Origin of the sequence: Alteromonas sp. 38, from assembly GCF_902506055.1 — a bacterium.
GTDB classification, from domain to species: domain Bacteria; phylum Pseudomonadota; class Gammaproteobacteria; order Enterobacterales; family Alteromonadaceae; genus Alteromonas; species Alteromonas lipotrueae.
This window is the reverse complement of sequence record NZ_LR733300.1, coordinates 403,700-461,370: the sequence shown is the minus strand read 5'-3', so window position 1 is coordinate 461,370 and position 57,671 is coordinate 403,700. Positions and strand designations below refer to the sequence as shown.

General features: G+C 44.9%; 45 protein-coding genes (2 of these 45 running past the window's edge). 25 read left to right on the top strand and 20 right to left on the bottom strand.

Annotated features, from left to right (window positions below):
• Nucleotides 1–63: the start of a TorF family putative porin gene (locus tag FLAVO9R_RS01915; RefSeq protein WP_159528293.1), read on the bottom strand. 663 nt of this gene lie to the left of the window's left edge; 63 of the gene's 726 nt are visible here — the first part of the coding sequence; it begins with the start codon at nucleotides 61–63; its stop codon lies beyond the left edge, outside the window.
• 387 nt (nucleotides 64–450) lie between these two features.
• On the opposite strand from FLAVO9R_RS01915, the gene rpe reads away from it, so the two are divergent.
• From rpe to FLAVO9R_RS01875, 8 genes are all read left to right on the top strand, one after another.
• Nucleotides 451–1,128, top strand: coding sequence for a ribulose-phosphate 3-epimerase (rpe, locus tag FLAVO9R_RS01910; protein WP_159528291.1), 678 nt, complete (start codon nucleotides 451–453; stop codon nucleotides 1,126–1,128).
• Between the two features lie 30 nt (nucleotides 1,129–1,158).
• Complete coding sequence (gene trpS / locus FLAVO9R_RS01905) at nucleotides 1,159–2,166, top strand: tryptophan--tRNA ligase (protein WP_013785674.1); 1,008 nt, start codon at nucleotides 1,159–1,161, stop codon at nucleotides 2,164–2,166.
• A gap of 30 nt (nucleotides 2,167–2,196) precedes the next feature.
• On the top strand, nucleotides 2,197–2,772 hold the full coding sequence (locus tag FLAVO9R_RS01900; protein ID WP_159528289.1) for an anthranilate synthase component II: 576 nt from the start codon (nucleotides 2,197–2,199) through the stop codon (nucleotides 2,770–2,772).
• Between the two features lie 232 nt (nucleotides 2,773–3,004).
• Complete coding sequence (locus FLAVO9R_RS01895; RefSeq protein ID WP_159528287.1) at nucleotides 3,005–4,171, top strand: HDOD domain-containing protein; 1,167 nt, start codon at nucleotides 3,005–3,007, stop codon at nucleotides 4,169–4,171.
• A gap of 325 nt (nucleotides 4,172–4,496) precedes the next feature.
• Complete coding sequence (locus FLAVO9R_RS01890; protein ID WP_159528285.1) at nucleotides 4,497–5,705, top strand: aspartate aminotransferase family protein; 1,209 nt, start codon at nucleotides 4,497–4,499, stop codon at nucleotides 5,703–5,705.
• A gap of 24 nt (nucleotides 5,706–5,729) precedes the next feature.
• Nucleotides 5,730–6,767: an arginine N-succinyltransferase gene (gene astA / locus FLAVO9R_RS01885; protein WP_159528283.1), complete on the top strand. Its 1,038-nt coding sequence runs from the start codon at nucleotides 5,730–5,732 to the stop codon at nucleotides 6,765–6,767.
• Between the two features lie 16 nt (nucleotides 6,768–6,783).
• Nucleotides 6,784–8,253, top strand: coding sequence for a succinylglutamate-semialdehyde dehydrogenase (astD, locus tag FLAVO9R_RS01880; protein WP_159528281.1), 1,470 nt, complete (start codon nucleotides 6,784–6,786; stop codon nucleotides 8,251–8,253).
• A gap of 107 nt (nucleotides 8,254–8,360) precedes the next feature.
• On the top strand, nucleotides 8,361–9,167 hold the full coding sequence (locus tag FLAVO9R_RS01875; RefSeq protein ID WP_159528279.1) for a DUF1338 domain-containing protein: 807 nt from the start codon (nucleotides 8,361–8,363) through the stop codon (nucleotides 9,165–9,167).
• A gap of 74 nt (nucleotides 9,168–9,241) precedes the next feature.
• Here the strand turns inward: FLAVO9R_RS01875 and FLAVO9R_RS01870 are convergent, their stop codons facing one another.
• Genes FLAVO9R_RS01870 through parC form a run of 3 tightly spaced genes read right to left on the bottom strand, consistent with a single transcriptional unit; the run spans nucleotide 9,242 to nucleotide 14,320 of the window.
• Complete coding sequence (locus FLAVO9R_RS01870) at nucleotides 9,242–11,413, bottom strand: putative bifunctional diguanylate cyclase/phosphodiesterase (protein WP_159528277.1); 2,172 nt, start codon at nucleotides 11,411–11,413, stop codon at nucleotides 9,242–9,244.
• Between the two features lie 3 nt (nucleotides 11,414–11,416).
• Complete coding sequence (locus tag FLAVO9R_RS01865; protein ID WP_159528275.1) at nucleotides 11,417–11,953, bottom strand: heme NO-binding domain-containing protein; 537 nt, start codon at nucleotides 11,951–11,953, stop codon at nucleotides 11,417–11,419.
• Nucleotides 11,954–12,013: 60 nt separating this feature from the next.
• Entirely contained in the window at nucleotides 12,014–14,320 is a 2,307-nt protein-coding gene (gene parC, locus FLAVO9R_RS01860; RefSeq protein WP_159528273.1) for a DNA topoisomerase IV subunit A, read from the bottom strand.
• A gap of 294 nt (nucleotides 14,321–14,614) precedes the next feature.
• On the opposite strand from parC, the gene FLAVO9R_RS01855 reads away from it, so the two are divergent.
• The gene (locus FLAVO9R_RS01855) at nucleotides 14,615–17,746 is read left to right on the top strand and encodes a hybrid sensor histidine kinase/response regulator (RefSeq protein WP_159528271.1); all 3,132 of its coding nucleotides are present in this window, start codon (nucleotides 14,615–14,617) and stop codon (nucleotides 17,744–17,746) included.
• A gap of 14 nt (nucleotides 17,747–17,760) precedes the next feature.
• Here the strand turns inward: FLAVO9R_RS01855 and FLAVO9R_RS01850 are convergent, their stop codons facing one another.
• The 3 genes from FLAVO9R_RS01850 to FLAVO9R_RS01840 all read right to left on the bottom strand — a co-directional run bounded on the left by FLAVO9R_RS01850 (nucleotide 17,761) and on the right by FLAVO9R_RS01840 (nucleotide 22,936).
• Complete coding sequence (locus FLAVO9R_RS01850) at nucleotides 17,761–18,453, bottom strand: DUF2982 domain-containing protein (protein WP_159528269.1); 693 nt, start codon at nucleotides 18,451–18,453, stop codon at nucleotides 17,761–17,763.
• Nucleotides 18,454–18,638: 185 nt separating this feature from the next.
• Nucleotides 18,639–21,785 carry an efflux RND transporter permease subunit gene (locus FLAVO9R_RS01845; protein WP_159528267.1) on the bottom strand — a complete coding sequence of 1,049 codons (3,147 nt, stop codon included), beginning with the start codon at nucleotides 21,783–21,785 and terminating at the stop codon, nucleotides 18,639–18,641.
• Nucleotides 21,782–22,936 carry an efflux RND transporter periplasmic adaptor subunit gene (locus FLAVO9R_RS01840; RefSeq protein WP_159528265.1) on the bottom strand — a complete coding sequence of 385 codons (1,155 nt, stop codon included), beginning with the start codon at nucleotides 22,934–22,936 and terminating at the stop codon, nucleotides 21,782–21,784. Before FLAVO9R_RS01840 ends, FLAVO9R_RS01845 begins: the two co-directional genes overlap by 4 nt.
• Before the next feature lie 120 nt (nucleotides 22,937–23,056).
• On the opposite strand from FLAVO9R_RS01840, the gene FLAVO9R_RS01835 reads away from it, so the two are divergent.
• From FLAVO9R_RS01835 to FLAVO9R_RS01820, 4 genes are all read left to right on the top strand, one after another.
• A complete protein-coding gene (locus FLAVO9R_RS01835; protein ID WP_159528263.1) occupies nucleotides 23,057–23,713 on the top strand; it encodes a TetR/AcrR family transcriptional regulator in 657 nt (218 codons plus the stop codon).
• Nucleotides 23,714–23,798: 85 nt separating this feature from the next.
• Nucleotides 23,799–24,830, top strand: a complete 1,032-nt coding sequence (locus tag FLAVO9R_RS01830; RefSeq protein WP_013785689.1) for an aspartate carbamoyltransferase — start codon at nucleotides 23,799–23,801, stop codon at nucleotides 24,828–24,830.
• Nucleotides 24,817–26,100 (top strand): glutamate-1-semialdehyde 2,1-aminomutase, encoded by a 1,284-nt coding sequence (hemL, locus tag FLAVO9R_RS01825; RefSeq protein WP_159528261.1) that lies wholly within the window; start codon nucleotides 24,817–24,819, stop codon nucleotides 26,098–26,100. Before FLAVO9R_RS01830 ends, hemL begins: the two co-directional genes overlap by 14 nt.
• A 91-nt stretch (nucleotides 26,101–26,191) precedes the next feature.
• Entirely contained in the window at nucleotides 26,192–26,518 is a 327-nt protein-coding gene (locus FLAVO9R_RS01820; RefSeq protein ID WP_159528259.1) for a hypothetical protein, read from the top strand.
• 41 nt (nucleotides 26,519–26,559) lie between these two features.
• Here the strand turns inward: FLAVO9R_RS01820 and FLAVO9R_RS01815 are convergent, their stop codons facing one another.
• From FLAVO9R_RS01815 to glnK, 4 genes are all read right to left on the bottom strand, one after another.
• A complete protein-coding gene (locus FLAVO9R_RS01815; protein ID WP_159528257.1) occupies nucleotides 26,560–27,489 on the bottom strand; it encodes a Dyp-type peroxidase in 930 nt (309 codons plus the stop codon).
• 50 nt (nucleotides 27,490–27,539) lie between these two features.
• On the bottom strand, nucleotides 27,540–29,219 hold the full coding sequence (gene ggt, locus FLAVO9R_RS01810; protein WP_159528255.1) for a gamma-glutamyltransferase: 1,680 nt from the start codon (nucleotides 29,217–29,219) through the stop codon (nucleotides 27,540–27,542).
• Nucleotides 29,220–29,402: 183 nt separating this feature from the next.
• The gene (locus FLAVO9R_RS01805; protein WP_013785694.1) at nucleotides 29,403–30,650 is read right to left on the bottom strand and encodes an ammonium transporter; all 1,248 of its coding nucleotides are present in this window, start codon (nucleotides 30,648–30,650) and stop codon (nucleotides 29,403–29,405) included.
• A gap of 32 nt (nucleotides 30,651–30,682) precedes the next feature.
• Nucleotides 30,683–31,021, bottom strand: coding sequence for a P-II family nitrogen regulator (gene glnK / locus FLAVO9R_RS01800; RefSeq protein WP_013785695.1), 339 nt, complete (start codon nucleotides 31,019–31,021; stop codon nucleotides 30,683–30,685).
• A 224-nt stretch (nucleotides 31,022–31,245) separates the two neighbouring features.
• Here glnK and FLAVO9R_RS01795 point away from each other — a divergent pair, with 224 nt between their 5' ends.
• Complete coding sequence (locus FLAVO9R_RS01795) at nucleotides 31,246–32,076, top strand: hypothetical protein (RefSeq protein ID WP_159528253.1); 831 nt, start codon at nucleotides 31,246–31,248, stop codon at nucleotides 32,074–32,076.
• 17 nt (nucleotides 32,077–32,093) lie between these two features.
• Here FLAVO9R_RS01795 and FLAVO9R_RS01790 read toward each other — a convergent pair whose 3' ends face one another.
• On the bottom strand, nucleotides 32,094–32,975 hold the full coding sequence (locus tag FLAVO9R_RS01790) for a DMT family transporter (protein WP_159528251.1): 882 nt from the start codon (nucleotides 32,973–32,975) through the stop codon (nucleotides 32,094–32,096).
• 214 nt (nucleotides 32,976–33,189) lie between these two features.
• Nucleotides 33,190–33,951, bottom strand: a complete 762-nt coding sequence (locus FLAVO9R_RS01785) for an AraC family transcriptional regulator (protein ID WP_159528249.1) — start codon at nucleotides 33,949–33,951, stop codon at nucleotides 33,190–33,192.
• Nucleotides 33,952–34,123: 172 nt separating this feature from the next.
• On the opposite strand from FLAVO9R_RS01785, the gene FLAVO9R_RS01780 reads away from it, so the two are divergent.
• Nucleotides 34,124–35,038 (top strand): DUF808 domain-containing protein, encoded by a 915-nt coding sequence (locus FLAVO9R_RS01780; protein WP_159528247.1) that lies wholly within the window; start codon nucleotides 34,124–34,126, stop codon nucleotides 35,036–35,038.
• A gap of 246 nt (nucleotides 35,039–35,284) precedes the next feature.
• Here the strand turns inward: FLAVO9R_RS01780 and FLAVO9R_RS01775 are convergent, their stop codons facing one another.
• Nucleotides 35,285–35,701 carry a hypothetical protein gene (locus tag FLAVO9R_RS01775; protein ID WP_159528245.1) on the bottom strand — a complete coding sequence of 139 codons (417 nt, stop codon included), beginning with the start codon at nucleotides 35,699–35,701 and terminating at the stop codon, nucleotides 35,285–35,287.
• Nucleotides 35,702–36,141: 440 nt separating this feature from the next.
• On the opposite strand from FLAVO9R_RS01775, the gene FLAVO9R_RS01770 reads away from it, so the two are divergent.
• Nucleotides 36,142–36,429, top strand: a complete 288-nt coding sequence (locus FLAVO9R_RS01770) for a hypothetical protein (protein WP_159528243.1) — start codon at nucleotides 36,142–36,144, stop codon at nucleotides 36,427–36,429.
• Between the two features lie 209 nt (nucleotides 36,430–36,638).
• Here FLAVO9R_RS01770 and mrcB read toward each other — a convergent pair whose 3' ends face one another.
• Nucleotides 36,639–38,909 (bottom strand): penicillin-binding protein 1B, encoded by a 2,271-nt coding sequence (mrcB, locus tag FLAVO9R_RS01765; protein WP_232370712.1) that lies wholly within the window; start codon nucleotides 38,907–38,909, stop codon nucleotides 36,639–36,641.
• Nucleotides 38,910–39,210: 301 nt separating this feature from the next.
• On the opposite strand from mrcB, the gene FLAVO9R_RS01760 reads away from it, so the two are divergent.
• Together FLAVO9R_RS01760 and FLAVO9R_RS01755 are read left to right on the top strand one after the other, a co-directional pair.
• A complete protein-coding gene (locus tag FLAVO9R_RS01760) occupies nucleotides 39,211–39,414 on the top strand; it encodes a hypothetical protein (RefSeq protein ID WP_159528239.1) in 204 nt (67 codons plus the stop codon).
• Nucleotides 39,415–39,541: 127 nt separating this feature from the next.
• Entirely contained in the window at nucleotides 39,542–40,768 is a 1,227-nt protein-coding gene (locus FLAVO9R_RS01755; protein WP_159528237.1) for a lytic murein transglycosylase, read from the top strand.
• 28 nt (nucleotides 40,769–40,796) lie between these two features.
• Here the strand turns inward: FLAVO9R_RS01755 and hrpB are convergent, their stop codons facing one another.
• Entirely contained in the window at nucleotides 40,797–43,430 is a 2,634-nt protein-coding gene (gene hrpB / locus FLAVO9R_RS01750; protein WP_159528235.1) for an ATP-dependent helicase HrpB, read from the bottom strand.
• Between the two features lie 204 nt (nucleotides 43,431–43,634).
• Here hrpB and thpR point away from each other — a divergent pair, with 204 nt between their 5' ends.
• The gene (thpR, locus tag FLAVO9R_RS01745) at nucleotides 43,635–44,318 is read left to right on the top strand and encodes an RNA 2',3'-cyclic phosphodiesterase (protein ID WP_159528233.1); all 684 of its coding nucleotides are present in this window, start codon (nucleotides 43,635–43,637) and stop codon (nucleotides 44,316–44,318) included.
• A 139-nt stretch (nucleotides 44,319–44,457) separates the two neighbouring features.
• On the top strand, nucleotides 44,458–45,312 hold the full coding sequence (gene purU / locus FLAVO9R_RS01740) for a formyltetrahydrofolate deformylase (protein WP_126872973.1): 855 nt from the start codon (nucleotides 44,458–44,460) through the stop codon (nucleotides 45,310–45,312).
• Between the two features lie 169 nt (nucleotides 45,313–45,481).
• Here the strand turns inward: purU and FLAVO9R_RS01735 are convergent, their stop codons facing one another.
• On the bottom strand, nucleotides 45,482–46,000 hold the full coding sequence (locus FLAVO9R_RS01735; RefSeq protein ID WP_159528231.1) for a YgjV family protein: 519 nt from the start codon (nucleotides 45,998–46,000) through the stop codon (nucleotides 45,482–45,484).
• A gap of 325 nt (nucleotides 46,001–46,325) precedes the next feature.
• Here FLAVO9R_RS01735 and FLAVO9R_RS01730 point away from each other — a divergent pair, with 325 nt between their 5' ends.
• Nucleotides 46,326–48,521: a M3 family metallopeptidase gene (locus FLAVO9R_RS01730; RefSeq protein ID WP_159528229.1), complete on the top strand. Its 2,196-nt coding sequence runs from the start codon at nucleotides 46,326–46,328 to the stop codon at nucleotides 48,519–48,521.
• Nucleotides 48,522–48,846: 325 nt separating this feature from the next.
• Entirely contained in the window at nucleotides 48,847–50,757 is a 1,911-nt protein-coding gene (locus tag FLAVO9R_RS01725; protein ID WP_159528227.1) for a methyl-accepting chemotaxis protein, read from the top strand.
• A 27-nt stretch (nucleotides 50,758–50,784) separates the two neighbouring features.
• On the opposite strand, the gene FLAVO9R_RS01720 is transcribed toward FLAVO9R_RS01725, so the two are convergent.
• Together FLAVO9R_RS01720 and FLAVO9R_RS01715 are read right to left on the bottom strand one after the other, a co-directional pair.
• Nucleotides 50,785–51,372, bottom strand: coding sequence for a hypothetical protein (locus FLAVO9R_RS01720; RefSeq protein WP_159528225.1), 588 nt, complete (start codon nucleotides 51,370–51,372; stop codon nucleotides 50,785–50,787).
• Nucleotides 51,373–51,486: 114 nt separating this feature from the next.
• Entirely contained in the window at nucleotides 51,487–52,245 is a 759-nt protein-coding gene (locus FLAVO9R_RS01715; protein WP_232370555.1) for a hypothetical protein, read from the bottom strand.
• A 353-nt stretch (nucleotides 52,246–52,598) separates the two neighbouring features.
• Between FLAVO9R_RS01715 and FLAVO9R_RS01710 the strand changes: the two genes are divergently transcribed.
• Complete coding sequence (locus FLAVO9R_RS01710) at nucleotides 52,599–54,398, top strand: cation:proton antiporter (protein ID WP_159528221.1); 1,800 nt, start codon at nucleotides 52,599–52,601, stop codon at nucleotides 54,396–54,398.
• 295 nt (nucleotides 54,399–54,693) lie between these two features.
• Here the strand turns inward: FLAVO9R_RS01710 and FLAVO9R_RS01705 are convergent, their stop codons facing one another.
• The gene (locus FLAVO9R_RS01705) at nucleotides 54,694–56,010 is read right to left on the bottom strand and encodes a 3-deoxy-D-manno-octulosonic acid transferase (RefSeq protein WP_159528219.1); all 1,317 of its coding nucleotides are present in this window, start codon (nucleotides 56,008–56,010) and stop codon (nucleotides 54,694–54,696) included.
• A gap of 143 nt (nucleotides 56,011–56,153) precedes the next feature.
• Here FLAVO9R_RS01705 and FLAVO9R_RS01700 point away from each other — a divergent pair, with 143 nt between their 5' ends.
• Together FLAVO9R_RS01700 and FLAVO9R_RS01695 are read left to right on the top strand one after the other, a co-directional pair.
• A complete protein-coding gene (locus tag FLAVO9R_RS01700) occupies nucleotides 56,154–57,188 on the top strand; it encodes a glycosyltransferase family 9 protein (protein ID WP_159528217.1) in 1,035 nt (344 codons plus the stop codon).
• A protein-coding gene (locus tag FLAVO9R_RS01695; protein WP_159528215.1) for a glycosyltransferase family 4 protein crosses the window boundary here: on the top strand, nucleotides 57,185–57,671 show its 5' end (the start). 605 nt of this gene lie beyond the right edge of the window; the window shows 487 of its 1,092 coding nt (coding positions 1–487); its start codon is at nucleotides 57,185–57,187; its stop codon lies off the right edge, out of view. The genes FLAVO9R_RS01700 and FLAVO9R_RS01695 overlap by 4 nt, the downstream gene beginning before the upstream one ends.

Genomic DNA, 57,671 nt, shown 5'->3' with positions numbered 1-57,671 from the left:
AGTAAACAGGCAAGCTGACGATACTGCAACAGCAAGCAATGTGCTTTTAGTAGATAATTTCATGTGTGTGTTCTCCAGTAAATTCCAAAACTTGTTTTAATTAATTTTTCTGTCTTGATTTTTCTTATATTTGGGTTGGATTACGCAAGAGTGATGCCCACTTAATGCACATATACCAGCTCTCACAGAAAATACATAAGCAATTGATTTTATTACAATTAAATTAAATAAAGTTATTTGAAAGAAAATTAACGTCTAAGATAAGTGCACAGAAATGCACCAAAAAAAGGCAGGCTCACCAATAGAGTGCGATTAATTTAATCTTTTGTATCCCTTCTATTTACTTACTCGTAACACAGCGGCGAATGCAATCAGCGCTGTTTTCAACTGCTAACTTTCGGTAAACTTCCCCCTTTACCACGTGCATCGCCTCGTAAATAGGGAAAACTGATGAAACCATTTTTGATTGCCCCCTCAATTCTGTCTGCCGACTTTGCGCGACTAGGAGAAGAAGTAGAGAACGTACTGAGCGCAGGTGCCGATGTGGTCCATTTTGATGTAATGGATAATCATTATGTGCCCAACCTCACATTTGGCCCTATGATATGCGAGGCGTTAAAAAAGTACGGCATTAGCGCACCTATCGATGTACACCTGATGGTGAAACCGGTTGATGACTTAATTGAAAAATTTGCTGATGCAGGTGCCAGTTATATTAGTTTTCACCCTGAAGCATCAGAGCATATCGACCGGTCACTGCAGCTTATTATTGATGCAGGGTGTAAACCAGGTTTAGTCTTTAATCCTGCTACGCCTTTGCATTATCTGGATCATGTCATGGACAAGTTGCACCATATCCTTATTATGTCGGTCAATCCGGGGTTTGGTGGGCAAAAATTTATTCCCAGCACATTAGATAAAATACGCGCCGTTAAGCAGCGAGTACTGGAAAGTGGTCACGAAATAAGAATAGAAATTGACGGTGGCGTAAAAGTCGATAACATTCGCGCCATTGCTGAAGCTGGCGCTGATATGTTCGTAGCCGGCTCTGCTATTTTTTCCGAGCCCGATTATCGCGCAGTTATTGATGACATGCGCACTGAATTATCTCGTCTTTCTAAGGCGTAACTAAATAACGTTAACGTACAGGTACACATTATGAGTAACAAGCCTATTGTATTAAGTGGCTGTCAGCCTTCTGGACAACTTACCCTTGGTAATTACATGGGTGCGCTTAAGCAGTGGGTTTCCATGCAAGACGATCATGACTGCCTATACATGTTGGTCGATTTACATGCCATCACAGTTAGGCAAGACCCTAAGCAATTGTTTGAGGCCTGTCTTGATGGATTGGCGTTATACCTAGCTTGCGGTATTGACCCAGAAAAAAGCACCTTATTCGTTCAGTCTCATGTGCCTCAACATGCCCAGCTTTCATGGGTACTCAATTGCTACACGCAAATGGGTGAGCTAAATCGCATGACTCAATTTAAAGATAAGTCAGCGAAAAACGAAAACAATATTAATGTTGGCCTTTATGGCTATCCGGTATTAATGGCAGCAGATATCCTAATGTATCAAGCTGATAAGGTACCTGTTGGCGACGACCAAAAACAGCATCTTGAACTTACCCGTGATATCGCTAACCGCATGAACAACTTGTACGGCGATATTCTACGTGTACCAGAACCTCATATCCCAGAGTTTGGTGCCCGTATCATGAGCCTACAAGAACCAGAAAAGAAAATGTCGAAGTCTGACGTTAACCCGAACAACTTCATTGGCTTGCTTGAAGATCCTAAAAAAATCACCAAGAAAATTAAGCGTGCGGTAACCGACTCAGACGAACAAGCAAACATTTACTTCAACCCACAAGAAAAGCCAGGGGTATCAAACCTGCTTACCTTATTGTCATTATCGACAGGAAAGTCGATAGATGAATTAGTACCGGCCTACGAAGATAAAATGTATGGTCATTTGAAGGGTGACGTAGCTGAAGCAGTAGTGGGCCTGTTAGAGCCAATTCAGCAACGCTATGCCGATATTCGTACCAATCGTGACTACTTAAACGATGTTATGCGAAATGGCGCTGAAAAAGCATCAGCCCGCGCAGAAGAAACCCTTAAGAAGGTTTATGAAGCCGTTGGTTTTATCCCAAAACCTTAATGAATGTTTTATGGAACAGGTTAGGTTGTCGTGTTGCTGTTAATTGACAATTTCGATTCATTTACTCACAACCTGGCCCGTTACCTTACTGAATTAGGTGCATGCGTTAAGGTGGTAAGAAGCAATGCCCTTAGCATAGCCGATATAGAAGCCTTATCACCGAGTCATTTAGTGATTTCACCTGGCCCCTGTACACCTAATGAGTCGGGTATCAGCTTAAATGCAATCAGGCACTTTGCTGGGAAGATCCCAATACTTGGCGTGTGCTTAGGCCATCAAGCCATTGGCCAGGTTTTTGGGGCCTCTGTTATTGGGGCAAGAGAAATTAAGCACGGCAAAACGTCTGCGCTCTTTCATAAAGACCGAGGCTTATTTAGCGGGTTTGCGCAAGGTTATGCGGTAACCCGCTATCACTCGTTAGTGCTTGATGAAAGCCACTTCCCCGAAACCTTAAATATAGATGCATGGTGCGTGACTGATGACGGGGAAAAAGAGATTATGGGCATCTCCCATAAAGCACTCCCTATCTGGGGTGTACAATTTCACCCTGAATCCTTACTGACCGAGTATGGCCACGATATTTTAAGTGCGTTTCTAAACGCCTAGAGCGTAACCCTTATTTATTCTTCCGTGGGTTCAGAATAAACTTAAGCTATATGGCTTCCTGCCGATAAAAAAGTTCTGCAATTATTCGCATTTGGCGTTGTTTTTCTTTACTTTTTATAGGTTAATCAACAAAGCGCCTTTGTTAGTATTTAGATTTAGGAAGTAGGGCGACCCAATGCACGGCATCTATGAACAGACGCACGAACAGTTACTTAGCAGGAGCTACTTTAAGATGACGACCCCAGCATCGACCCCGCCGCCTATCGATGAGCGCTTTGAGAGTCTATTAATTTCTCCAGAGCTCGCGATAAAAATGCTGGGAAAGCGTGGTCCAGGTGAGGTCAGCTTTGAACAATCAGAACAAGGTGACGCCCGCAGACAATTACTGCATGTAGAAAAAGTCGCTATTGAGAATAAGCGCCTAAAAGCCCAATCTGATGCCTCGTATACCGAAACGGTTAACCATTACTTACATGAAGTCTTATTGGGTGAGCTTACTGAGCAGCTATCGTTTACCTCAGATGTTTTCAACAACACGTTAAATTTAAGTGATAACACAGGTGCGTTACTCGACGCGCTATCGGTACGCGCAGCATCGGTATCAAAACTAGAGCCTATTGCAGCTAATTTACCTTGGCTTTATGATGAGTTGATGCACGTTGTGAACTCTCCGGCTTTTAGAAGACGGGATTCTAAAGGTAGAGTAATCGTTGTTGAAACTTTCAGAACGGCGCTGAGCTTTTTGGGGATTGAGAATTTACGCTTGCTTATTCCTTCTCTCGTCATAAAGCGCGCCATGCCTCAGGTAACCGACCCCTACCCGTGCATTAAACTCAAACTCACTCAGTTTGCGCACGGCACAGCGGTATCGGCTAGGCATCTCGCGCCACATTACAAACTAAATCCCGTTCAGGCTTATACTTTCGGCATGCTAAGTCAATTAGGTCGCTGTGCCATTATACGGTTGTACTTCAAGCTATTTGATAAGGTGCAGCTTCACCTGTTAACTGAAAGCCAAAAAGACAAAGAACGCATGCGTCATGAAGCCTTATTAAAATTGGCTCCATCGGCGAGTTATCTGATTGCATTACAAGATGAATATGCCGATGCGGTATCCGCCGATCTCATTGACAACATGATGTTGAAACGTTTATTTATTGGCGATGCGATGCGCCAATGTGCCACCAGAGAGCCCTGTGAAGCAGGGTCTTTGCCTAAGCTTCTGCACCAAGCGCGCGCTTATTCGAAAGTAAGAATGCTACATCAATCACGTATGGTTGAAGTGGCAGAAGTAAAACCAATGATTAATGAGCAAGAATATCCATCAGGTGCATTAGAAAAACTAAAATCTGTTGATATTTTCACCCTTCCTTTATCGAGGGACGAAGAAAATAGCTAATTTTTTGTGGATATTCATGCAAATTAGCTAAATGTGCCCTTTTGTCCCCATTTGAACTAAGCCAGATCAACGCGCTCTGGCTATGGGATTAAACACCTAATTCACCTTTTAATTACACTATTCCTAAACAATATGGCTTAGTAGTAAATAGTTATTCACTTTTCTTGCAAATTAAGCCAGAGTCCTTGTATATAAAGGGCTGCAGCCATTCACAAACAAGACAAACACTTAAAAAAATGGCATACTCACCGGTAATTTCGTTTATTTTTCCGCCTGTTCGAGGTCTATTGTACCAACACGGGCGCTTAAAACAGAGGTAACAAAAATGACAGTAACTCGCGCAACGTTTGATGAAGTGATGGTGCCTAACTACAATCCTGCGGGCATGGTACCCGTACGCGGTGAAGGTTCACGTGTTTGGGATCAGGATGGTGCTGAGTACATCGACTTCGCTGGCGGTATTGCCGTGAACGTACTAGGTCATTGTCACCCTGAACTCGTTAAGGCGCTTAACGAACAAGGCAGCAAGCTGTGGCACTTGAGCAACGTATTCACTAATGAGCCAGCACTTCGCTTAGCTTCTAAACTGGTGAACGCCACGTTTGCAGAGAAAGTGTACTTTGCTAACTCAGGCGCAGAAGCCAATGAAGCCGCATTAAAATTAGCTCGTCGTTTCGCATTAGATAACTACGGTGAAGACAAAAACCAAATTATTGCTTTTAACAAAGGTTTTCACGGCCGTACTTTCTTTACCGTAACGGTTGGCGGGCAAGCCGCTTATTCTGATGGCTTTGGTCCTAAGCCGGGCGCTGTTGAGCATTGCGATTATAACGATTTAGCCGCTTTTGAAGCATTAATCTCTGACAATACGTGTGCGGTTATGATGGAGCCGCTTCAAGGGGAAGGTGGTATCATTTCTCCTGATGTTGAATTTATCAAAGGTGTGCGTGAACTGTGTGATAAACACAATGCCTTGCTCATTTTTGATGAAGTGCAATCAGGTGTTGGCCGCACCGGTCACCTTTATGCCTACATGGGCTTAGATGTAACACCTGACATTCTAACGACCGCAAAGTCGCTAGGTGGTGGCTTCCCGATTGGCGCCATGTTAACGACTACTGCGATTGCCGCACATTTAAAAGCGGGTACTCACGGAAGTACCTACGGCGGTAACCCATTAGCCTGTGCTGTAGCTGAAAAAGCATTTGATATTGTTAACCAGCCTGAAGTACTTAAAGGCGTGTTACACAAAGAAGCCTTGTACCGTGAGCTACTTACAGCCATTAACGACAAGTACGATGTATTTTCTGAAGTACGTGGGCAAGGTATGTTGCTTGGCTGCGCATTAAACGAAAAATACCAAGGTCGCGCTCGCGACTTTATGATGGCCGCAACAAAAGAGCATCTTATGTGCTTAATTGCAGGTGCAAACGTCATTCGTTTTGCTCCTTCTTTGGTTATTCCTGATGAAGATATTAAAGAAGGCCTAGCCCGCTTTGAACGTGCCGTTGCCGCGGTTGTGAACGCCGAATAAACGCCAATTTAGCGAGTAGCGAACATGAATATAATTCGCCCTATTAAGCAAGCTGATTACAAGGCCTTGTACGACATTGCCGTAGAATCAGGTATCGGGTTTACCTCGTTACCGGTTAACGATGATCTGCTACATAGAAAAGTCGACCAAGCGCAAGAAGCTTTCACCAAAGCTAACGTGACCCAACCCGGTGATGAGTCGTACCTTTTTGTAATGGAAGATACGACAACCGGTGAAGTAGTGGGTACGTCTGGCATTGAAGCAGCCGTAGGCATTGATGATGCGTTTTACCACTATCATTTGAGTAAGGTTGTGCACGCCTCTCGCGAGCTAAACATTCACAATACGGTTGAAATTCTAACCTTTTGTAATGACTACACGGGTGTTACTGAGATTTGTACGCTGTTTTTAAGAGAGCAGGCCCGTGGTGGAATTAACGGTCGCTTTCTATCGAAAGTACGCTTCTTATTTATGATGGAGCATCGTGAGCGCTTCTCTGAAACTATCATTGCTGAAATGCGTGGTGTTAGTGATGAAGAAGGTCGTTCGCCTTTCTGGGAATGGCTTGAAACGCACTTTTTCTCGATGGACTTCCCAACTGCTGATTACCTAACCGGTATTGGTAATAAGGTGTTTATTGCAGAACTGATGCCTAAATACCCTATTTACGTCAATCTATTGAGTAAAGAAGCACAGGCGGTTATTGGTCAGGTTCATGAAAAAACCCGCCCCGCCCTTCAGTTGCTTGAAGGTGAAGGATTTAGCTGTCGCGGTTATGTCGATATTTTTGATGCGGGCCCTACGGTAGAAGCCAATCTCAGTCATATCCGAACGGCACAATCTAGCTTAAAAATGCCAATTGTTATTGATGACGCGGCGGCGGCACAAGGCCAAACCCACTACATCATAAATACATCTGTTGCAGATTTTCGCGCGGTAGCCACCGAAATAGGGGTTAACGAAGAGCAAAATATTGCCGTGCTTTCGCGTCAGGCTGCAGCCGCTCTGAATGTGCAAGAGGGCGACCATGTTCGCCTTGCACCCGTAAAGTTCAGAGACTAATTGAAGGACACTTTTTATGTTACATACACATTTTATCGACGGACAATGGGTGACCGGTGAAGGTCACGACCTAGTCTCAATCGACCCCGCTAAAAACCAGATTATTTGGGAAGGTAAGTCAGCCTCCCCTAGCCAGATAGACTTAGCGGTAAAAGCCGCTCGTGCCGCTGCCCCTGTGTGGGGAATGATGACGGTTGAAGAACGTTTAAACATTATTAAGGTTTACGGCGAAAAGCTAGGCGAAGCAAAAGAGCACCTAGCTAAAGTGATGGCAAAAGAAACCGGTAAACCTGAGTGGGAAACCGCCACAGAAGTGGGTGCCATGATGGGTAAAATCGCTATTTCTGAGAAAGCGTATTTCGAGCGTACTGGCAATGTTGAAAACCCTATGCCTTTAGGTAAAGCCTTTATTCGCCATAAAGCCCACGGCGTTGTAGCGGTATTCGGCCCGTATAATTTCCCTGGCCACTTGCCTAATGGCCATATTGTACCTGCCTTAATTGCAGGAAATACTGTGGTATTTAAACCAAGCGACCTCACCCCTATGGTTGCCGAAGAAATGGTTAAGCTATGGGAACAAGCTGGCTTGCCTGCTGGCGTATTGAACCTAGTTCAAGGTGAAGTTGAAACCGGTAAAGCATTAGCGTCGCATAATGGTATTGATGGGTTATTCTTTACCGGAAGTTCACGCACTGGCAAAATTTTGCACGAACAATTTGCGGGCCATCCAGGTAAAATTTTGGCCCTTGAAATGGGCGGAAATAATCCATTAATCGTGAAAGATGTAGCCGATATTGATGGAGCGGTTCACGATATCGTGCAGTCAGCCTTTGTTACGTCGGGTCAACGTTGTACCTGTGCGCGCCGCTTGTTTTTGCCTGCCAATGCTCAAGGTGATGCCACATTAGCCCGCCTGCTTGAAGTCACCAAAAATATCAAAATTGATGATTATGACGCAGAAGATCAGCCTTTCATGGGCGCAATGATTTCAGCAAACGCTGCAGCGTCCATGGTAAAAGCGCAGCAAGACCTTGAAGCCTTAGGCGGCAAGGTGCTACTAAGATTAGAGCAGCCTGATACCCAGAAAGGTTTCGCCACGCCAGGTATTATTGATGTCACTGGCATGCTGTCTGAATTGCCTGATGAAGAGCACTTCGGACCATTGCTTAAGGTTATTCGCTACACAGACTTTGATGGCGCAATTGAAGAGGCAAACAATACCAGCTTTGGCTTATCGGCAGGACTGCTAGCTGATAATGAAGAAGACTACCGTTACTTCTTTGCACGAATTCGTGCAGGCATTGTTAACTGGAACCGCCCTATCACCGGGGCAAGTAGTGCAGCGCCGTTTGGTGGCATTGGTGAAAGTGGAAACCATCGCGCCAGCGCATTTTACGCCGCCGACTATTGTGCGTTTCCTGTTGCCTCTGTAGAGCTTGAAAAAGTGACCTTGCCGGGCAAGTTAAGCCCCGGTCTAACACTTTAAAGAAACCACTACAGACAAAGCCGCTATCAATAGCGGCTTTATTTATTGGTTTCTATTTATAAGTTTTTATTTACCCTCGCTACACTGGAAAAAAAAGGACACACCCCATGCATAACAACATCGATACGCTCTTTGCCAACATGTGGGACGATTATGTTGCTATTACCCCTTCAGCTCACAAAATTCATGCATTACTTGCCGATGATGAGAGCACGAACAACATTGTTAACGACCATGTTGCTTTTAGGACCTTCGCATTAGATAAAACTACGCTAGAAAAATTGGCCGCGCACTTTCTTGCCCTTGGTTATTCCGAAATGGGAGATTACAATTTCGAAGCGAAGAAGCTAACCGCCAAGCATTTCGAACACCCTGATGACACCAAACCAAAAGTATTTATCAGCGAATTGAGGGTAAACGAACTGTCTGAAAATGCGCAGGCCATAATTCAAAAGCTGGTGGCGCAAATGGATGCCGATGTAGTGACTGCTGACAACTTCCTTTATTCAGGCCGTCACTGGGACATTAGTAAAGCCGACTACGATGCTCTACTTAGTGAGTCAGAATATGCAGCATGGTTGGCAGCATGGGGATTCCGCGCCAATCACTTCACGGTTAGCGTGAATCATTTAGGGCAGACTGATGAGCTTTCAGATGTAAATGCGCGTCTTAAAGAAGCCGGTTTTGTGCTAAACACCTCTGGCGGCGAAATAAAAGGCGGGCCTGAGGTATTCTTAGCGCAGTCGTCTACTATGGCCGACCGCGCTCCTGTGAATTTTTCTGACGAGACCGCTGCCATTCCTAGCTGTTTCTACGAATTTGCTCAGCGCTACGACATGCCTAATGGCAAACGTTACCAAGGCTTTGTAGCAGCGTCCGCTGATAAGATTTTTGAAAGCACCAACGCCAGTTAGATAGTTTACTCTTTAAATCGGCACACGCTGAACGAAAAATAAGAAGTACAATGGATAAAAGAGTGAAAGCCCTTTTATTCGTTGTCTGGAAAGGTACCTTTTGGGTTAGTGTGCCTTGCAAGGAACTGATCATAGGGCATGGGCTTATCGAAATAGAAGCCCTGCATGAGGTTCACGTCTGCATTTTCCATAAAGGGCAAATAAGACTCCTGCTCTACCCCTTCCACCACAATTTCAATTTGCAACCTGTTGAGCATGGCCACCACACCGCAAAATAGCGCATTCGCTTTACTGTTGTTGTGGATATCTTTAACCAAGCTTCTGTCTACTTTTACAACTTCAAAATGAAAGTTTCGAAGATAGCTTAAGGAAGAAAAACCGCTGCCAAAATCGTCCAGTGAAAGACGGAAACCAACGTCGCGTAGGCTATTTAGCGCAGCAAGCGCGGCTTTTTCATCTCTGATAAAAATAGACTCGGTGAGTTCAAGTTCAATCATGTCGGTTCGCACTGAACAGTCATTGCAAATTTTCGTGGCTTGGGCGGGGAAGTCGGTGTCTAGCATTTGGTTTACACTGATATTAATTGAAAGCGGGATACTCTCCCCTTGCTGCGCTTCCATCATGGCAATGTAGTCACATGCAGCTTCCAGTGCTTGCAAACCAATCAGCCGGTCTAGATCGTGCTCTTCAGCAATGGGGATAAATACCAAAGGAGACACAACACCTTGCAGACCAGATATCCACCGGCAAAGCACCTCAGCGCCTTTCAAATTACCCTGCAAGTCATACTTGCCTTGAATATAATAGTCGAGCAAGTTGTTTTCGATGGCTTTACGCAAATCGTTAACCATACTGACCTGCTGCGAAATTCTTTCATAAAGCCCATCTTCATAGACATTCACTTGGCCTTTGCCAAGTTTTTTAGCGTGATACATCGCCGCATCTGCGCATTGCACAACGCCCTCAATACTCGTATTGTGTTCGGGAAATTTGGCAATGCCGATACTTGCAGACAGTTTCAATTCGACCTTTTTAGTTACCACAACATCTTCTTCGATGAGCCGAATGAGCGCTTCGGATTTCTCCACCGCCCATTCAGTATGTTGCCTAGGAAACACAGCGATAAACTCATCTCCTCCCCATCGCGCCACATCCCCAAACGGCCCAAAAGAAGCGGTGAGCAATGCAGCAACGCGCTGAAGCTCCATATCGCCTTTCTCGTGCCCTGCGGTATCGTTAATCGCTTTGAACCCATCAAGGTCGATGAACACCACTAGGAAGTCTGTCTGACTGTCGAAAAGGTTTTGAAAAATATCACGTAGAGCGCTTCGATTACTGAGTCCGGTTAATTCATCGTACAGAGCAAGTTGCTTTAACCGCGCTTCATTGCGTTTACGTTCACTAATATCACGCATAGTGGCAATAAGCGACGAGGAGGCTTGCAGGTAATTATCAAAAACAGATACGGAGATATCAACCGGTGTATTTTTTCCTACTCTGGGCACAATAACAGACTCAAACCTAAGCTGTTTTTTATGATGCAGGTTGTTTAAATTAACTTTTGCCCCCATCAGCAAATCATTGAGATTAAGGTTGATACAGGCCATTTTGTCTGGCGCACCTACCATCTTCACAAACGCTTCATTACATTCGTTTATGCTTAAATTGGGGGATAATACCAACATAGGTTCACGGGAATTTGCAAAGGCAGATGCCATTAATTGGAAGGATTGTTCCGCTTGCCTTTGCTGCGTGATGTCTCTCGTGGTACCCACTATTTGCAAGGCTTCACCACTACTGCCCCGCTTGAGCACACGCCCTCTCAAACGAACCCATTGTAACTGGCCTTGTATGCTCATACGAAAAGAAAGCTCTATGCGTTCGCGCCCACCATGAAGCGCCATCGACCATTGAAACTGTAAGTTTTCCAAGTCGTCTTCATGCACTAACGCCATTAAATCGATTGGAGTTCCAGACCAGGTAGATTCACTTTCTGAATTGAGTGAAAAGGCACGAATATCAATAATGTCATGGCTTGCCTGCCAATCCCAAAATGACTCTTGCGATGCCCATAAAGACAGTTCTAGTTTTTTCTGGGATTGCTGACTGAAAAGTAGTGAATTGTATAGCTCGTCAGCCTTAAGCAACAGCAAGGATTCTGCTTTTTCCCTTGCCGTTTTTTCACGCTGAAGCCGCCTTTCTAAGCTTTGTAGTTTTTTCTCTAGAGGATCTAGATCGGCGCCCATAGGCTACACAACCTGAATACTAAATTCGTAAGTATGAGGGAATGACATTTGATGAGTTTCACGTTCTAGCGTGCAATCGAAGTGCACTGCTGCTGCATCCATCAACCCTTCAGCAAGGGGATACAATTCTCGTTCCGAGAAGTAGCGCAAGCGCATACTACTATCGGTTCTAGATATAACAGTAAACCTAGGCAAATCAGCATCTGGATAGAGCTTGCGCACTTGAACATGAATGTCACCATCAAGGTGCTCTAGCAACTGCAAAATGTCTTTCGTGTCCGCAAGTACATTGCCATGTACTTGCGCCAACTTACCAAAAAGGTAAACCCCAAAATCGTACAGCAGTTCATTAACCGACTTACCGGTTTTCGCGGTAAGGATAGATAAGATTTTCTGCATTTCTTCAAAAGGATAATAGCCGACCGCAGTATAAGCTCCGTCGTTTGTTAACTCGGCTTCGACAATCACTTCGTCGGCAAATTCAGGCGATACTTTCTCTTCTAGCATGTCTATCAGCGAAGTAAATACAATCCCTAACATACGGTCCCCTTATACGATTAATAATAGTGTAGTTCAGTCACACCCAACGACAACCAATGTTTAGGAAATATCATTATCTTGGGTGTCTGAACTAACGTCACTCGAAGCGCTTTGACTTTTTACCACTTCAACACTATCAACCCGCTGTAAACCTCGAGGTAATTTGTTTCCTCTTCGCCCTCGCTCTCCATAATAGTGTTCTAAATCTGAGGCAGACAACGTCATATTACGTTTACCCGCGGTAACTTTTAATGAAGCGCCATCAGGCACTACTGCCAATACGGTCACAAACTCTTCGCGGGATTGCGCTTTGGCACCAGGAATATTAATTAGCTTATTCCCTTTCCCTTTACCGAGGCTTGGCAAGTCTTTAAGCGGGAACAGCAACATACGCCCTTCGTTCGAAATGGTTAAACACCAATCTGACTCAGGGTTAGTGACAGGTTTAGGCTTCATTACCTTGGCGGCTGTTGGCAAAGAAAGATATGCTTTCCCCGCCTTATTTTTGCTCACCATGTCTTTGAATGTACCTACAAAACCGTAGCCTGCATCCGAGCCAACTAAAAATTTAGCCTCGTCTGATGCCATAATAACGTGTTCAAACGACTCACCACCTACCAATGCAAAACGCCCTGTCAGCGGTTCCCCCTGACTCCGCGCCGATGGCAAACCATGAGCATCACAGGAGAAAGTACGTCCCGAGGTATCCATGAACACCGCAGGCTGATTACTTTTTCCTTCTGCACTGGATAGGTAGCCATCGCCCGCTTTGTAACTTAATCCTTCAGCATCAATGTCATGACCTTTAGCGCAACGTGCCCACCCTTTTTCTGATAACACGACGGTGACAGATTCAGCTGGCACGAGTTCTTTTTCTGATAATGCTTTCGCCTCTCCGCGCTCAACAATAGGTGAACGTCTATCATCACCATACTTTTCAGCATCGGCGAGAATTTCTTTCTTGATAAGCGTTTTTAAGCGGCGATCTGAGCCTAGCAAGGTTTGCAATTTATCACGCTCTGCTGCCAGCTCGTCTTGCTCGCCCTTAATTTTCATTTCTTCAAGCTTGGCTAAATGACGAAGCTTTAACTCTAGTATTGCCTCTGCTTGCTTATCGCTAAGCGAGAACCGCGAGATTAATTCTTGCTTGGGTTTTTCATAAGCACGAATAATTTCGATAACTTCATCGATATTCAAAAAGGCAATGAGCAAGCCTTCTAAAATATGTAAACGGGCCAGCACTTTGTCTAATCGGTACTGAAGCCGACGGGTCACTGTCTCTTTTCGGTAAACCAACCATTCAGACAAGATAGTACGAAGATCTTTAACTTTAGGACGACCATCCAAACCAATCATGTTTAGGTTTACGCGATAGTTCTTTTCTAAATCGGTAGTCGCAAACAAATGCTGCATTAACTGGGCAGTATCGATACGGTTTGAACGCGGCGTAATAATTAAGCGGGTAGGGTTTTCGTGGTCTGACTCGTCGCGTAAATCGCTAACCATTGGCAGCTTCTTAGCCTGCATCTGCCCAGCGATTTGTTCTAGAATTTTACCACCTGATGCCTGGTGAGGCAGCGCAGTAACAACAATATCACCATTTTCTTCGTGGAACACCGCACGCATTTTAATAGAGCCGCGGCCGGTTTCGTAAAGTTTACGAATATCAGCTCTAGGCGTAATAACTTCAGCTTCGGTAGGATAATCTGGCCCATTAACGTGCTCTAGCACATCGCTAAGCTCTGCTTTACTGTTGTCGAGCAACATGGCACAGGCATAAGCCAATTCACGCACATTATGTGGAGGAATATCTGTTGCCATACCAACAGCAATACCGGTAACGCCATTAAGCAAGATATGCGGCAAACGAGCGGGTAGCACACAAGGCTCTTCTAATGTGCCATCGAAATTGGGGGTCCAATCGACGGTGCCTTGACCTAACTCATCCAGTAATACTTCTGCAAAACGAGAAAGTTTAGCCTCGGTATATCGCATGGCAGCAAAAGATTTAGGGTCGTCCGGTGCGCCCCAGTTTCCTTGCCCATCGACTAACGGGTAGCGGTAAGAAAAGGGCTGCGCCATCAATACCATGGCTTCATAACACGCGGAATCTCCATGAGGATGAAACTTACCTAATACATCCCCTACCGTTCTAGCCGACTTTTTATACTTAGCATTGGCGCTCAGTCCTAAGTCAGACATCGCGTATATAATGCGTCGTTGTACAGGTTTTAGGCCGTCGGCAATATGAGGTAGGGCTCGGTCCATGATGACGTACATGGAATAGTTTAAGTAAGCGTCTTCGGTAAAGCGCCTTAAAGGCAGTTGTTCTACACCGTCGCGGTTAATAATAATCTCGTCGCTCATGATAATTTTTTCGTTTTGTTATTTTCACAATACAGCGTTAATGCCAAGCATTTAGTTTATTTAAACAGGTAGCAGCGTTAACGAACGGCGTGTTTATGTGGAAGTGTCTAACCACAAAATAGGACTTTTTATTAAGCCTTCAATGTTTCTATTGTGGGGGAAACTAAGGGCTAGTGCAATAATCACTATTAGGTTAACTGACTAGGACGATGGACGTTAATGTTTCAATCTTTTGTACAATTGTCCGTCAGAGTGGTTTAATAACAATAGAAGAAGATTAAGAAGCTATTCAGGATGTATTTGTTTCGAATTTTTACACTGCTGTGCGTACTATTTTGGCTTACCGCCCCTCAATCAAGTCACGCTCAGCACATTGAGCAACTTTTCGATGAAGATGCTTCTTTAGACCTCTCTGATTCCCTGTACTATTTATACGAAACCAATCTGCCACTCACAATAAACGATGTAAGTAGACGTCGCAGCGACTTTCGAATGCATCCCTATAGTAACCCTAACTTTGGTTTTAGAGACAAAGGAATGTGGTTACTAACGTCATTTTCCAACGTGTCAAACCAAGAGAACTGGGTATTTTCCATCAATTTTAGCCAACTCGACAAAGTCGATTTCTATTTGGTTAAAAACGGAGAAGTATTGCAGCAAAGCCATCAGGGTAAATCTCAAAAAGAACAAATTTTTCGTATCCCCACATTACGGGTAAGGCTGGCCAACGCTGAGCGGGTTGATTTATTTATACGTGTTGAAAGCCAATCATCAAGCCTTATCACGCCATTAAGAGTGCAACCAGAGCCTGTTCATAGCAGTTCGTTCCAAATGGACAGCCTGATGTGGGGTTTGTTTTACGGTGGTTTGCTGATACTGGCCGTCTATAACCTTGTGCTGTATTTCGGGGTTCACGAGCGTAGCCTTATTGCCTATGTAGGCTATATATGCGCCGTTATTCTTTGGCAATTTATTTGGGGCGGCCATATTCACTTGCTGTTTTCAGGGGGGATACCCTTTTGGCTTGTTGGTCACACCGAACTGATATTTGTGATCATAGGTATCTCATCCGGTTTGTTTACCGTGAGCTTCCTAGAAACCAAAAAGAACGCCAAGGCTGCACATCCTGTCATTGTGCTGTTATTGGCTGTACAAATGGTTATTGGGGTAGTTTGTTTTCTCGGTTTGCTTCCTTCAATCTGGAAGAACAACTTGGTTTATGGTGTAGGTCTTATCGCAATTTGTAGTTATATATTTGCGGGTATTGAAGCCTTCATTAACCGCTTCCAACCTGCCCGATACTTTATATTTGCATGGGGTATGCTGGCATCAGGTGCCATTATTGGCATGCTAAGTTTAATAGGCGTACTCCCCTCAAACGACTTCACCACTTACTGTTTCCAAGTGGGTGTATTTTTAGAATCTGGGCTCTTTTCATTCGCGCTAATGGAGAAAAGTAGAAGCCAACTTGAGCATGAGGTTGAGCAAGCCACCGACGATTTACGTAATAATATGGAGCTCATTGAAGAGCAAAATGCACGCTTAGATATTGCCCGTAAAGATGCAATTAAAGCCAGTAATGTGAAATCGCAATTTCTTGCTAATATGAGCCATGAAATACGTACGCCACTGAATGGTATTCTTGGGTTTAGCCGAGAACTTACCCACGCTTCTCTGCCATCTGATCAACAAGAACAAGTGCGAATTATTAATACCGCCGCTGACAACTTGCTGACCATAGTGAACGATGTCTTAGACTTCTCCAAAATTGAAGCCGGTAAGCTGCAAATCAACAACCAGCCATTTTCTCCCAATACGTTATTGGAAGAAATGGTGACGATTATGGCGAAGTCCTCCCATTCTAAAAAGTTGGAATTTGTTTTCGATCTAGCGCCCTTGCCAGAAAAGTTAATAGGTGATGTATTCAGAATAAAGCAAATCTTGAATAACTTGCTTAGCAACGCCTTAAAATTCACGCCTTCCGGTACTATTACTCTTGCAGTAAGAGGCCGCCCCCTTTTGCACGGAATTCATGAAATTGAGATCACCGTTGAAGATACGGGTATAGGCATAAACCGACAGGACAGAAAGAAGCTCTTTAATGCGTTTTCTCAGGTAGATGACTCGATAAACCGAAACTATCAAGGCACTGGGTTAGGCTTGGTTATTAGTCGTGAGCTAGTTCGATTAATGCGAGGCGATTTAACCCTTAAAAGTACACCAAGGCAAGGCTCCACTTTTGTGGTTACCCTTAGAACTAACCACCTAAGCCAGAAATATGCATTGAGCACTGATACCGAGTGGCACGGAAAGCATGTGGTTATATTCGACCCCATTCCCGCTACGCGCCGCGCCAGTGCCTCTATGTTGAAGCAACTTGGCGCTAACGTTACCGCTGTCGAGTCCATCGATTATCTTTCTAGGTTGTCACTACAATCATCTTCCACTGATTTCTTTATGGCGACAGTGCCGGTATCGAAAATGGACAAACGGGATGAGTTTTTAAGCCGCTTTGTACAGTTTAATGCCACTAAACGTGTACTTTGGTATTCCGGCCCAGAGCCTTTTACCCAATACCCGAGTTTATCTCAACACTTTCATACTCAAATACGCATGCCGATGACACTAAGTAAACTCGATGGCTTAGTGAACAATAAAAAAGCGATGCCTCGAAATCCACTTCAAGATAAGTTGAACTCCCTTCCACGGGCAAGAATTTTAGCCGTGGATGATATGGATATGAACCTCAAGCTGCTGCATACCTGGCTTGATAACTCCCCCATATCATTAGTGACCACAACAAGTGGAGAAGACGCCTTAAATCAGTGCCAAACCCAAGAGTTCGACTTGATATTAATGGATGTTCAAATGCCTATTATGGATGGTCTTCAGGCGTCGCGAGCGATCAGAAAGACCACGCTGAATATGGGCACACCTATTATTGCGGTAACCGCCCATGCCTTTAAAGAAGAACAAGAGAGGTTATTGGCTTCCGGCATGGACGACTATTTGCCCAAACCCATTGAGATAGGTTCACTGGTAGATCTTATTCGCTCTTGGTGTCATGTCACAGAGCCAGGGCACATTTTATTACCTTCATTAGACTGGCAGCTTGCGTTAAAGCGTGCACACCAAAACCGTGAAGCAGCAAAGGAATTACTTGAAGACTTTATTACCATGGCGCCGGACATGCTGACGAATTTAAAAGCGCTGTGGAATAAAAGAGACTACGCAGAGCTTAAACTCGAAATTCATAAGCTGCATGGGGCATGTTGCTACATAGGAGCCCCGCGACTGCAAAGTTTGGCAGATGAGCTCGAAAGCGCCCTTAAGTTAGGGCAACATTTTCTAGTCGCTGAGAATCTGCCATTATTACTTGATGAAATTGAGCGAGTCTGTTCAGAAGGGCAGACGCGCGCAGGTTAGCCTAACCCAAGTTATTAGGCGTTATTGGTTCTGCGAGCGGCTTGGCATTGAGAAATAAGCGCAGCAAATTCTTCTGGAGTTCTATCTATGTCAGAGGTGGCAATAAACACGTCATAACCTAGGCGCTTGCGAAGCTCTGCCATACGGTTTGCCAACATGGCTTTTACCCCAGTGAGTACCGTGCCATTGTTTAACGTAAAATGATTGTCATCGAACATAGACTCTTCGTAGCAACTTCCCGTTGCACACCCTTCATTGGTGTTATGCAGCAACAAAGGCCGCTGCTCCATAAGCAAATGAGTGGCTAAACGTGGCGATATACTGGTTAGAAACTCGGTATAGTCTTTTAATTTAAAACCCACGGTTTCAAGCCCTACATGCTCTAATCCTTGTCGTACTCTGGGGCAGTCTGCCCGCTGTAAGTTTTCCCAATGTATCCGCCAGCTGCCTAAACGGTGGCGATAGGTAATTACCTCTGTGGTCATTTCTAGGCTGAATTCAGGCTCTCTAATTTTGAAGTAGCCCACCAGCAAGGTAACTAATGCGGCGCTGGTGATAAGAATACCTGCAAGGAAAAGCCAATCAGGGAGCAATACAAACCAAAGCGCAGCAAACACCAACCCTGCGCAACCAATAACAATACTGGTTATACCGTTACTTTTTGACGCGGCTCGAATAAGAATAGGTTCAGGGTTATTGCCAGACATACAGGTACACAACCAACATAATTAAGGCCCACAGCACATAAAGTCGAATACGCTGGCAGACGGCACAGTCTGTTTTCCACCAGCTAAAATGGCGTGTTGGCGCATTTCGTTTGTTCTGACTTTTACGCATAAACAGGCAAACAGATTAATAATAAATACAGTTTACCTGTTTATACCTCGTGTTGTTAGGCCAGATGTCGATAGCGGTAGCGCTGAAATGCTGCCACCAGTGTGGGGGTGAACACTAACGACAATATGACAGAAAAGCCTACGCCACCGGCCAGCACGACAGCAAGAGGCGGCCAAAAGCTCCCTTCACTGAAGAGCAACAACGGGATTAATCCACCAACCGTGGTAAAGGTTGTGGAAAGAATGTGTCGACTACAGCCCATGGTTTCTTGCACGATAGCAGCGATATTCCCGTGTTTAGCCTGCGCGTTTGCATTTATCGCCGCAATAACCACGATGGAGCCATTTATCGCAACCCCGATTAACCCTGCCGATCCTAACAAGGGGTTAAAGCCTATCGGTAAGCCTGACAACCATAAACTAAACATACCGAGCCCTACTGACAGTATCGCTACCAATACAATCACACCAGCCATACGCAAACTGGTAAAGGTTAGAATTAAAGTAGTTAGCATGAGTACAAGGAGCACCGGCGCGTAAGTCCCTAGCTGCCCCATTGCTCGCTGCTGTTCATCTGCGTCACCTGCAATATGAATACGATACCCTTCTGGCAACGCTAAGTTTTCATTTAGCTTCTGCCTTAGCGTATTACTGGCATCAACAGCGGGGACATTCGGCAAAAGGTAAGCCTGAATACGATTGACCCGTTCTCCATCTTGCCGAGTAATGCTGCTGATAGACGGTGCTAGTGTTAACGAAGCCACTGCACCTAACGACGACCAGTTTATAGCGCTATTTACCGAACTGTCCGCAGCCACCGGAATGGGCATGGAATTAATACCCGCCACATCTTGTCGGAAGCTATTTGACAATCTAACCCGCACAGGAATTTCTTCTGTGCTTTCCAAAACCGAACCACCAGCAAGCCCTGAGAAGTTAATTTGCATCTGACTAGCTAAGTCGGAAAGGCTCAGGCCAAGGTAAGATAATGTATCGCTTGAGGCATCAACATTAAGTTCTGGTTCACCCATGGTGATACTGGCTGTTGATTGGGAAATACCAGGGACATCTGACATTAAAAATCGAACTTGCTGACCTAATTCATTCAATATGTCTAAATCGGGCCCAAATATTTCTACTTCTACCGGCGCAGCAATAGGCGGACCTTGTCCAAATGCGCGCACCACAATTTGAACTTCAGGGAAGGTATCATCAAGATGATGTTGCAAACGACTAATTAGTGTGGCCGCCTCTTCTACCGTATTTGTCGTAACTACTGCATTAGAAAAGTTGGGTAAATTATCGCGCGTCATGATTTGGTTGTAATACACTGAAGGGGCAGAACCTCCTACCAACCATGTTACCTGCTTCACCCCTTCGCTTTCGCGAATAACACTGTCGACTTTGTGGGTGTAAGCGAGTGTGTTGCCTATGCTACTGCCCTCTTTTGTCCACATATAAACTTCGAACTGATCTCTATCGGCGCTGGGGAAAAATACGTTAGCCAACGTGCCTGAGAGTACAAAACCAGAGATACAAAACACAAGAACTAGGGGCAAGACTAAAAGGGGCCGAGCAATCCACCCGGCTAAGTGTTCGCGAAACGCTTGGCTTAATTTAGGGGCTTGTAACCCCACTTGCCACCAATGTTTATTCGCCATATTTTCAGCTTGTTCACCTTTAGGGAGAAAGCGAGCGGCCAATGCCGCTATTACTGTCAACGATATGAACAACGAGCCGATCAATGCCATCACCACGCTTATAGCAATAGGCCCAACAAAATCACCAATATTGCCGTTTAGCAGGAAAATAGGCATGAAGCCCAATATGGTGGTAAGTGTAGAGGCCAGCAAAGGCGCAAAAAGGTGAGAAACACTTTTGGCCATCGCGCCAACCCGAGTGGCGGATGGGTCTTGTAAGTTAATCCGAATTTCATCGGTAATAACAATGGCGTTATCGATTAACAGTCCAATAGCGATGATCATGCCGAAGATGGACATTTGGTGAATTTGTTCGTTATAAAAGTTAAGAGAGAACAACGCAAAAGACGCACACAACGGAAGCGCCAACCCCACTATCCACGATGCTTTAAACCCCATGAAGAGCAATATAACTAACATGACTACCGCACAACCCATTAATAGATTGCCCGACAGTTCGGCTAAGCGATTGCTGGTATATTTATTTTGCTCAAAAGCGATATCAGCTGTTACCGTGCCTTTAAATTCCTGATTAAAGCTATCAACGACGCTTAGCGCATCGTGAGTCCATACATCTGCACGTAGCGAGGTTTGCATACGGGCAGCAACGAAGATAACTTCTTCTCCGTCAAGCACACCGATGTCAGAACGTGGCGTCACATACCCACGGGATACCGTCGCAATGTCTTCTACCCGTAAGTAACGACCATCTTGATTCACCAGCGGGATAGCAGAAACCATTGCCACCCCGTCTAACCCTTTCGCCACAGTGAAGCGTAAATTTGTGCTTTCAGTGTCCAGCACTCCCGCAGGAAGTTTAGGATCGGCATGACTAATAATACTGCTTACTTGCCCGAGGTTTAGGCCGGTTGCCGCGAGTTTATCAGGGGAGATACTTACGCTAATTTCTTCTTCGGGTGCGCCATAAATACGCACTAACTCGGTACCATGTACATTACGAAGTCTATCGGTAAGCTCTTCCGCTAACCGACCCGTAAGGGTAAGTGATGTGGTATCAGGGTGAGACGCTTTTAATGCTAATAATAATGTAAATGCAGTGGCCCCTCGCTTTTCATCAAAAATAGGCGAACCCGCGCCTTCTGGGAAACCTACTGATGCTTCGCCTATAGCGTCTCGTATTTCACTGAATAACTGTTCGTTACTGCTGCCATCAATCCAATCCTGCGTTTCAATATTAATGACTGAAATACCAGCTCTTGAGGTAGATTTGACTTCTTTTATTTCAAAGATTTCTCGTAGCTTGTCTTCTAATACATCACTGACTAGGGCTTCCACCCTTTCTGCCGAAGCCCCCGGGTACGACGTAATCACAAGGGCATTTCGGGTATCAATTCTAGGGTCTTCTAAGCGCGGTAAGTTACCTAGCGCAGACATGCCTGCGACAAGTAATATCACTAAGCTTAAAACGAGTAAGTGAGGCCGTCGGTAGAATAAGGTATACCATGGGTATTTTTTATCGGTATCAAATAGCATAGGGTTCATCGCGTTGCTCCATCAGCGCTATTCAAATCACCCTCGCTCAATTTAACCGCTTGCCCTGGCGACAGCTTATGCGTACCACTTAATACTAAGCGGTCGCCTTCACTTAATGCGCCGCGTACAAAGGCACGCTCACCGTCAGTATAAATAACTTCAACGGTTCTGCTTTCAAGGGTAAGCGTCTCTTGTTCTGTCACCACGAATACTCGCCATAGCCCTCGTAAACCATTGCTAAGCGCACTTGCAGGTATCCAACTGCCGTTGCTATCGCCGTGACGCTGCCCCACCAAGGTGGCAAGATCGCCCGGTCTTAAGCCAGCATTACTCGATAAATTAACCAGGATATCAACAGTACGGGTTTGTCTGTTGCGTACAGGGGAAAGCTGGCTCACCGTTGCTTCAATATTTAACGCATCAACATTAAGGGCTACCTCTTCACCTACACGAAATAATGAGACCATATCCGCAGGCACCGCAAAGCGAGCTTGTAAGGGAGCATCGCTGGTAAGACTGAGCAACGCTGCACCTGCCGCAACAACACTACCTTCATCAAAGTAACGCGCACTGATTGTGCCTGAAAAAGGCGCGAGCAATTTTGTCTTAGTTCGTTCTACATCTAGACTTTCAATGCTTGCTTCAATCTCTTTAACCTGTGCACTAGCTGCAGCCGTATTAGCGTTGACTTCATCTAAACGTTGCGACGATTCTAGTTTTTTCTCTACCAGCACAGTCACCCGTTTTTCACTGAGCTCTGCCAACGTTAAATCTGCACGGGTACGTTCTAACGTCGCGTTTAATTCAACAAGGCGGGCAGACAATCTGTCACTGTCTAGCTTGGCGAGTACATCTCCTTTTTGAACTGTATCTCCCTCGTCTGCGAAAATAGCTATGACTTGGCCACTGGTATCAAAAGACACATCAGCCGCTTTGGGAGATTCGATCAATCCATAAATTTTTACCGGCATTTCAAAGCCGCTTTGTAGCGTGACTCGCGTAGTTGAAACCGCAGTTGGTGGATGCTCGGCAAATTTTTGTGTCGCGCCATTAAGCCCGGCAGCAAACAGCAGAAGCGTTAATCCAACAACGAAGATAGCGATAGCAGCATACAATGCTGCCGATGCCCCTTTTCCTTGTTCAGTAGACTCGGTTGTCATTTCAATTTCCTTGCTTCTGCAGGCTCATACGCCTAGACATATTTGGTATACTAATTTTACTATGCTAGATTATAAATACTAGACCGTCTAGTTTGATATTAAATTTTAAGTGAGATTCCATTGCCTGAACAAAAAAACAAACGACAAGGCCGCCCCAAAAGCGAAGAAAAACATAATCTTATTCTTCATTCTGCGTCGTGTTTATTTATCGATAATGGTTTCGCCAATACCTCAATGGATAATATTGCTAAAGCATCGGGGGTATCAAAACAAACGGTTTACTCTCATTTCGACAATAAAGATGCCTTGTTTAAGGCCGCTATTACGAAGAAATGCCAATCTTATCAACTAGACACCAACCAATTGATGCAAGGCACTAGTGCTAACCTTCCGCTAAACCATTATTTAAAGCAGGTAGGTACGCAGTTCATCAGGTTAATACAAGATCCTGAGGCGGTTGCTGTTTTCAGGTTGGTCATTGGCGAAGCACAAAGCACCCCTCATGTGGCAAAACTATTTTATGATGCTGGACCTGGAGCATCGATAGAAGCCTTCTCTGAGGTGTTTTTCTTTTATGGCAAAGGTGCGCTAACGAAAGCTAACAGTGTGCAGTTGGCCATAGACTTTTGCTCGTTGTTACAAAGTGACTTTCACAACAAATTGCTGTGCGGTGTTCAAGAGGCAATGCTTGATAAAGCAATTAGCGCTCACGTAGAAATTGCTGTCGAGAAAACCTTACTGCTATTTAACACTTATTGTACAAATAAAGACGAATAACTCACCATCGCGACGGCGACGAAGGATTACTTATTTCCTCGTTTGTTATACACTACAGCCGTTTTCGTTGATGATTGAGTGATACATGTCTGACTTTACCGGTAACCACATTCTTTCGGTTAATCAATTCGATCGCGAGGCTATTGAGAAGGTATTCTCAGTTGCAGATTCTATGCAGCCTTATGCGAAACGCCAAAAGCGCACTACTGTGCTTGAAGGCGCCATCCTTGGTAATTTATTTTTCGAACCTAGCACCCGGACTCGCGTCAGTTTCGGCACCGCGTTTAACCTTTTAGGTGGTGAAGTGCGTGAAACCACCGGCATGGCCAGTTCAGCCTTAGCGAAAGGCGAATCACTTTATGATACCGCCCGTGTACTTAGCGGTTACTCAGATATTATTGCCATGCGTCACCCTGCTGCGGGATCGGTAGCCGAGTTTGCAGAAGGCAGTCGTGTTCCAGTGATTAACGGTGGTGACGGTGCTAATGAACACCCCACTCAAGCCTTACTCGATTTATTTACCATTAAACGTGAATTGGAATACCATGGCCATGGTATTGATGGTTTGCATATCGCAATGATTGGCGACCTTCGTTACGGTAGAACCGTACACTCGTTGTCTCGCCTTTTATGCTTATTCAAAAATGTGCGCTTCACGCTAATATCGCCTAAAGAGTTAGCCATGCCACAACCGATTATCGATGCCATTGAAAACGCGGGGCATCAGCTCAACATTACTGAAACATTTGAAGGCAGTTTAGATGCCGACATTTGTTATCAAACCCGTATTCAGGAAGAGCGTTTTCCTTCTCAAGAAGAAGCCAATAAATACCGTGGGAAGTTCCGTTTAAACCACTCTATTTATACTCGCCATTTTCAGTCCAAAACTGTCATTATGCATCCACTTCCTCGAGATTCTCGTATAGAGGCTAACGAGCTAGATAACGACCTAAATTTAAATCCAAACCTTGCCATATTCAGACAAACCGACAACGGCGTTCTCGTACGCATGGCGTTATTTGCGCTTACGTTAGGCGTTGAAGAGTTATTGACTAAATATGAACGTGAAGTGGTATGGTTCAGCAACAAGAGCAATGAATTACATGCAAAAATCTGAAGTCCTTTTTACCCGCGCCCAAAAAACCATTCCTGGCGGTGTTAATTCACCCGTTCGCGCTTTTAAAGCCGTTGGCGGAACACCTCGTTTTATTACCAAAGCTGATGGCCCTTACATGTGGGACGCCGATGGTAAACAGTATATCGATTACGTGCAATCGTGGGGCCCCATGGTATTGGGTCATAATAATCCACAAATTCGTCAAGCAGTCATCGATGCCTCTGAATTCGGTCTTTCATTCGGTGCACCTACCGAAGCTGAAATCATTATGGCTGAAACGGTAAGTAAATTGGTGCCGTCAATGGAAATGGTACGCATGGTAAATTCAGGCACTGAAGCCACCATGTCCGCTATTCGTTTATCTCGCGGCTACACGGGTCGCAATAAAATCGTTAAATTTGAAGGCTGTTACCACGGACACGCCGACTCGTTGCTAGTAAAAGCGGGGTCAGGGGCATTGACCATGGGCGTGCCGAGCTCTCCAGGGGTACCCGCTAACGTGGCTGAGCACACGCTTACCGTCGAATATAACAATATCGATAGTGTAAAAGAGGTGTTTAACGCTCACGGAAACGACATTGCCTGTATAATTGTTGAGCCAGTTGCTGGCAATATGAACTGCATTCCCCCTGTCGAGGGCTTTTTAGAAGGTCTTCGCGATGTGTGTGATGAATACGGAAGCCTTCTGATTTTTGACGAAGTGATGACAGGTTTTCGGGTATCGCGGGGCGGCGCTCAAGAGCGTTATGGCATAAAACCAGACCTAACTTGCTTAGGAAAGGTGATTGGCGGCGGAATGCCAGTAGGCTGTTTTGGTGGTAGAAGAGATATCCTAACCCATATTGCTCCTACAGGTCCCGTTTACCAAGCCGGTACGCTTTCTGGTAACCCAGTGGCGATGGCAGCAGGTTTAGCGGCCATGCAGCAGATTCAAGAAGAAGGCCTTTACGAAGGCATCTTTGAAAATACTCAAGCACTTGCTGATGGTATGCAAGCACTTGCCAATAAGCATGGTATTAAACTAAGTACTAATGTTGCCGGTAGTATGTTTGGAATATTCTTTACAGACATTGAGCGCGTGACTAATTATCAGCAGGCTATTAACTGCAATACAGAGCAGTTTAATAAGTTTTATCACGGCATGCTGGAGCAAGGTGTTTACCTGGCACCGGCCTCATACGAAGCTGGATTTGTATCGAAAGCGCATGATAAAGACATCATTGCTAAAACATTAGAAGCGGCTGACAAGGTGTTTGCAACGCTCAAATAACATCAATGTATAGGTAATTTTGTCGACAACGGATTGGTTACTACTAAGTGTTTAGTTTTTTGCCTACCGTGTTGTCGTTACCGCTGTGCTGGTGAGGTGTCGTCAGCACAGACTTGCCTATCGGCAACGACTTAACGCCAAGTCAAAATCTTACCCCTCTGACGACCCGCACAATCAACACATTGATAATGAAGCGTTAAGTTATCTCAAGCCGTTCAAAAGTTCGTCCGCCAACAGTTTATTGACCATATTACTAAAACCGGTTCAGGCCACATTGAGCTTGGTTATGCCATGGTGGTGGTATTTGATCACCCTGATGTTAACCTCACAAGATAAAGCGATTGACGTTGGGATGGCGTTACGCGAAGCATCACATCGATGGGTGTCTTATATATCAAAACATGCTGCTGCCAGATGACTGGGATGGCGCCTTAACTATTCAGTATAGCCTCACCGACGTTATTCAGATTCTATCTTTTTCGCCTGCTCGCGAATAAAAGTAACGGATGGCGCAAAAAAGGCAGCGCCAGTTTCCGCGTTGGTGAAATCTAACCAGCGGTCATAATCTCCATCACCATTGCCGTATATTTGACTATGTAGCATGGCTTTAAAGGGCCTAGCACTGGCCGAGCAACTCACGAACAGTAAACCTTGCGACACCATATCGCCATACGGCATACCTTGTTTAATCAGCCCTGCTTTACCACTTTCAGTGGTAATTATGTTGGCGCGAACACTATGAGAAGATTCAGATTGTTCTGCACTCACTAAGTTATGCTGCTGAGTGGTTCCCATCACTTGTTCTTGCTGCCGTGATGAGAGGCTGTGCCAACGGCGCAAGTCATGTTTGTAGCGCTGTACGTGTAGATAACTTCCACCGATAAAATCAGGATCGTTTTCATTTATGATGGCAACCTCTCTGCGTTTCATTCCACGAGGGTTGTCTGCTGCATACAAGTACCCGGTAAGATCGCGACCATCAAGGTAACGAAAACCACGAATTTGTTCTACCATTTCTACGTGTAATCGAAGTAAATCCATGACCTCAATGCCAATAGCATGGCAAATATCTAAACGGTCAGCCCTAATTTGAATAAACAAATCACAGGGCATTGTAGGCGCACTTCTATCTTCACATTGCATATCAGGGAAAGGCATCAGTTCTACTGGAATTAAGCCTGGGTACACTTCAGTCCAATAGCCAGTTCCAATAGCCACAACACCGGTCACCATAGCTTCGTAATGCTCAGACTCAAAGTGTTCGAATATATCTAACACGCGGGCAAGCTTCGCCCTTACCGCCTCACTATCGTCATCAATAACGTTAAGCAGTAAATATTGCGCATGTAAATTAGGTTCTGCGCAAATCCCTTTTTGTGGTTGTGTCATGGGCACTCTTATTGTTATTTAACCATGGCGAACAATGATACGAGTGTGTATTAATAACCCGCAGCTTGTCCATCTTTTCGGCTTTCAGAAGCCCCAAAGTAAACGTTGCGCTTATCATCCCACATAATTGCCTGATAGCCCCCAAAAGCACCAACAACGCGACGCAATGTGTGACCTCGCTCCATTAACTCTCGCTGTACTGTCTCATCAAATCCTGATTCAAGACTGATATAACCGCCATCAAGCATTAACTTGCCTGTTGGCGAACTAGAGCCGCTGTGCAAAATACGCGGAGCATCACCCGCTTCTTGCAAATTCATACCAAAATCGAGCATGTTCACAATAATTTGCGCATGCATTTGAGGTTGAGTACCTCCGCCCATTACACCAAAGCTTAAAAACGGCGCACCATTACGAGTAACAAATGCAGGGATAATGGTGTGAAATGGGCGTTTTTCAGGCTTAAGCTCGTTGAAATGACCTTCTTCTAAGGTAAACATCTCCCCGCGATTTTGCAGCACAAAACCAAGCCCTGGGGGTGTCATCCCTGATCCCATACCGCGATAGTTACTTTGAATTAGCGATACCATGTTACCGTCTTTATCGGCCACCGTTAAATAAACTGTATCACCATCGTAAATACCTGCGTCTACACGTTCTGCGGCTTTATCGCCGTTAATAAGCTGCTGACGTTCAGTGGCGTAATCTTTGGAAATTAACCACTCAACTGGAATGTCGTTAAATGCGGGATCAGCATAAAACTTTGCGCGATCTTCAAATGCTAACTTTTTCGCTTCCACAAAGGTATGAATATACTCGGCAGAATTAAAGCCCATGCCTTCGATGTCATAGCGCTCTAATATATTGAGTATTTGTAATGCCGCAATACCCTGCCCATTAGGGGGAAGCTCCCATACATCGTAGCCGCGATAATTTGCTGATACCGGCTCTACCCATTCTGACGTATGCGACGCTAAATCAGCATAAGAAAGGTATCCACCTTGCGATTTCATATAGGCGTCAATATTTTGCGCAATGTCACCCTTATAAAAAGCATCTCGCCCGCCGGTTGCCATTTTTTCGTAGGTTACCGCGAGGCCAGGATTCTTAAAAACATCCCCTTTTTTGGGGACTTTCCCATTAATAAGAAACGTTTCTGCAAACCCATCGTAATGACCTATTCTTTCGTTGTTCATTGCTAAGTAATAAGCAACCAATTCAGAAACAGGAAAACCATTTTTAGCATATTCAATGGCCGGCGTGAGCAAAGCCGTCATAGGTAACTTGCCAAACTTTTCATGTAGCATAAACCAGCCATCTACTGCCCCAGGCACAGACACTGGCAGTGGGCCAAATTTAGGTATTTGCGCTAAACCTCTATCGTTAAACACTTGTTTGGTCAGCAGCTTTGGAGAGCGGCCCGATGCATTTAACCCAACTAGCTTGTTTTCCTTTGCATCCCACACCATTGCGAATAGATCGCCACCTACCCCCGCTCCTGTGGGCTCAACAAGCCCCAGCATAGCGTTAGCAGCAATGGCGGCATCTACGGCACTTCCACCGCGTTTAAGAATATCAAGAGCCACTTGGGTAGCAAGAGGCTGGCTTGTCGCAGCCATACCATGTTGAGCAATAACTTCTGAACGACTCGCAAACGGCGCGCCGGTAACCCTATCGTACCCATAAGCCATTTGACTGACACACAGTAGTAACAAACATCGCAACAGCATGATTTACTTTCCTAATAAGAGAACAAACCTAATGTAGCATTATTGCTAACTAAGTAAATTATCAATAGTTTAGCGTTATTTTTAACTTTATGAAAAACGAAAAAAGCCCCGCAGATGCGGGGCTTAAGATTGGTGATACAGGCATTATCGTTATTATAAGTAATTTTGCCTGTTCAGACTTCCTTACGTACGGCCGTTGGTGAAGTCAGGATAAGCTTCCAGACCACATTCACTCATATCAACACCGTCGAATTCTTCTTCTTCAGTTACACGAACACCAATAACGGCTTTAATCGCTAACCAAACAACTAGGCTTACTACAAACACCCAAACAAAGATGGTAGCAGCACCAATTAACTGACCCACAATGCTTGAACCGTCGTTAGTGAATGGAACAAGGATAAGACCAAGTAAACCAACCACACCGTGAACAGAGATCGCACCTACTGGATCATCAATTTTAAGTTTATCTAACGCTACAATGCTTAGTACTACTAAGATACCACCAAGGCCACCGAATAAGGTTGCTTGAAGCGGAGTAGGCGTTGAAGGCTCAGCGGTAATTGCTACCAAACCAGCTAGTGCACCGTTAAGGGCCATAGTTAGGTCAGCTTTGCCGAACATAATGCGTGCTAAGATAAGCGCTGCAATACAACCACCAGCTGCTGCGGCGTTAGTATTCATAAATACAATCGCAACCGCGTTTGCACTTTCAACTGTAGCAGTAGCAAGTACTGAACCACCGTTAAAGCCAAACCACCCCATCCATAAAATGAATGTACCTAGCGTAGCAAGTGGAAGGTTAGCACCTGGAATAGCGTTAACTTTACCATCAGCAGTATATTTGCCTTTACGAGCACCGAGTACCAGGACACCAGCTAGCGCTGCAGCAGCACCTGCCATATGAACAATACCAGAACCTGCAAAGTCAGAGAAACCAAGGTCACCAAGGGTGTACATGCCAAATACAGCTTCACCGCCCCACGTCCAAGCACCTTCCATCGGATAGATGAAACCAGTCATTACAACAGCGAATGCTAAGAAAGCCCAAAGCTTCATACGCTCAGCCACTGCACCCGAAACAATAGACATTGCCGTTGCAACGAATACTACTTGGAAAAAGAAGTCAGCAGAAGGTGCATACGTTGCTGCATCTTCAGCAACACCTGTTGCGCCGTCACCCATAATTCCACCTAGGAACGGGCTCCACTCGCCGCCGCCATACATGATGCCGTAGCCGCAAATCATATACATGGTGCTAGCAATGGCAAATAACGCGATATTTTTAGTTAGAATTTCTGTCGTGTTTTTAGCGCGTACTAAACCAGCTTCTAGCATGGCGAAACCTGCCGCCATCCACATAACTAGTGCACCGCAGATTAAGAAGTAAAAGGTATCAAGTGCATACCCGAGTTCAAATGTAATTTCCATTATGCTTTTCTCCGCAAATTAATCGTTTTGGCTTACAACGCGTCTGTGTCTGACTCGCCAGTTCGAATACGTACGGCTTGTTCAAGGTCGTAAACAAATACCTTACCGTCACCAATCTTGCCCGTCTTGGCTGCGCCAACGATGGCTTCTACCAAGCGATCTACCTGATCGTCCTGAACTGCAATTTCCAGTTTGACTTTAGGTAAGAAATCCACTTGATATTCCGCTCCGCGGTAAAGTTCAGTGTGTCCTTTTTGACGTCCGAAACCTTTCACTTCGGTAACGGTTAGACCGTCAATTCCGATTTCTGAAATGGCTTCACGAACATCATCTAGCTTGAACGGCTTGATGATAGCTGTGACTAGTTTCATGAGTTGCTCCAGTTTTTTAATGGTTGTTTTGCACATTTCGTGTCTTGTACAGGGAAGTAAACCAAGAGATGTGCCACAAATATTTAGCAAACAAAAACAATAAGTTAACTAAAATGATGTGCATTTTATTTACATTTAACGCACAATATTGGTGCATTGCGCCATCAATGCCCATTTTTGGAGCGTGGTGAGGTAAAATAACTGAAATTAGCGATGAAATTAGGATGGAACTAATTAGTCACGAAGCAGGTCAGTTAATAGGTATGACAAATATCACCCCTTCCATAGAGCTCAACTATGCGCCTGAACGTGCGCAGTTTTTTCGTGCAAGCAATAAGAGAAAACTCGCAAAAGGCTTACTTATCTCAACCCTTTTACACCTGATTGGGTTAGCAATAGTCATTTTCTCCACAACATTTGAAAGCGGCGTAACACCTGTACAAAAACCTGCTCCCATTAGTGCAACCTTGTATTTCCCGCCCGTTAGCGTAAAGCAGCCTGTTATCAGCCCAGCTGACCAGGTAGAAGCTGAGCCGAAGGTAGACGTTACTCCCCCCCCTGAAAATGACGCTTCTGCAAAAGACACTTCCAGAATAGACAAGCCGATTGCAACCCCACGCACATCGAGTCCTTCAGTGGAGGAAAATCCAGTACAAGAAACTCAATTACCAGAAAAGATGACTATTGATAGCAATGCGACCAACAATGATGCCGCAGTTAGGAACCAAAAAGCTGGTAGCTTAAATTTATCTCCTCGGGCAGGTGCCGCCCAATTTTTCAATCAACGAGAGCAGGAAGTGGTAGCTGAAGAAGGTTTGCGAGCTGCCAAAGCCCATAGACAAAAAATACAAAGCCCTGACCTTGTTGATACCAGAAAAGGCGAAGAGGATAAAAGCTTTGATGCAAGACCAGTGAAAAAAGTAAACTGCTCTGGTACAACAAATAAAACCCTTACTATTTTAAGTGGTATTACGGGCGGTACGCTTGAGTGCAGCAAGGGCAGCGATTATGAGCGTTTCATCGATGAACGCGTCGCTAAAAAGCCATCGAAATAACGAATCAAAAAACTACGCTACTGCGCGCTTGCCACTCGCCGATGTCGACGTTTTATAATTAGCGCAGGTACAGCATTGCTAATTACCGCGCCCAGCATAATAAGTGCAATTGCCATTGTAATTGCGCCAGACAGTGTACTTATTCCAAATAGAAATAGTGCAATACTGGAAATGACTGGTGTGGCAAAGCTTAGGCTTGCTAACAACTGGCGATTACCAAATTTAAGCCCAATATCCCATAGGTAAAACGCGCCGCCTACAGGCCCCAAACCTAATAATATGGCACTTACCCAGACGGTAAATGAAAGGTCCCAATGGCCTGACTCAAGGGTTAAATGGGAACCCAGCGCCAATATTGCTACTGCAATCGATATCCAGCCAATGTCTTCAACATCGCTTTTAGTGCCAGCCATAAACCACGAATAACCCGACCAAATTAAGGCGCAAATAAATGCCAGCCCATAGCCTAGTGTATATTCGCTGTTAAAGTGAATGCTTTCACCCCCTGTGACTAAAATTCCGCAACCAACAAACCCTAGTGCCCCCCCTATCACGGCAAACGCCCGTTGATGCGCATTAGCCACAGCAATACCGAGCAGCAGTGGCCAAAGGTAGGCAATAAGGCTTGCTTCGATGGGCGGTGCGTAGCGAAGGGCAAGGAAATAACAAAAGTGAAATCCAAATAGACCACAGGTAGCCACTATCCATTGGGTAAGTGTTAATTTAGGCAATTTGTATAAAGATTCTCGCTTGATTAGTCGCTTTATAAAAAGCAATAAAGCAGAAACTGAAAAGCAGATGAAAAGTAACTGGAAAGGCGGCACTGACGATGCGTAAACACCCAATACAGCTAATACGCCCCACGAAATGATGGCCACAAGCCCTATAAACGTTGCCATTACTTGCCTATTGTTAAAAGTTAAGAAGCCTAAGCATAACCGTAATTGTATATTCTATCTGTGCAGAAAAGGCGGTGTGGTTGATTTAAAAGCCTGATTTTCAGTTAAACTTTGCTGCGTTAATGAATACTACGCTTTCAAATATTTTGCGGGCAAATACTACTCGAATAAATACTTAGCTAATAAAAGGGACTGATCATAGTTACCTTCTTGGCTATCGACGTTTAAAGTGTGAGGGCGGCATGCCCAGATGCTGTTTAAACCGACGGGTAAACGCAGACACATCGTCATACCCCACGCTTGCAGCCACCGCAATAATAGGCATATCTGTGTTGCTTAGTAAGGCCCGCGCTTTCTCCATGCGCACATTAATAAGGTATTCCCTTAGCCCCACCCCAGTAGCGGCTATAAAGCGCTTTTTAAATTGTGTTGCGCCCACACAGGCAATGTTAGCAAGCGACGTGATAGTGTGTGGATAGGCGACATCTTGGTGAATGCAAGAAAGCACTGGAGCAATACGTTTATCGGTGGCAACACCGCGTTGCTGTTGAGCTAAAAGTGCCGAGAACAAACCTAGCATGGCATCATTTTCATCATAAGTTATGTGATGTGTTAATTGCACTTCAACGTACGCTAAAAACGCCTGCATGGGTGTGCTTATTCGAAAAATGGGAGCGCCTTTAGCGGATAAGGAGCCTTTAGCGGGTAAAGAGCCTTCTGCAAATAAAATGCCGCCAGCAATATTGCCCGGCACCGATTGCAAGTCCGCTACAATGAATTTCGCCAGCTCATCGGCAGTAAAGCCATGAATGAACCCAGGCGCGATACAAATACCCTCTCCTACTCCTACACTGCCACTAAAATGATCAAGCGTTATATCGATATGTCCGTTAAGTGGTAACACTAACTGGTAATAGTCATGAGCATGCATGCACATAGTGCGGGTATACGAACGAATAGATAATGACGGCTTCACGTTACCTCACAGGTATGCATAGTTGCTTTAAATTAACCACCCCCTGTTAAACGTAATTGGGGCACAAAAACTCAATATATTAAAAATTAGCTATTACTTTTTATACCTTAACATTGCCAACCTATGACAGTGCAACGTATGCTGCATTTTTGGTTTTTTAAAGGAATGTGATGTGGCCGCTGCGAACTTATTAGCCCTTCTCGATGATATCGCAACATTGATGGATGACATTGCTGTTATGTCGAAAGTGGCAGCAAAGAAAACTGCTGGAGTACTGGGTGATGATTTGGCGCTTAACGCTAACCAAGTGCAAGGGGTGAAAGCTGATAGAGAATTACCCGTTGTTTGGGCAGTAGCGAAAGGCTCATTGCTAAATAAAGTTATCTTGGTCCCTGCCGCCCTCCTTATTAGCGCTTTTGTGCCCTCGTTAATCACGGTACTTCTTGTACTAGGCGGGCTTTATTTGTGCTTTGAAGGGGCCGAAAAGTTGCTCCACAAATACTTACCTCATGATGATGAGTCAGCAGAACGTGAAGCGAGAATAAATGCCCTTGCTGATGAAAAAGTGGATATGGTCGCGTTTGAAAAAGAGAAAATTAAAGGCGCTATTCGTACCGACTTCATTCTTTCAGCGGAAATTATTGTGATTGCACTAGGTAGCGTAACAGATGCGACTTTTACCACCCAGGTAGGCGTATTGGTGGCCCTAAGCATTGCTATTACGGTAGGGGTTTACGGGCTGGTTGCTGGTATTGTCAAAATGGATGATGTAGGGCTGTATTTACTGCGTAAATCACTCACGGGTACCATGAACACCCTACAACGCTTCTTTGGTCGGGCACTGTTAATTGCCGCGCCCATTTTAATGAAAACCCTTGCAATAGTTGGCACCATTGCCATGTTTTTGGTGGGCGGCGGTATTCTTACTCACAACATTAGTTTTCTGCATCACGCCGCAGTGTGGTTCAGCGAACTCGCGCCATCTATAACTACCGTAATGGCGATTGCTGCCGATGGTCTTGCGGGTTTAGTCGCTGGCGCGATTTTGGCTGTAGTCGCAACCACTATCAGTCGCTTGCGCAAATAGTAAATATTAAGGGGCAACTTTATTGCCCCTTTAACGCTTTCTATCACTTTCCTAGTACTTTCCAACACTCTTCTATGCGCAATGACTCCATGTGAAAGCTAGCCTACGCATCTTATCATTGAGAAAGAGAGTCATACCAACGCCTCAACAATGGGCCCGCTAATACTTGGCTATAAATAGCGACTAAAAACCTCACGCCGAACGTTTTGCGTCATTTTGGTTAACTAGTTAGGCAATTTCACACTGCTATTCAATTTTGCTAATTTGAAGTTCTTCTCCAACCAAAGTTAGCCATAACTGAAGAGGAGGCTCCTTGCTGTACTCCAGAATCGACTGGGTTAAAAATTCTAAATCTTCACTAGGAACGTCAAAATTCTCTAGGTAGATCATGTACCCAGCCAGATCTGATTTCGATAATTGATGACTTCCAATTAAGAGAACTTTTTTGTTGTTCAGTAGTGATCTACTATCAAATGGAGCGTGGCCAATAAATGGTGACAAACCTTCAACTTCATTCAGCATCGGGATAGACTGGAATTTCTCCTGATAAATTGCGATATGGTAATCATCCCTATTGAAATCTAGTAGCCGAAACAAGGTTATCTCACCATTATCATCGGAGATACTTGCATAATAGCCACCCCAAGAAATTTCTATATCCACAATTATATACTCTCTTATTTCTTCCGTGTTGTTGGCCCTTTGCACGTCATCGCACGACTTAAAACGTTTGTTAGATAGTCACTTTTAATTAAGTCTAATACTTTAGATAACTGAGCCAAATATTTATCTTCTTACCTTACAAATATTCTCTGGTTTTCTGCGCCACACTTTAATTTTCACTTCCCACAATGACGAGCGTTAGTTATTTTGACCAAAACACATCTACAAACTAACTAAATATTAGTTAATTCGTTAATTACGAAAACCTACCTTAAAAACAATAAAAATAAAATACCATATTAATCATTAACTTAACTAATTATAAAAAGATGGCACATCCCTCGCTATAAACTAATTGTTAATTGATAACGACTTAATAAATAACTGCCAAGCAGTCCGATTTAGTGCAGTGACTCACTTTTACTCATAGGAGATGACCCATGTTTACCAACAAAAAATTACTTACTGCGCTGATTCTAAGTACTGCATTTACAGCCACCACTGCAATGGCGGATGAACCAACAAGTAACCTAACCTCGCAGACCGATTATTTAGTGGCCAGTGCGATGGCAGATGTAAAGCAAGATATGACAACAGGCATTACGTACGACGTGTTAACGGCCAGCCATACTTTTGAACCGAACGCGGCAGAAGCAAGCACTTTAATTGCAGATATTACGATTACGCCAATGAAAAGTGATGAGTTTCAAAACGATAACGACGCGTAAGGAGGCAGGTATGCTAACCGCGAGCTCATTATTGATGTTGATTTTGGCACCCGTAGCAGCATTTGCACTTAGCGCTGTAGTGTTTTCAACAGCGCGATATATGTTAGACCAGTTTTAGTACTACTTTTAAATTTTAGCCACTCCCTGGGGCTTTCAGGAGGCAATAAAAAGCATATTGAGTTGGATGCTTTTTACTGCCTACCTGTTTTTTATCCAAATATTCTTTCCCACCAGCTTTTCTTTTCGCTCTCTTTTTCTCCATCAGGCCTCACCGCATTGCCAGAACAATCTTGTTGTGCCGGCGGCAATACATCAAGAATAGCGGGTACACTCATGCTTCCTGCACACCCGGCAATCACCACCGCACCGGTCTTCGCGTCAAAGTGCGCAATACCCAGACCATCAGGAAAGCGGCGAGATAACGATTTAGGCGACTGAGACTTCATATAATTAATAAAAACCGGTAAGGCACCGCTGGCACCGGTTAAATTTACAGACAAGTTATCATCATTGCCTACCCACACAGTAACAACATTGTTGCGGTCAAAGCCGCTGAACCAACTATCTCGGTAATCATCTGTAGTACCGGTTTTACCTGCCATATTCACGTTACCAAAGTTCGCGCCTACTTGTTTTGCCGTCCCTTCCACCGTGACTTTATACAACGCGTAATTCAGCAGGTAAGTTGCAGCTTCGTCGGTTCGCTGCGCATAAAATTCAGCCTTTTTCCATAACAGTGCATTGTCAGCGGTTACGACTGAGCTCACTGTATGAAGGGGCACATAGCGCCCGCCGTTCGATAATGTTTGGTACATTTGGTTGGTAACAAACGGCGTTAACTCTACCGCCCCTAATGTAAGAGAAGGCACCAAATTGACCTGAGAAGTAACGCCTAGTCGTGCAATCGTGTCAGCAATAACATCAAGCCCCACTTGCATGCCTAAATTAACGGTAGGCACATTCAAAGATTCAACCAATCCTTGAATAAGCGGCACTTGCCCTCTGAATTCTTTATCGTAATTTAACGGTGACCATTGCTGCCCATTGTCACTCTCTAGCGTAATAGGCTGATCTTCCAGTGGCGTGGCTAAATTAAACTGGGTTGGATCTTCAAGGGCTGATAAATACACCGCGGGTTTAATCAACGAACCGATTGGACGCTTTGCCCCCAACGCTCGATTAAACCCTCTAAAGGAGTAATCTTTACCACCCACAATCGCTCTCACTTCGCCTTTCGCACTGTCGGTCACAACCATCGCGCCTTGAAGGGGATTTTTTCTGTTCGTTTGTAAACTTGCAATCGTACCAGAGAGGGCTTTTTCTGCCCGGCGCTGAGCCACGATATCTAACGTGGTAAACACCTTTACACCGGAGTCACGCAAACTTGAGTCGGCTAGAATATCTGCAAGCTCTCGTCTTACCTGCTCCATAAAAGCAGGGTGCTTGCCGCTGGCTAAACTAGCGCCACTGGCCAAGCCTAATGGCATATTAATCGCCCGTTCGTATTGACTGCGGTCAATTTCATTTTCGTCAAATAGCATACGCAGCACCAAGTCTCGGCGCTCTTTAACGCGCTCGGGGTGTTTACGTGGATTATAATAAGAAGGGCCTTTGATAATAGCCACAAGCGTAGCAATTTCAGTAGTGCTCAGTTCATTTGCTGGGCGATCGAAGTAGAAATAACTAGCCAGTCCGAAACCGTGCACCGCCATGTCACCATTTTGACCTAAGAAGACTTCATTTAAATAGGCTTGAATTATTTCCGACTTGGAGTATCTGGCGTCTATGATCACTGCCATAATGGCTTCTTTCGCTTTACGCACAATCGAGCGCTCGCGGGTTAGAAACATATTTTTGACTAATTGCTGGGTAAGCGTGCTACCACCTTGGACCGTTCTGCCCGCCGCAATATTTGCTAATAGCGCCCGTAGTATTGATAACGGAGCCACACCGTGGTGATTATAAAAATTACGGTCTTCAACCAAAGTTAGCGCTTTTGGAAGCATGTCGGGAATAGTATCCAGTGTGACCAACATTCTGTCTTCCTGACTCCCACTGACCATGCGCGTAACTAACCATGGCTCTAGCTTTACAGTGCCAAATGGGCGAGTTTGCGTTCTATCTTGAATCAGACTAATCCGACTGCCTTGCCAGGTTATCTCTATATGGCGAAGCCCTTCTGCCCCTTCAGGGAAATGAAACGCGCGGCGCTGAATATTTAAAATACCATTTCGATAACTGTACTCGCCGCTACCATCTGCTTCATTAACTTTGCGGTATCCCAACAAGGTTAATTCATCTATCACTTCAGTGGGGGTAATTTCCTGCCCTTTACTCAGTTCTAAGGGGCGGGCAAAAATCTGTGCAGGAACTTCCCATTTATTACCTGAAAATTCATGTTTAATTTGCGCATCTAAGTAAAAGGCGTAGGCGCCAAGTACCACTACGCCTATCAGAAATAAGCGTAAGAAGAGCTTCATTATTGAAAAAGAGTTAGGTTTGGATGCCGCTTTAGTTTGTTTTTTTGCCACTTTTTTTGCCACTGAGAATGCCATGATATGAAGCTGAAAAAATTGTGCAGCTTTCTGAACACAATTTCCAGCGAATGCTGAAGAATTTTGTAGCCGCATATAAACAACTGCGTGCTGCACACTCTGAAGTTAGCGAACACTACCACTGCTCCTTCTCGGCAACAACTACAAAAATAGCACCACGTTAAAATCAATCGTTTCAATGACGCCACCCGTAGTAATGTTGAATACATACACTCAAGGAGCAATTATGACATCTGAAAATAGGGCGAGTTCTATTGCCAATATGGAAGGGTTACAATCGGCTATCGTGGCGGGAGAGACGGCCAGAGTGAAAGAGCTATTAGAGGGTCGTTCGTTAGATGAACTTCAAAAAGGGTATTTAATCGAGCTTGCTGAATTAAACAATGATGGCGAAATCATTGGGATTTTAAAACAAGCGCCAACGGCATAACGCCACAAGGTAGGTTTACATATTGTTACGTATCATCTGCCATAAACCTTAGCGCATCATTGAATTATACTCGCGTTTTACAGTCACATTGAGATAGCATGTGTGCTCGCAATACAGGAATTGAACTATGGGTTTTAAGGGTAAAGGGAAGCAGTGGGTTACTGCAGTATCAATGATGTCGGCACTGCTGTCAGGGCTGTGCACCGCTTCTGCAATGGCCGATGAGGCGTTTTCCATGTGTACCTCTCAACTTGCTAACAAAGCACTTGAGCAAGGTGTCAGTCAAGACACTGTCGATGCCATTTTCCCCACATTAGCATACCAAGCACGTGTTATTGAGCTTGATAGAAGCCAACCAGAATTCGTTCAAACCTTTCCAGGCTACTTTAGTAAACGTGTAACCGATTGGCGCACGAACAAGGGCCAGGAAATGTACGAGAAGCATAAGGACTTGCTGCACAAATTAAGTGACAAGTACGGTGTGCCGCCGCACTACTTGCTGGCCTTCTGGGGGCTTGAAACTAACTTTGGTAATTACAAAGGCAAAATGCCTGTTCTTGATTCGTTAGCCACGCTTGCTTGCGATCCCCGAAGAAGCAAATACTTTACCCAAGAGCTTTTGGTAGCAGTGAAATTATTTGAGCGTGAGTCACTCACCCGTGAGGAAATGGTAGGTTCTTGGGCTGGCGCTATGGGTCATACCCAATTTATGCCGTCGGCTTATACCCATTACGCGGTAGATGGCGACAATGACGGTCAAATCAACTTATGGAATAGTGAAGAAGATGCGCTAACCTCTGCGGCCAACTTTCTTGCGAGTTTAGGCTGGCAACGAGGCTTTCGTTGGGGCCGGGAAGTGCAGCTTCCAGAAAATTTTGATTATCAACTCTCTGGGTATAAAAACCGCCGTACTCTAGCCCAGTGGAATGAACTCGGCGTGAAACAAGCCGATGCAAGCCCGTTGGGCGAGGACGACACGAAAGCGTATGTGGTGGTTCCTGCTGGTCATGCCGGTCCCGCGTTTGTGGGTTACCAAAACTTTCGCGTGATCATGCGTTGGAATAATTCAGAGTTTTACGCCATTGCGGTAGGCGTATTAGCCGATAGAATTTCAGGCGCATCAGGTATTATTGCTCCCCTTCCGGATTTACCAGCTTACAGCCGAAACGATATTATTGGCCTACAGAAAAAGTTGAACGACCGTGGCTTCGATGTAGGCACCCCCGATGGAATAATTGGCCCTGCTACCCGCGAAGGTATTCGCAACTATCAAATAGCAAACGACATGATTGCTGATGGTTTTCCAGGTTTAAACGTGATGCAGTCGTTGAACTTGGTTGATAAGAGCGCCTAGCAGCTTTTAAAAGACTTTACTTGCCCCGTTAACCCATTGCCTTCTTTGTTCTGGCAGTGGGTTTAGCGGTAGCCGGTTCATCTGGCCAAAAATGCTTCGGGTAACGCCCTTTCATTTCTTTTTGAATTGCTAAATAACTGCCTGTCCAAAACCCTGCTAAATCTTTGGTGGTTTGCAATGGCCGACCTGCTGGCGAGAGTAACTCATACACGATATGTATTTTGCCACCCGCCACCGTAAGTGGGGCAGTTTGGCTATACATCTCTTGCATCCTAACCGCTAACACCACATCACCGTTATCGCGATACTCAAGTGCGGCATCACGCCCTGTGGGTATCGACAAATGAGTAGGCAATAATGAAGCAAGAGCATCTTGCTGCGGCCAACTAAGTGCATTATTTAGCGTATTTTTCCAAGGTAACTTTTGTAGTTTCGCCAAAGATTCACATCGGCTTAAGGGCTCAATTAATGTCTCTTTTGCGCTGTGCATTAATGCTGGTAAAGACTGTGGCCAAGGGTCTGGTTTGTCGAACGCCTGCGGTTGAGGTAAATTCAACGATGCCGCAAGTTTAAGCCGATTCCACCATTGCCAGTCCCTCTCAGTTAGTGGCCACTCACTTACTGGAATGTTCTCTAAATATTCGAACCAAGCATGAGCAGTCTGTTTTTTCCAGAAGCGATTATCTTGTTGCTTCTCTTGACCTGATACGGGTTCACTGGCTAAGTCGATGGCATGAAAACCAGTAATAATACGTGCTTCCATGACCTTCTTTGTCACATTAAAACGTACTTGTTTTTTGTGAGTAAACTCATCCTGGAATACGGCGCGAAGCCCAGCCTCGTTAATCGGCTGAGCTAACCTGAACTTCACCGTATTTCCGGTTTGCTGGCCATGTAATACTGCCAACCACTGAGGCGGGGAATGCAGCTCTAATTCGCCGCCTTTTCCACTGGCGAGCTTGTATCCGCATTGCTGGGACTTTCCTTGCATATTCCCCTGCATAGCCCCTTGTCCTTTTTGCCTTCCATTTGTCTTATCAGAAGCTAGACCCCGACAAAACGCCACCCGCTCAGGAAAGGCAATAGCAATACATAGCGCCAACGCCTCTTCTTCTAATCCGTGCATGTCCAATTCGTTCGCATTTAAACCAACATATTTTGCATATCTAGATGCTTGCTGATGAAGCTGCTTGCGCGTTTGACCATCCAGGTTCAACAGCGCATCGATAACATAGGTTTGCTCGAACTGCCCACCAAGGTTTTCTGCTAATGCCACCACAAAAGGCGCAGCACATTTGAGTTCGCGCTGCATAGCAGGCTCTAGTCCTTCGACCCCTTGCGCGCATCGTATTAATAGATTCGCCAAATTCGGATGGCAGGGTATGCCAGAAAGTGTACGCCCATAAGGGGTTATTATTTGGTTTGTGCTAAGGCCTTCGTCGTTAAGAGCATTAATGGCGGTTAAGTTATTATTAGCCACCTTTAACTGCGCGCCGCTTGGCTGGGTTAACATGCCCAATGATGCGGGCGTAGCGCCCCATTGCAATGCATCTAGCAATAAGGACGACACATCTTCTCGTAATACTTGCGGGGCATTATGCTGCGCCATACGCTCAAAACTGCTTTGACTGCATAGCCGGTAGCAATCGCCCGCGCTAACTCGTCCCGCTCGCCCAGCCCGTTGAATAGCCGATGCTCGGGATATACGCTGTTGCATTAACTGGGTAAAACCACTGGAAGGGTTATATTGGGCTTGGTTCTCCCACATACTGTCTACCACTACCTTAACCCCTTCTATGGTTAAGCTGGTTTCGGCAATATTGGTGGCAAGAATAATTTTGCGCCGCCCTTGAGGATCAGGGTTGATAGCGGCTTGTTGGGCGTCTTTGCCCATCGCCCCAAAGAGTGAGTGCAATGCCACATCATATTTATTTACCAGCGTGGAGAGTCGTTGTGCCACGCCTCGAATGGCTCCGCTTCCTGGCAAGAAGACCAGTACATCACCTTGATGCTGAGAAAACGCTCGGGTAGTCACCTCTGCGGTGGCGCTAACCACCTCATGGGCGAGCACATCCTTGCTGTAATGCATATTAACGGGGAAGGTTCGTCCTTCTGCATTGAGGTTAATCGCAGGTACAGCGCCGTAATTATCCATTAATGCAGTAAGTGGCTCTACATCAAGCGTGGCAGACATAACCACTAGGCGGAGATCTTCTCGCAAGCCCGCTTGTACGTCGAGGGCTAGCGCTAAACCGAAGTCGCTATGAATGCTGCGCTCATGAAATTCATCAAATATAATGGCCGATACCCCAGTAAGCTCAGGGTCAGACTGAATCATTCTGGCGAGTATACCTTCGGTTATCAGTTCAAGGCGGGTAGTTTTTCCTACCTTACTCTCACCTTTAATTCGGTAACCTACTGTGTCGCCCACTTTTTCATTGAGGATGCCTGCCAGGTAATTCGCCAAATTCCTTACGACTACGCGGCGAGGCTGCATCAACAACACTTTACCCTGTGGTATCGCGCTTAATAGAGAAAGTGGTAGCACCGTGGACTTACCTGCACCCGGCGGTGCACCTATGATAAGGTTGTTTTCGCCAATCGCGTTGTTAACGGGTTCAATAAGCTGGGCGGCGGGTAAATGTAATAACGGCTGTAACATAAAGGTTTGCAATACCTAGATAAACTTCTCACACTATTGTACTTGAATTTACCTGTAGCAGAAGTTCTGCATTACGTTAAAACAAGCACGGCTAGAGTAAGCACAGCGAAATAGAGACACCTGACGATATGTCCATTAGGGTTTAATTCATTTTCTATTAACTAGGACGTGTTGACTTAATTACACGTAGATAGAGGAGTGGGTATGCGTTGTTTCATTGGTTTAGATTTACATTCAACAGAAAAATTAGCCCTTGATAGTTGGCGGCAACAAGCCCTCCCAGAGGTGACAGCCCGCAACATGTTGAACCTTTCGGAGGGCCGAGCCCACAATGAAGGTAGAGGGAACGAAGGCAGGCGGAGCAAGGGAAAAGAGAGCAAAGGTAAAAGACGTGACTCAGGCGCATCCCAACCTTATGCGGTTAACGCAGCCAATTACCATATGACCTTAAGTTTTCTCGGCCACATTACTCACCGACAGCATGAAGCGTTAGTCGCCGAACTAGATACGCTAATACATGCACCATTTTCACTAACCTTAGACACTACAGGTATTTGGAACGGCCCTAAGATTCTCTTTGCCGCACCACAATCACCGCCAGCAGAGCTCATGGCCTTAGCAAAATCTACCCGCAAGGCCGCCAGAGCAGCAGCTATAGAGGTTGATGGTAAAGTGTTTTCGCCCCATGTTACCGTTATTCGAAAAGCCACGGCGGCGCTTCCTGTGCCTTTGTATACCCCTCATGTAGAGATGCATGCCTCGGCGTTTCACCTTTTTGAATCTGTCTCTACACCGCAAGGGGTTACATACCCCGTTAGGCAAAGTTGGAATTTAAAGCACAATATGTCAGTGCGTGAGAAGCTACGCCGAGGAATTAATGATGAGTAGTTGGTTAACGATCATTCATCGGGTGATATTATTTATAGCAAAATAGCCTATTTCAGTTAGGCTTTTTCAGCCCAAAAACCTTTACATCACTGGCGTAGCTGGGTAAAAAGGGGGTCTTATTTAGTGAGACCTCAATTCCATGCAACAAACGTTTCGATTAGTAATAGATTGCCCTGACCAAATTGGCTTAGTTGCCAGTGTTTCTCAGTTTTTAGCTAGCCATGGTGCCACCATCGTTGAAGCTAACCATCACACCGATTTACAAACCGGTAGATTCTTTATGCGCCACGAAATTGGTGCCGATTCTATTGGGTTAGATTACGACAGCTTTTTAGCAGAATTTGCGCCTTTGGCGAACGAATTTCAAATGAATTGGAAACTCTCTGATTCGGGTAAGAAGCAGCGCGTTGCCTTACTGGGTAGCGTGGAATCTCACTGTATGGTTGATTTACTGCATCGCTGGCACACCGGTGAGCTTGATTGCGATATTCCGTGCATTATTGGCAACCATCCACAAATGAAGCAATTTGCCGATTGGTATAAAGTGCCGTTTCATTGGGTAGACTTTAAAGCGTTGGGCAAAGAAGCGGCTTTTGCGCAAATCTCAACCTTATTGGAAGAGTATAAAATTGACCTAACAGTGCTTGCCCGCTTCATGCAGATTTTACCAGATACGCTATGCCAACAACTTCAAGGTAAAGCAATTAACATTCACCATAGTTTCTTACCGAGCTTTGCAGGGGCTAAACCCTACCAACAGGCTTACGATCGCGGCGTTAAGTTAATTGGGGCAACCTGCCATTACGTCACCAAAGACCTAGACGAAGGCCCTATTATTGAGCAAAGCGTTAAGCGTATTAGCCACAGTGATAGCGCGGTTGATATGGTGAGAAAAGGGAAGGACTGTGAAGTAACCGCCCTTGCCCATGGCGTGCGTTATCATTTGGAAGACCGCGTGATTATTCATCGCAATAAAACCGTGGTATTTGCATAAGACACTGTTTTATAAATTTCGCAGCAAGATAAAAAGCCAGACGAGAGTGACTCCTCTGGCTTTTTTAATTCTGGCAGGCATGAACAAATTTACTTTATGACGCTGCAACCTGCGTACAGGCTCAATTTCAACTTTACCACTACCCCTCTTTTGTGGCGCTAATTTGGCGCTATACTGTCAGTGCGGCAACTTGTCTGCGCAACTTAACGTAGTACCACGTATTTGAAATGGCAAACAAGATCTCAGTGATAGCCAGTCCCCATGTTTGAGTGGCCACACCGTAAACCGTAAAGTTTAGCGAGCCAACTATCATACAAATGCGTAGTCCAGCCTCTTTACAATGTAGTTCACCAAATCGGTACACCATAAAAGTCATTACTGGCATAAGTTCTAATAGCCCTGTTTTTCCCGTAAGGGTATTAATACTTGCCACTAGCACGGTCATCAACGTCAGAATAATATAAGTAGCGTACGCGGGTAAAAGCTTCTGAGTTACAATACGGTATGTTGTACTTAAGCCTGCCACAGTAATAACAACAGCCCCACCCCACGCTTGCTCGAAAGCAAGTAAGCTGGCTAGCGCCACACACAACCCTAAATTCAAAAATAAAAGCTTGCGCTCTGTATTAGACCAAAACGACCCAATAGCAAACAATACAGGGATTGTATGAAGCAATAATTCAAACACGCCGATGCTCCTTCATAGATAACAAGTGAGGCAGAAATTCCATTATGTATTGGCGCGAAGTGTAGTGATTAGTCTAAAACTTTCAATGGTTTTTTTAGCCTTTTCGACGAGTGTCATTTAGGCGCTACTACTCGCATTCTCGTTAGCCTAGCGGCTTAATACGTTAAGAGACATTTACGTTATTTTTACAATGGCATAGTATTGAATGTGTGAGATTTTAATTAACGCTTCAATCGGTGAAATTGATCTGCTTTACTAGTGCGTGTAGACCTAACGATAATAAACAATAAAAGAAATCATAACCATAATAAGACAGGAAATAATAATGGGAAAATTTAAAACTTCACTTACTGCCATGGCGGTAGTGGTTGCACTGGGTGCCTGCTCAGAACAAAAAGCACCTCAGGCAACCTCAGCAGACACTACTGAAGTTGCTGCAGCACAAGAAACTCATCAGTTCGACAATGTGCTACTGCAAGAGTTTAAAGGCCCGTATGGTGGCGTGCCCGCTTTCGATAAAATGAAATTGGAAGACTTAAAACCCGCTCTTGAAAAAGCAATGGAACTAAACCTTAAAGAGATTGATGAGATTGCGAATAACCCTGAGCCCCCCACATTTGAAAATGTGATTGTGGCTATGGAACGTTCGGGTAGCGAGCTTAGTCGTGCTTTTCGTTACTACGGCATTTGGAGTGCGAATAAATCTAGCCCCGAGTTTCGCGCCATCCAAGTAGAAATGTCGCCTAAGTTGTCTGCATTTTCTACCAAAATCACACAAAACGAAAAGTTGTTCGAACGTGTTAAAGCGGTTTATGAGTCAGAAGAACGCTCGACTCTTACCGAAGAAGAACAGCGCATTGCTTGGATGACTTACAACGAATTCGCACGCAATGGTGCCACCTTAGACAGCGAAGCGAAAAAACGCTATGCCGCAATCAATGAAGAATTAGCAACCCTCTATACGTCGTTCTCAAATAACGTACTGGCGGATGAAGAGAACTACGTAACCTATATTACTGAAGACCAATTAGGTGGCTTGCCTGAATCTTTCGTAAAAGGCGCTAAATCTGCCGCCCAGAGCCGTGGTGAGCCGGATAAATATGCAATAACAAACACCCGTTCTTCCATGGATCCGTTCCTAACCTATTCTACTAACCGTGAATTACGCGAAAAAGTATGGAACACCTATTACAGCCGTGGCGACAACGCAGATGAATTTGATAATAACGAAACTATCAAACGCATTCTGACATTGCGTGATGAGCGAGTGGAATTACTCGGGTATGAAAACTATGCCCAGTGGCGCTTAGAAGACCGTATGGCAAAGAATCCTGAAAACGCCATGGATCTTATGATGAAGGTTTGGCCCGCTGCCATTGCACGTGTTGAACAAGAAGTGGCCGATATGCAAGCCATTGCTGACGCTGAAGGCGCTGATATCACTATTGCCCCTTGGGACTATCGTTTTTATGCCGAGAAAGTTCGCCAAGCCAAGTACGACCTAGACTCAAACGAAGTGAAGCAATACCTGCAGCTAGATAAACTGCGCGATGCTATGTTCTACGTTGCTGGTCGTTTGTTTAATTTCAACTTTACCCCAGTGGAAGAAGGCAAAGTGCCTGTATTCCACGAAGACGTTAAAGTATGGGAAGTGACCGATAAAGATTCCGGTGAACACATTGGTTTATGGTACTTAGATCCGTTTTCTCGCAAAGGTAAACGCTCTGGTGCATGGGCCACAACTTATCGCTCGTCAACAACCTTCGACGGCAAAAAGACGGTGTTGTCTTCTAACAACTCTAACTTCGTAAAAGGGGCTGAAGGCGAGCCAACACTCATTTCATTTGATGATGCAGAAACCTACTTCCACGAATTTGGTCATGCACTGCATTTCTTATCTGCTGATGTGAAATACCCCTCTTCGCACTCAGGCGTACGTGATTACACTGAGTTCCAGTCGCAACTTTTAGAGCGCTGGTTAACCACCGACGAAGTCATTAATCAATTCTTAGTACACTATGAAACGGGTGAACCTATTCCTGCTGAACTTGTTGCTAAGATTAAGAAGGCATCAACCTTTAATGAAGGCTTCAAAACCACTGAGTATATGGCTTCTGCCATTATGGATTTGAAGTACCATACCACTGATCCGGCTACTATTGAGCCCGATACCTTTGAACGTGAAGAGCTTACAAAACTCGGTATGCCTGAAGAGATTGTTATGCGTCACCGCACACCTCACTTTGGTCACGTGTTCTCTGGTGAAGGTTATGCCGCAGCCTATTACGGTTATATGTGGGCAGAAGTGCTGACAGCTGATGCATCAGAAGCCTTTATGGAAGCACCGGGTGGATTTTACGACGAAGAAGTGGGCAATCGCTTAGTGAAGTACCTCTTTTCGGTTCGTAATGCGATGGATCCAGCTGAAGCCTATCGCAAATTCCGTGGCCGCGATGCCAAAGTTGACGCATTAATGCGCGACAGAGGTTTCCCAATTCCTGAAGATAAAAGCGAAGATTAATCGTTAAACCTCCCTAAAAAAGCCGCGAAGTTGAGAAATTCACCTCATTTCGCGGCTTTTTCTTGACCTTTCGGTCAATTTAACTTCAAAATCATCTTATCGGCTTTTGTACGTCGAAAGTATAATAATTCGCGATCCTCAGCCGATATAAACACAATAATAAAAAAACTAGTGCGCACTACCTCTCCTCGTGTTTCATGAAGTGATTAATAACCTGCAACTAAGCAGTAAAGTAGACGCTAACAGTAATAACACAACGCCCAAGACGTGACTGTGCCTGCAGTGCAGCGTCGTTATTTCAGCAGTCAAAATATGGTCGGAAGTTATGACTTTGAGTATTAAACAAAAACTGATTCTTTCACTGATGGTGGCTGTGTTGGCAGCCTCAATATTGGTAGGCTCAATTAGCCAATGGATAGCCCGAGACTTAGTAAAAGAAAACATGGAACAGCTTCAACTTCCTTCACTGTTGAAGCAAATTGGCAATCAGGTCGACAGAGAAGCCAGCGTGATGCTTTCTGTTGCCCATGGCATTGCGTCCAATCCAGACATTTTAGCCTGGTCGGCCGCTGGCGCTGATAGTTCAGGTGAAAAGCGACTTATCGCTTATCTAAACGACATCGTGACTTTCAACGACTTAACCGTGGCCTCTTTCGTCGATAGAAAAACCACTAAGTATTGGAACCAAGACGGTTTTTTACGGGTGCTAAAGAATGACGAATTTGACGGATGGTTTTTTACTTACCGTGATAGTGGTACGCCAATTTCACTTAGCTTGTATAACGAACCGGGTCAAGGTTATAGGTTGTTCGCAAACTTCCAACAAACCGCAGGCCGAGGCATGTCTGGCGTCGCGAAGTCTGTAGACGAGCTTTTAGATATTATTAACGCGGTAAAAATTGCCCAAACTGGCTATGTGTATTTGGTTGATGGCGAAGGCACTATTATTGCCCACCCTGATACTAGCCTATTGGGAAAATCCAAACTGAGTGCCATTAGTGGCGCAGATGCGTCGCGGTCTTTACTGCAACAACGTGATTTTGCGATGGCAACCAGCGAAGTAAACGCCGATGACGTCCTTTTTGCCAGCACGTACGTTGAAAAGTCAGGTTGGTACGTGGTTGCACAAGTACCAGAGCAAGAGCTTTATGCCTCGTTAAATGCAGGCAGTCGGCAGATTATTTTGTGGTCTATTGCCATCGCGGGCTTGTTCGCACTGCTTGGTATTTGGCTGGCATCTTCACTCACTAAGCCTATCGAATCACTGGCTGATATTTTCCAGCAACTTGGAAAAGGGCAAGGCGATTTGCGTTCAAGAATTGACGTACCAGAACAAAGAGAAACCGCGCGACTGGTTGAAGGCTTCAATAGTTTTATCGACCACCTTCACCGCACTATTGTATCGGTAGCCAAAACTAGCCAAGCCCTTAAAACTTCGGCTCAAGAAGTGGCAAGCCAATCTCAGCAAAATGAACGCTCTACTCGCAGTCAGCGAGACCAAACCATGCAGGCAGCAACAGCGTTAACTGAAATGGGCAGTACGGTAACTGAAGTAGCCCAGTCAGCTACCTATGCGGCACAAAATGCCAATCGTGCGACGGAAAGCTCGCAAGAAGGCCGCCTATTTACCCAAAAAGCCGTGCACGCAATATCGAATCTTTCTACGCAAGTAGAAAGTGTGTCCGAGGTTATTCACTCCCTTGATGAACACACAGCGGCTATCGGCGGCATACTTGATACTATTCGCAGCATTTCAGAACAAACTAACTTGCTTGCGCTGAATGCAGCTATAGAAGCCGCTCGGGCTGGCGATCATGGCAGAGGCTTCTCTGTGGTTGCCGATGAGGTTCGTACCCTTGCTCAACGTGCGGCTGCCGCTACCGATGAGATTCAAATTAAAATCGATAAGTTTCAGCTAGACTCAAAAACGGCCGTTTCTCAAATGCAAGACAGCAAAGCACAAACCAAAGAAGTGGTGGGTGCTACCGATGATATCGATAAGCTGCTTCAGAAGATTACTGACGAAATCGCGCTGATCAACGACGTGAACACTCAAGTGGCCACCGCGACAGAGCAACAAGCCACAGTCGTTGAGGATATTAGCCGAAGTATTAATGAGATAAGTTCATCGAGTGATGAAACCCTTAATGCCACACATGTGTTAGTAGGCGTTAGCGAGAAGCTAGACGAACTCGCAAACGAACTGGCTCAAGAGGTTAGTCAGTTTAAGTTGTGAGATTAGTTTTATTTCAATACTGCTTGGCTAGAACGCAATAGCGTATTGCAGTTTAACTTGGTTGTCGTGGGCTTTGCTCCACGGCAACTGGATTGTTGCGCTGTCCGACTTCCATGACTCTCTAGAAGCCGCAACCGTGAGCGTGTGTCTGTCTTCCATTAGAGGAACTTCAAAATACACACTCGCTGTAGTACTGGTAGGGAGTTGAATCACTTCGGCAACGGGAATGGAAATTTCATGTTCAGGACGAATTTTGTGGCTTAACCCAACCCGGTAACTTCCTTTGTCCCACCAACTCACCACTTCAAATTCGTGGCTTTTAACCCGCTGAGTAAGTACACCGTAATCGAGTAAGCCTTTGTTATAGTGAACAATCGCTTCTACATTAAAGCGTTTAGTAAATTGCTGGTTTACCACCAACTGATACTGCTTTTGCTTACAGCCTTTAAATCTAATCTTATTTTTAGATAGCGCAATGGAAAAGGTATCATCAAAACTTACATATTCGCTCAACCATTGCTCAGCATCTTCGACCGCTGAGGCAGATGCAGACATCGATAACCATACACATTGAAGTGCGGTAAGCATCACAAGAAGCTGAGAAGATCGAAGCATTATTCGGTACCTAATGTGCAAAAGCAAAGTAGACCCCAATATAACCATGAAGCGAAAAGCGTGGGAATTAGCCATTATGCTAACTCCCCTCAAGTGTTTAAATTATAGACAAATTTATTTTTGGCTAATGGTAACTTTGGTAAGTGATGCCTTGCGATGCCCCGTCGCTTCTTCTGAAAACCAGTAATTGCCGTTGTCGTCAACACATACACCTTCTACTTGTTTATAGGCAGGTAACGGCCAAATGTTGATAGGAACAAACTGACTATCAACCTGTGCCATGAAAGTATCAAAGTTACCAAAGGGGTCAGATTTATAGCCCACAATGACGTATAGATTACGAGCAGCATCGTAATCTGCGCCAGTAATAACACCCGGTAAACCTTCGATATGCGCAAACGCGGTTAGTGTCTGGGGCTGTGTAGACTCGTTAACTTCATACACTTTAGCCACACCGGTACGCCAGCTTTTCGAGAACAGTATTAACTTTCCGTTGGCATACGTCATGGCCTCTGAATCAAAGTCATGGGCATAAGGCATGTTGCTACTTGGATTGTTGCCTTCATAGGCTACTGTCATTGTGACTATATCGTTAAGGTCATTTTTATTGACCTTATATATAGTAAGACTCTCACGACGGCCCTTGTTGTTGCCAACATCCGCAACATACCAATGCGTTGAACTTGCTGTAACCGCTTCCCAATCGATGTTGTCTAACGCCATTCTATCGGTTTTAATCACCTTGCCTTCATAAGATAGATGAAACAATTCCGGTTTGTTTCCAGAGTCGTTCAAACTAACGAGTGTTGAGGCATTACAAAACAGCCCCGACGTCTCTTCTAATACGTCAGGAAGCACCGTTAACTTACCCACAGATATTATAGTCTGAGCTTCAGGGTATGAAGCAGCACAACCAGTAAGTAACGAGAGTGAAAAAAACGTAGCAACTGCTACAGGTAAAAATGAGTGATTAAGCAACGTAGATAGTCCGTTGATAAGGCGCTCTTTGGCGCGTAATTAATGAAGCCTTAAAATACTATGCTTCCCCTTCCGCTACAACGTTGAATATAAGCGAATTGATCCCTCATAGGCTAAACTCTGTTTTAATCATATTGTGCTTATACGAAAGTCTCTGTCGGCATGAACATAAGTTGCTATATGATGGGGCCGCAAAACAGTATAAGTATGACTATATCCTTATAATTATATAAAGAAGGGAACACGCATTGTCAGATCCACTCATGTCTTTGGTTGCCGTTGGCTTATTGTCGATTAGCTGCCAATATCTCGCGTATAAAGTTCGTTTACCTGCCATCTTACCGCTTTTGATTGTAGGAATTGTGGTTGGCCCTGTATTTGGCGTACTTAACGCAGATGCGCTTTTTGGCGACCTTTTGTTCCCTGTTGTATCGCTTTCCGTTGCCATTATTCTGTTTGAAGGATCCCTTACCCTCAAATTTGGAGATATTGCCGGCCATGGCAATATGGTACGTAACTTATGTAGTGTGGGTGTATTAGTCACCTGGGTCATAGCCGCTGTTGCAGCGCATTACAGTCTAGACTTGTCGTGGCAACTCTCCTTTTTATTCGGTGCTATTGTGACGGTAACTGGCCCCACCGTGATAGTGCCCATGCTGCGAACTGTGCGGCCTAAATCTAACTTGGCAAGCATCCTACGATGGGAAGGCATTGTCATCGACCCCATTGGCGCCCTGCTGGCCGTACTCGTCTTTGAGTTTATCGTCGCCTCTCAAGGCAATGCTATTTCCCACACCTTTATCACCTTTGGCAAAACCATCGGAATTGGTTTCCTACTTGGTTTTAGTTCCGGTTATTTGCTAGGGCTTTCTATCCGCAAAGATTGGATCCCGCATTACTTGTTAAACACCGCCGTTTTAACCATTATTCTAGGTGTTTTTGCAGCGTCAAATTATGTTGCACATGAATCTGGACTATTGGCCGTTACCATCACGGGCATGGTATTAGCCAACATGAAGAACGTGGAAGTAGAAGACATTTTAGAGTTCAAAGAAACCTTGAGTGTGCTGCTTATCTCAGGTTTGTTTATATTACTTGCTACCCGTCTTAGCCTTCAATCTATTGCGGATGTAGGTTGGGGAGCGCTTATTGTGCTTGGCGCAATCATGTTCATTGCTCGCCCATTATCGGTAGCAGCGTCCTCTATTGGCACAGGTCTTAAACTTAATGAGTTGGCCTTGCTGAGCTGGATTGCACCCCGCGGCATTGTGGCCGCAGCCGTATCTGCGTTGTTTTCTTTAAAGCTTGAAGAAATTGGCTACGAGGGTGCTGGCATTATCGTGCCCATGGTCTTTCTTGTGATTATTGCTACCGTCGTTGTTCAAAGCCTGACTTCTCGAAGTGTCGCCCAATTGCTGAAAGTAAGAGCCCCTGCCCCTACCGCTTACCTAGTGTTCGGTGGCAGTAAGTTTAACCGACTGCTTGCTGATGAAATGATTAAGCAAGAGCTGAGCGTTACCGTTGCAGATACCAACTGGGATGCCATTCGAGAAGCCCGAATGATGGATATTCCAGTGTATTTTGGTAACCCCATGTCAGATCACGCAGCTCGTCATCTCGATATCGCTAGCTTTGGTACGGTGTTAATTATGTCACCTTACAAACAACTTAATCCCCCCATTGCGTATCATTTCGAAAATACCATGGGCAAAGATAAGGTGTGGGCACTGACAAGCAACGAACAGTCTACCCGCCCAAGTCACCAAGTAAGTGAGCAATATGCAAAACGCCTCACCTTATTTGATGAAGGTGTGACTTATGGGTATTTGGCGTCAGCGATTGCTCGTAACGCCAGTATTAAAACCACACGGCTGTCTGATGAGTTCACATTCGCGCAATATAATGAAAAATATGGTGATAGAGCCACACCATTAATAGCCATAGATGTTGAAGGAAAAAGCTTCACATTCGTGAATGGGAACAGCATTCACCCTAAGGCAGGATGGCGAGTAATTAGTTTGATTTTACCTGAAGGTGAAGCAGTGTAAGAAGATGCTAGCGGGTTAAGATGGCACCCTGCCTAAGCAGGGTGCATCTCCCTGGAGAACGCGCAGTTCAGTGCTTCTTCATGAGAAGCATAATTGTTTATATTTTACCGTAACTACGCTGTCGGCGTTATAAAAGCAAAGAACAGACCACTTTGCGATTTCACAATATTTTCAATACCTTATGTATTTCTGCGTAAAATAACGGGCTGTTATAAAGGTGCAAAGAAAAACCTTGGTGCAATGTGCGCACAACTTTGGTGAGCTAAAATTAACCAATTGATATTTATAAGTAAGATTAACCTACATTACGTTTTATAACCGCTAGCGTTTTATCCAATGCACCACTGTTTTCCTCTAAAACTTTCCGGCCGGCTTTTCCAGCTTCCTCACGTTTCATCGGGGCGTTGATCCAAGCCTTACATTGCCGAGCAATTTCTTCTGCGTTAGTTATTTTTGTAAGCGCCCCACGCTCTGCCAAATACTCACAAATTACTGGGTTGTTATAGGTATGTGGCCCCATCATGATGGGAATAGAAAAGGCGGCAGGCTCTAACGCGTTATGCCCACCTCGATTTGTAATCGAGCCCCCTACAAATGCGAAACTAGCTACGCTATAAGCACTATTCAATTTCCCCATTTCATCAAGCAAAATAACTTTCGTCTCTGGAGATATAGCATCAATGTTACTTGTTCGAACGTATTCAAGCTCGTTTTGCTCTAATAGCTTAGCGACGGTATCAAACCGTTCAGGGTGACGAGGTACTAATAGCAAGCGAAGATTAACTGCGATTAACGATCCGAGTATCTTCAACGCATCAATCATGGCTTGCTCTTCAAGATCGTGGGTACTGCCAGCAACTAATATTGGGCCGTCTGTTAGTGAAAGGCCCATGAACCCTTTGCTTTGATGCGTTGTGGATGCAGCTTGGTCAAACTTAATATTATTAGTTTGGGTCATTCGTGTTTCAGGCATACCTAGTGCAAGGTAATTATCGTAATCACGCTGACCTTGAGTACATATATGAGAAAGTTTGTTTAACATGGGTTTAAACAGTTTACTTATCTTCATGTAGCGCTTAGCTGACCTATCCGTCATACGCGCATTAATCACCATTATCGGTATGTGGCGCTTCCAGCAAGCATGTACAAAATTAGGCCATAATTCGACTTCAGTAATAAGCACCGCTTTAGGTTTAATGCGCTTTATCATTGCAGCCATAGCCGTGTGCAAGTCATAGGGTAAGTAAAAATGGTGTACCGTATTACCAAAAATATCCCGCACCCTTGCCGAACCTGTGGGTGTAGTAGTGGTCACCGTAATCTGCGTATCTGGCTCAGCCTGAATGATGCGCTTTATTAAGCAAGATGCAGCCACCACTTCACCAACCGAAACACAGTGAAACAGATAACCGTTAGTTTTATGGGGCCTCGCAACAAAACCGAATCGCTCAAACCGACGTTGATTATATTCTTTATTTCTTGTCGCACCTCGGCGCATTAGTTGGATAAATGCGAAAGGGATAATGCAAAATAATACACAGGAGTAAAGCCAGCGACAGATATCTTCTAGTAATGTAGGTCTGTATTCGGCTTCTTTACCGCCTCTTATCATTAGTAATTCCTATTTTTATTCTTGGCTGCTCGACAGGCTCGTATCGCTGAAAATCAAATGCGTAACGCTCTGCTAGGTCGTCATCAAACTGACGCTATTATGTGGTTTACTCACCCATTATAACTCGTCTACATGTAAGTTTTATGTGCTCTACTGCAACCCAGCCAAACGTACTTTTAATCAGGCTTAGCGCTATTGGTGACATTGTAATGGCCTCAGGCCTTCCGTCCAGCATTAAAGCGGCTCTTCCAAATGCTCGAGTTACCTGGTTAGTTGAAAAGCCGTATGCAGGGCTAATACAACACCACCCTTTTGTTGATGACATTCTCGTGTGGCCCAAAAGCGAATGGAGAGAGTTTGGTAAAAAGCGCGCCTATTGGTCTTTGCTTAAATCGGTTTTGGCATTTCGCCGACAGCTTCACGAGAAAGGCTTTACCCTCGCCATTGATGCCCAAGGCTTACTTAAAAGTGCTTTTTTAGCCTATCTCAGTGGTGCAGGTGTCCGAATTGGTTTTAATAGTAAAGAGCAAAGCCAACGTTTCTTAACCGACACTATAGATAAACCAATATCAAACCAAATCAGTAGCGAGTATCGATATTTAGCAAAGCATATGGGAGCGCATTCTTACGAACTACATATTGAAATGGGGGAAGCTGCAACACAAAAGCTTCAGGGCACGCTAGGTGCACTGTCGGTAAATGGCGATTATATTGTACTTGCCCCTTTTACTACTCGCCCGCAAAAGCACTGGCCAATTAATCATTGGAAGCAACTTATCACGCTTATCCGTCAGCACAGTAATATGCCTATTGTCATTCTAGGCGGCCCTTCAGATAGCTGCGATGCTGAGTCATTAACCTTCATTGAAGGTGATGTTTATTCATTAGCGGGACACGTATCGTTAGCAGAATCAGCCGTGGCCGTTAAACAGTCTCAGGCCTTTATTGGCGTTGATACCGGCCTAACACACATGGCGGTTACTTTTCTTCGCCCTACAGTTGCGCTTTTTGGGTCTACCTGTCCGTATACATATACTGATAATGCCAACACTCATGTATTATATAAAAACCTAGTCTGTGCGCCATGTAAGCGTAAACCAACGTGCAATGGTACATTTGACTGTATGGCATTGATTCGCCCAGAAGAAGTTTTTACCATTGTGAAGGAATACTTGTGAGCTTAAAGATTTTGCATATAGAGTTGGGCAGAAACTTGTATGGCGGCGCTAAACAAGTTGTCTACTTGTTAGATTCATTGAACCATCATTTTGATTACGAAAACCACTTAATATGTCCAGAAGACAGTAAAATTGCATCGGTGCCTCTTGCGGGTTGCCAAACGCATACCATTGCCTATCGCGGAGAAACAGACTTATTTGCCGTAAAGCGCATGGTTAACATCGCCCGTAAAATTAACGCCGATGTCATCCATGTACATAGTCGCCGTGGAGCGGATGTTTTTGGCGCCATGGTAGCCAAGATAACAGGCATTCCCGCTATATGCACACGACGAGTAGATAACCCAGAATCACTGTTTGCCACTTATAAATACAGTCAGTTTGCTGCTGTAGCGAGTATTTCTGAGGGCGTGTTTAATGTGGTAAGTCATCACTGTGAAGCAGTCAAACACCAACCGGTTATTCACTCGTCAGTAGATTTTA

Bases quoted from the DNA above. Each gene is read 5' to 3' on its own strand.
- rpe (WP_159528291.1), top strand. From the start codon at position 451: ATGAAACCATTTTTGATTGCCCCCTCAATTCTGTCTGCCGACTTTGCG.
- trpS (WP_013785674.1), top strand. From the start codon at position 1,159: ATGAGTAACAAGCCTATTGTATTAAGTGGCTGTCAGCCTTCTGGACAA.
- FLAVO9R_RS01895 (WP_159528287.1), top strand. From the start codon at position 3,005: ATGACGACCCCAGCATCGACCCCGCCGCCTATCGATGAGCGCTTTGAG.
- FLAVO9R_RS01890 (WP_159528285.1), top strand. From the start codon at position 4,497: ATGACAGTAACTCGCGCAACGTTTGATGAAGTGATGGTGCCTAACTAC.
- astA (WP_159528283.1), top strand. From the start codon at position 5,730: ATGAATATAATTCGCCCTATTAAGCAAGCTGATTACAAGGCCTTGTAC.
- astD (WP_159528281.1), top strand. From the start codon at position 6,784: ATGTTACATACACATTTTATCGACGGACAATGGGTGACCGGTGAAGGT.
- FLAVO9R_RS01875 (WP_159528279.1), top strand. From the start codon at position 8,361: ATGCATAACAACATCGATACGCTCTTTGCCAACATGTGGGACGATTAT.
- FLAVO9R_RS01870 (WP_159528277.1), bottom strand. From the start codon at position 11,413: ATGGGCGCCGATCTAGATCCTCTAGAGAAAAAACTACAAAGCTTAGAA.
- FLAVO9R_RS01865 (WP_159528275.1), bottom strand. From the start codon at position 11,953: ATGTTAGGGATTGTATTTACTTCGCTGATAGACATGCTAGAAGAGAAA.
- parC (WP_159528273.1), bottom strand. From the start codon at position 14,320: ATGAGCGACGAGATTATTATTAACCGCGACGGTGTAGAACAACTGCCT.
- FLAVO9R_RS01855 (WP_159528271.1), top strand. From the start codon at position 14,615: ATGTATTTGTTTCGAATTTTTACACTGCTGTGCGTACTATTTTGGCTT.
- FLAVO9R_RS01850 (WP_159528269.1), bottom strand. From the start codon at position 18,453: ATGTCTGGCAATAACCCTGAACCTATTCTTATTCGAGCCGCGTCAAAA.
- FLAVO9R_RS01845 (WP_159528267.1), bottom strand. From the start codon at position 21,785: ATGAACCCTATGCTATTTGATACCGATAAAAAATACCCATGGTATACC.
- FLAVO9R_RS01840 (WP_159528265.1), bottom strand. From the start codon at position 22,936: ATGACAACCGAGTCTACTGAACAAGGAAAAGGGGCATCGGCAGCATTG.
- FLAVO9R_RS01830 (WP_013785689.1), top strand. From the start codon at position 23,799: ATGTCTGACTTTACCGGTAACCACATTCTTTCGGTTAATCAATTCGAT.
- hemL (WP_159528261.1), top strand. From the start codon at position 24,817: ATGCAAAAATCTGAAGTCCTTTTTACCCGCGCCCAAAAAACCATTCCT.
- FLAVO9R_RS01815 (WP_159528257.1), bottom strand. From the start codon at position 27,489: ATGACACAACCACAAAAAGGGATTTGCGCAGAACCTAATTTACATGCG.
- ggt (WP_159528255.1), bottom strand. From the start codon at position 29,219: ATGCTGTTGCGATGTTTGTTACTACTGTGTGTCAGTCAAATGGCTTAT.
- FLAVO9R_RS01805 (WP_013785694.1), bottom strand. From the start codon at position 30,650: ATGGAAATTACATTTGAACTCGGGTATGCACTTGATACCTTTTACTTC.
- glnK (WP_013785695.1), bottom strand. From the start codon at position 31,021: ATGAAACTAGTCACAGCTATCATCAAGCCGTTCAAGCTAGATGATGTT.
- FLAVO9R_RS01795 (WP_159528253.1), top strand. From the start codon at position 31,246: ATGGAACTAATTAGTCACGAAGCAGGTCAGTTAATAGGTATGACAAAT.
- FLAVO9R_RS01790 (WP_159528251.1), bottom strand. From the start codon at position 32,975: ATGGCAACGTTTATAGGGCTTGTGGCCATCATTTCGTGGGGCGTATTA.
- FLAVO9R_RS01770 (WP_159528243.1), top strand. From the start codon at position 36,142: ATGTTTACCAACAAAAAATTACTTACTGCGCTGATTCTAAGTACTGCA.
- mrcB (WP_232370712.1), bottom strand. From the start codon at position 38,909: ATGAAGCTCTTCTTACGCTTATTTCTGATAGGCGTAGTGGTACTTGGC.
- FLAVO9R_RS01760 (WP_159528239.1), top strand. From the start codon at position 39,211: ATGACATCTGAAAATAGGGCGAGTTCTATTGCCAATATGGAAGGGTTA.
- FLAVO9R_RS01755 (WP_159528237.1), top strand. From the start codon at position 39,542: ATGGGTTTTAAGGGTAAAGGGAAGCAGTGGGTTACTGCAGTATCAATG.
- hrpB (WP_159528235.1), bottom strand. From the start codon at position 43,430: ATGTTACAGCCGTTATTACATTTACCCGCCGCCCAGCTTATTGAACCC.
- thpR (WP_159528233.1), top strand. From the start codon at position 43,635: ATGCGTTGTTTCATTGGTTTAGATTTACATTCAACAGAAAAATTAGCC.
- purU (WP_126872973.1), top strand. From the start codon at position 44,458: ATGCAACAAACGTTTCGATTAGTAATAGATTGCCCTGACCAAATTGGC.
- FLAVO9R_RS01730 (WP_159528229.1), top strand. From the start codon at position 46,326: ATGGGAAAATTTAAAACTTCACTTACTGCCATGGCGGTAGTGGTTGCA.
- FLAVO9R_RS01725 (WP_159528227.1), top strand. From the start codon at position 48,847: ATGACTTTGAGTATTAAACAAAAACTGATTCTTTCACTGATGGTGGCT.
- FLAVO9R_RS01720 (WP_159528225.1), bottom strand. From the start codon at position 51,372: ATGCTTCGATCTTCTCAGCTTCTTGTGATGCTTACCGCACTTCAATGT.
- FLAVO9R_RS01705 (WP_159528219.1), bottom strand. From the start codon at position 56,010: ATGATAAGAGGCGGTAAAGAAGCCGAATACAGACCTACATTACTAGAA.
- FLAVO9R_RS01700 (WP_159528217.1), top strand. From the start codon at position 56,154: ATGTGCTCTACTGCAACCCAGCCAAACGTACTTTTAATCAGGCTTAGC.